Consider the following 50,237-nt stretch of genomic DNA (forward strand, 5'->3'; position numbering starts at 1 on the left):
GTATTAACTGTAACATCAGGTTGGCTGTTCCAAATATTTTTCAATTCATCAAATGCTTCCATGGTGAACACATTGTGTTAGATTTTTTTTAATTCTGTGAATCCGCACACGAAGGGCTTCTTCGGTTATTCCGAGAACCTCAGAAATTTCCTGATAGCCAATTCCTTCCAGCATCATTAGTGTAGTCATTTTGTCTTGCTCTCCCAGCTTCTGGATGCACCTATACATTTTCTGAAGTTTCTCTTCTTCTTCAAAAGAGTATTGCTCCGCGGCAATAGGAGGGAAGATAGTAGTTGCTCTTTCTATTCGGGTGGACTGCTTGCGCAAATAGAGCAAGCAAGTGTTCGCTGAAATCCGATATATCCAGGTACTGATGCTCGATTCACCACGAAACGTATCCAGTGATTCCCATATTTTTATAAATACTTCCTGAGCTGAATCAGAAGCGAGAGCTTCATTTCCATTAAAGTATCCTTTACAAAGCCTGAATACTTTTGAATAGTGCTGCACAAACAATTCGTTGAAACGCAGTTTTTTATTTACCAGGCTCAATCGTATTATTTTATGTTGTTTAGTAACTTCTCTATAAACCAATCGGGTTGGTCGTACATTAAAAAGTGGCTGGAATTTTCTGCGTAATGTATGACTACGGAAGGTAATTTTTCATACTGCGTTTTATATGTTTTTTCAACCGTTGTTCTGTCGGGATTCGCTGCCCCTAAAATTACTACAGGTATTTTGATTTTGGCAATTGCTTCACGTAAATCCAGATTAAGCATATCAATGTATCCATATACATAAGTTTTTCTATCAGCCTTGTTCATCCAATCGATCAGCGTTTTTTGTTTCTCCGTATTCTTGCACATATAAAGAACAGTGCGGGCATTCATTGCTGCAAAAGAAGCACTGTCCATCTTTAAGATCATGTTACTTTGAGGATTGTCATATGGAATGGGATCTCCTTTGTAATTGGGAATCATTAATGCAGCAGAAGAAGGCAGCGCATCCACCGCAATTATTTTACTGAACATATCTGGCTCAATCGTGGCCAACCACAAGCTCAAGGTGCCACCCAAGCTATGCCCAAGCAATATCGGCTTTTTTAATTTTCTCTCTTTTACGTAAGCAATCACACCATCCTTTATTTTTAATAGCCATGGCCCTTCAATAGGAGTCACGTTGCCAAACCCGGCAAACGTAAAGACATGACACTGATGTGTTTTCGAAAGTTCAGCAACTGCATCGTCCCATACTGCACCTGTGCAACCAAATCCCGGAAACATCAAGATTGGTTGCCCCTTTCCTTTTATAACAACCTGAAAGGCCGATTGTGATTTGGCAGCGAGAACAGAGATTAATAGGAAAAAAAAGATGAATGCTTTTGTTTTCATCGCTTTTGGATTTAAAATTTTCTTTTTGATACATCTCGCCTGAAATTGTTACAGTTTTTTCTGATTATTATTATACGGATTGACAAAAGCAATAAAAACAATGGCGCTTAAATCAACTTCCATCCCTGTAAATTCTATCGCAGCTCAAGTTGGCGCTGGCATTTTCGTTGGTAGAATCTCGAGCGAAGATGTTCATTTATATGAGCAATTCGAGGAGTTTGACATCATTAAACGATCGCATAGAGACGCATACCATTTGTTTTTCTTGCAGGAAAAAGGAACGACAACTCTTGAAATTGATTTTCAAAAACATGCGGTAAGACCTTCATCGGTTATGTTTATTCATCAAAATCAGGTGCATAGAACATTATCGTTTAAAAATGCAACAGTGAGTGTTTGGGCGGTGACGAATGAAAACATAAGTGCTGAATACTTGAAACTACTGGAAGACATTGCACCGGCAAAACCTTTAGCATTAACACAAGAAGCGTTTTCTATTATTTGCGACGCTGTGTCACTTTGCGCGAAATTATCAGCGCGAAAAAACGAAAAGTTGCATCATTTATTATTAAGCGGGAGTTGCAATACTTTGGTCGGATTGGTGATTTCGCAGTATTTAATCCGTTCTAAACCAGCCGGCAAGCTTTCCAGATTCGAGATTATTACCAAAGCGTTTAAAGCAATTTTAGAGCGCAACTTTGCTACAGCTAAACGCCCCAGGGAATATGCTCAACGGTTAAATGTTTCTACTGCATATTTAAACGAATGCATTAAGAATGCAACAGGACATTCTATTTCACATCACATACAACAACGCATAATTCTGGAAGCAAAACGTTTACTTTATCATTCCGACAAGTCAATCAAAGAAATTGCAACTGAACTTGGTTATGACGACTATCCCTATTTTTCGAGACTATTTACGAAAGTTACTGGCATAACACCTATGACTTTCCGAAACAAAAACCACGATTAGTCCAATACTTACCTTTGTTCTTCATTATTTGATATTGCTGTGTAATGTTCCTTTGCATTAAATTCTAAACAGTCAATGATGATTTCGAGCATACCAAAGTGGGTTAGTAATGTATTTGGACATGCATTAAGACCAAACGCAAAAGTTGTAGATACAGTTTATCTAAGTCCGCAAATCAAGAGGATACGTTTTCAAGGTGTCATTTCTAATTGGAGTTTTCAAATTGGGTACGCAAATGTGATTCGTGTGAGTGAGACAGAATTCAGAAATTATACTGTTGCTTATTACGATAAACAAAATAATCTCTTTGATATTTTATTTCATATTCATGGAGATGGAGTTGGAAGCCGTCTTATTCATTCATTAAAGATTAATGATGAACTATTTGTTAGTCCGCCGAGGGGAAAAAAATTATACGATCCAAGTATAAAATACCAATTCTTTTTTGGTGATGAAACTTCACTGGGAGTTGCTAGTGCGTTACTGCCATTATTGAAAGGGAATAATCATCAATTTCAATTTTATTTTGAGTTAGATGAAGTGAATAAAAATATTCCCGAACTCTTAGAATTTCAAAATTGTGTTGTGTACCCTAAAAATGAGTCCTTCAGAAACGAACAATGGATAAGAAATTTACCGGTGTTCAAAACAGATGAATGGAACGCAGCGAATTTTGTGCTGGTTGGAAACGCCAGATCCGTTCAGATGTTCAGAAAAGTTTTGAGAGAGAGAATACAGGGGAATACTTATTCTCAGGGTTATTGGCTTGAAGATAAGAAGGGATTGTAACGATTAATTCAGTTTTTATGATTCATGTATTTAAAACATCAGTAAGACTGAAAAAGGAGGTCATGCAATTGGCACCGTATTTAAATGAGTTGTTAAGGCAAGCCAGGTGGAATTTTGATCTTGAAGATTGCGACAGGATTTTACGTATTGAAACTCCCAGAGAAACAACAGAAACTGTAATCAAATTGTTGCAAAATAAAGGTTTTGACTGCGAAGAATTACCAGATTAAGCTGGTTAATAGGAGGCAGGCACACTGGGCTTGATTCTAGAGCACAGCATAAGCCTTACAAAACATAATGCCCCTTAGCCAACAGCAACATCTGGTTTTAGGGGCATCTTATTTATCTAACTATCAGAGCTGGAAGTGCTGATAAACCTGCAATGTTTTAACACAGAAAGCAGAACACCGAAAGTATGTGATGCACAACTAATGTTGACTAGCCTTTCACTGCAATAGGTGCACTTAACAAAACATCAGGAATCTTAAACGCATTTACTAATGGAACTGCGTCTTGTCGTATATCCCAGCAGAGTTGGTTTAATGTTTTACGGATAGCCTTCGTTTTTGCGCCTGTCATGTAATCATTTTCGAGATACCAACCTTTATTGCGATCAATTTGCGATAATGCAAAGAGTTGACAGAGCTTTTTCAGGATTCTTTTGCAGCCTTCATCTTCCGTTTTCTCTACCTGCAACTGGAATTGCTCAAGTATAATGCGCTCGATGTAGGCGAATCCAACAGCTATCAGGTGATGTTGAGTGACGTTAAAGGCATCAAAGGAATCCATACCACTATCGATATGGCGCTTTAACCGTTTGGCGGCAGAAGTTAATATATGACGTTCCCTGTATTTGAAGGCGTTGAGGTGAAATTCAGGATCAAGTAAATGCTCTTCGTCTGTTTTACGAACTATTAGCGGATTCATTTCGCTGAATGATGTTTTGGCTTGTCCTGCCAGGTAGTTGAGCATGCCAAACAGATCCATGTTGCTGAACTCTTGTTTGAATTCGCTCAATCTGCTCTTAGCCACAAGTTGCATCAACACGGTATTGTCGCCTTCAAAGGTGGTGTAGATTTCCGTATCGTTCTTGAGCCTGTCAATACGGTTTTCAGAAAGATACCCTTTACCACCACAGGCTTCACGGCACTCCTGTAAGCTCTGCGTGGTATTCCAGGTAGCAAATGATTTTAACCCTGCAGCAAGTGCTTCTATTTCCTGGATATCGTCATCGGTTCTGGTTAAAAATCGATTGGTAAGATACTGTAATGCAAAGTGAAGTGCATAGGCATTGGCAAGTAGCGGCATAAGTCTTCGCTGATGCGACCTGTAATTTAAGATAGGTACTTCTGCACCACCTTCCGGTCCGAATTGTTTGCGTTGATCGCCGTAGCGGATAGCTATGGTTAATCCTGATTTAGTAGCGCTTAATCCGGAGCGCGGTATTCCTATTCTTCCGCCTACCAGTGTTCCCAGCATGGTGAAGAACCTCCGGTTGTCACTGGTAATGGGGCTATGGAACTTTCCATCTTCCGTAACGGATGCAAATCGATCGAGCATGTTCTCATGCGGTATTTCAACTTCGTTAAAAATAATCTTACCATTATCCACACCGTTAAGGCCCATCTTTCTGCCACAGTCTTCTATGGTTACTCCTGGTAATGTCTTTTCGTTTGCATCCCGTAAGGGAACAAGAAATGCATTAACACCATAATCTTTGCCATCAATAACCAGTTTTGCAAACACCGTTGCCATCTTTCCATGGAGCGCTGCATTACCAATATATTCTTTCTGCGCCTGGCTGTTTGGTGTATGGATAATAAATGATCGCTTTGAATGATTGTAAGTTGCCGTAGTTTCAATTCCCTTTACGTTAGAGCCGTGTCCTGTCTCTGTCATGGCGAAGCATCCGGGCAATTGAAGTGTGCCTACATCGTGCAGGTATTTTTTGTGATGTTTCTCCGTGCCCAGGAAGTAAATACTCATCCCGAAAAGACCAAATTGAACACCGAACTTTATGACCAAGCTAAGGTCGTGATAGCTTAACGTTTCCATTACGGTGAAGTAACGCGCCATATCGTCTTTACCACCATAGGCAGTAGGATAGCCCATGGCACCGAAGCCCTGTTTGGCGAGTTGTTGACACCATTGGAGAACCTTCTCGCGATATTCAGAAAGACTGTCTGTTTCAATGTATTTAAACGATGGATCTGACAGTACTGATTTTACCTGGTTAATGATGTCAGTATGTTCACCGTCAAGAATTTTGGCAAGCGTATCAATGTTAAAGTTCTGCTGTGTCTTCCTTTGCTGCATGATAGTCTTACGACTTTCAGGCATGAATTGATAAAGCGACTCTTTACTGATTAAGCCCAGGCGTTCTTCTATAGCATGAATATTGTCGCGAACCTGTATAACGTTATTTGCAGTATGATTATCCTGGTGCAGGTTTACCAGCCTGATGCCTATATCAGCCAGTGTTTCTGATGTAGCTTGGTCTTTATTTAATACTTTTCTAATCTCTTCTAACCAAAGTTTAAGATCGTCCGTTGAAGGAGGGTTTGAAGGATCTAAATGATCAAGCAAAAAGGTTTTCTCATTTTCTTTCAGCCAGCTTTGCTTGCTCAGCAAATCCTTTAATAAGTCGACTTCTTCGTTTGTAAGAAGTGTATCTGACCATACCAGGTAATAGATGGGCAGAAATACAAAGAGATTCGGATTTTCCTTTAATGGTTTCGAGTTTATCATCTTGTAAATTAAAGCTTTATAAATTCAACACGTCATGTTCATAGTTTTAACTGCGAACATGAGTTTTACCTCAGCAATTTATCCCTTATTTCTTTCCATGTAATAAGCTGAATCTTTTGTTCTACAATTATTTTTTTACATGCCTCACTTGTGAAGAAGTTATAATCGGCTTGTCTCCAGGCCGAACCATAATCGGGATGGCCAATAGTTACAGCCTGCATTTCGGCTTCGTCATAGGCAGTATGAATTATAATTTCATTTAAACCTGGCTGGATGGATTTTAATACACCCGTGTAAAAACTGGTCATGCTTTTTTTGTAGTCAGAAGGAGATGCAATATATACCTGATCGACAAGTACATCTTTATCTGTAAGAGGTGGCAGGGACATTCTATTATTTAATAACACAGGTACCTTATACTCTCTTCCAAGGTTGATATAAAGCTGTATTAATTCGGGGCTTTGAAAGAGCATGCCCATGTGGCTGTCAAAGTGTGTTGGTTGAATGCCTACCCGTATGGCTTGCTCTATCTGGGACCTGAGTTCACGTTCAACATCTTCTATTTTAGCTTCACTACCGAGGTTAACAGATCCATCTGTAAAATACCCTTCTTTGGTAACCAGACTTTCAACCTGCCTGTTTACGGGACCCCACTTATAGTTCTTCCATTCGCTTGTTAAGGTAAGGTGTAGACCAAGATCTGCATTAGGATGTGCTTTTGCATAAGCAGCAACTTCCAGCAACCAGGGGCATGGCACCATTATACTGGCGGAGTTAACCATTCCTTTTTCAAGCGCTTTAAAGCTTGCTGCATTTTCTGAATGAGATACGCCAAGGTCATCGGCGTGTATGATAAGCAGCTTTGTATCCTTCTCATAACCTAATTTCTCCTGAATGGTTTTCTGTTGTGCCTGAACTTGAATAACAATAAATAATACAATAAAGGGGATAAGTAGTTTCATTGATGTATGATTAAATGTTGGCGTGTATTAATGACACTTACTAATGTATAAATATTTTTCGATAGGATTTTCGGGATATATTTGCCGCAAAATGTTCGTATGGATCTTAGGGGTAAGCAACGGTTTTTTTTGAGTGTATTCTACTTTCTTTCAGGGTTTTGTTTTTCAAGCTGGGCTTCGCGGATTCCTACAATAAAAGCAGAATTTGAGTTTAATGAAGCTGAGCTTGGTACCATTCTGTTATTCATGCCTTTCAGCTCATTATGCGGTATTCCAATTTCCGGATGGCTGGTATCACGCTACGATAGCAGGGTGCCTTTAACTTTTGCCTTTGTTTTTCTTGCTGTTGCTATTTTTGGTATTGGTATGGCAACCTCTACTGTTGCCCTTATTGCGTCTATCTGCCTTTTTGCTTTTAGTATGCGGATATTGAACATCTCCATGAATACGCAGGCTGTAGGTTTACAAAAGTTGTATGAAAAGCGTATAAACGGATCGTTTCATGGGCTTTGGAGTACAGGAGGTATTGTTGGCGTTGGATTTTCGACGCTGCTTGTTGGAATGAAGACGGATATTAGCGTTCATTTAACGGTTGTTGCATTGATAACCTTGGCAGTTACGTTTATATCTTTCAGCAATCTTATTAAAAATGATCGGACCACCTCCGGGAATAAGCTTAACTTAAGGAAGCCGGACCCTTACATTATGTACCTGGGGCTTCTTGTGCTCTTTGCGTCCATTTGTGAAGGAGGTATGTTTGATTGGGGAGGCGTTTATTTCCGGGAGGTTGTTAAGGTTGAACTGTTCACATTGGGTTACCTGCTATTTATGGTATGCATGGCTATATCAAGGTTTGCCTCTGATCGCGTTATTGAAAGCATTGGGTTAGCCAGAACTTATATCTTGAGTTCTTCTTTAATAATTATAGGTATCACCTTGTCCGTTTTATTTGCAACGTTTTGGACATCGTTAATAGGATTTTGTTTTGTCGGATTTGGTACTGCATCCATCTTCCCAATGACTCTACTATTAGCGGGGTCGTCAAAGAAATATTCTCCGGGAATGGGTATATCTATAGTTGCAACTTATGGGATAGTGGGAATGTTTGTTGGTCCTGCGTTAATAGGATACCTGGCTCATGCATTCAATCTGCGCCTTGCTTTTATTGCTTTTGGAATTGCAGGCCTTATGCTTATACCTATTTCTCAGCTTTTTTTTAAGCATCAGAAAAGAGAGCCTGAAGAAAAGATGGTGTAGCGTCATAGTTATCCATCTTCAAAATATTAATTCCAGAATTAGAAAAAGTACGTCCCAGATTGGGCTAACAAGCGTTTATTTATTCTTTGTTCGAATTCCGTTTTCTTTTAATTGGTCCTTTTAACCGCATAAATTCTGTTTTTTTCTATAATCTTTTTATTTGAAAGCCATGTGAGGTACAAGTTGTCACATGTTTTGCGTATAGGGCTGGAGTAAAATTAAAATCATGAAAAAGCCAATTTTCCTAATTGCGGTCCTCTATGCATTTAGTACCGGTGTTAGCTGGGCGCAAAAAGATTCTGTCGACTATTTCAGTTTAAGTCTGGAGGAATTGATGAACATTCAAATCGTTTCAGCTTCAAAAAAAGCTGAAAGCTTATTTGATGCTCCTCTTTCTGCGTCAGTTCTTACAAGAGAAGAAATAAGAAACGCAGGATCTACTTCTATTATGGAAGCGCTGCGATTAATACCAGGTGTAATTGTACGAGAGCAAACAAATGGTAATTACGATATCCACGTTCGTGGTTTGGATAACGTACCTCCTAATTCTTTAATTCTATCGTCAACAAATACCACAACATTGGTGATGATTAATAACCGGCCTGTTTATAATTACCTGCAGGGTGGCACTTTTTGGGAATCATTACCAATAGATTTAAATGATGTTGAGAAGATTGAAGTTGTACGAGGACCATCATCAACTTTGTACGGTCCTAATGCAGTATCGGGTGTTATTAATATCATAACACGTCACACTGATAAGCAGGGATGGAGCGTAAATGGAAGTACCCAATACGGCACACAAAACACGTCAATCCTTAATGGAAGGGCTGCGTATCAATTTAACGATAAATGGAGCGTGGCAGTTTCTGGTAACTATCAAGACAGAGGAAGAGATGTAGTGTATATAAATAACAGAACAGGGGAGAAGGTTACTTCAATCGACGATCTTGGTGCTAGCGATGTAAATGCACGTTATCCGCATCCTGATAAATCGATGATAAAGTATGGTGTAAACAGCACAATAAGTTATTCTCCAAAAGAGAAAGCCCAGTTTAACTTGAATGCAGGGCTACAGGATTCAGAAGTACAGAATATCATGTTTGATAATACAGGATCTTCAACAAACATAAATACTATTACTACAGACTCAAGGTACGTCGATTTCCAATCTTCTACGTATGGGTTAAATACACAAATATCTTATACTGATGCCACGCAATACCCAGTTAAAGGAATGAAAGGATCACAGTATGATTATAATGTAACAGACGCATCCCTTGAATATGAAATTCCCATAAAAGGACTTTCATTAAAACCAGGCGTAACGTATCGTAGTGCAACTTACGATGATTCACGCTATGCAAATGTAGCAGAAAAGGGAGGCATTCTAAATGGTGAAAAAACAATGGAAACCTTGGGTGGTAGCTTACGTGCAGACTACAGCTTGTTGAATGAGAAACTGAGGTTTACAGGCGGCTTGAGAATGGATAAGTTCACTCATCCTGGAGATTGGCTCCTTTCATATCAGGCAGCAGTAAACTATAAGTTAAATACGTCTAATTTATTTAGAGTAGTTTACTCTAAGGCATACCGTTCGCCTTTCATCTTCGATACCTATGTTGATTATCATTCATTACAACCCTTGGCTAACAATATGTTTATGGAAGCATCTTCAACAGGTAATAAAAATCTTGATCTGTTGAATTCGAAGATGTTTGAGCTTGGCTACAGAACCATGCTAAGAAGTAACCTCTCATTGGATATTGAAGGGTATCATACAATAACTGAAAACTATACTGCCCTTATTCTTGGAGCAACTACAATAACACCACAAACAGCTCCTGTAATTGGTCATACTTCTTTGACTATTGAAAATATACCGTTAAAGGTGAGGCAACAGGGTGTGACTGTTTCAGTAAACTACGTTGTTAATAAATTACAGATTAAACCTTTTGTATCATTCCAGAAGACAAAATTGGAAGATTATTCACCTTACTTCTCGTCTACTGCAGCAACGCCGTCAGCAAGTAATAACATGGATCCTGCTACTTATAATTTCAATAACGTGTCAGATGTAGATCATAAGTTCACTCCTTCAGCTTACGGTGGTGCGTACATTAACTATGCATTAAGCAGCAAATTCAATTTTAATCTTAATGCTTATTGGTTCTCTAAGCAGACGTTTTATCACAAAGACAATTTCACATATAAAGACGGTGTGAGAGGTGTTGAAAATATTGATTCTAAGGTATTGTTAAATGCTACCGTGTCGTATGCACCTATTAAACAACTGAGAATATTTGTGAACGGAAGAAATCTGTTGAACAGAAAGTCTATTGAATACTACAATAGCGACGCAACGCCTGCGATGATATTTGGTGGAATTAATTTCGATTTCTAATATTCTATACAACCTGTTAATTTTAAAAACTCCTGACTTTGTTAGGAGTTTTTTTATTTTTTATCCTACTCCTAAAACTTGTTGACATAGGGTTGTCACCCCACCTCCTTTTCTTTGCATCATAAACATAAGGTCAATCACAAATTAAAACTCAAACACCATGGAAAAAGACATCTTAGAACCAGCAACAACCAACAAGGCGGTAGTATTAACAGCTGATGTGCTTCTAAAGCAATGGCAAGGACACAGAGGACTTACAAGAAGGACCATTGAGGCATTTCCTGAGGATAAATTGTTTAATTACTCTATAGGTGGCATGCGTCCTTTTGCTCAATTGGCAATTGAAATGCTAACCATGGGCGCGCCAGGAATTCGTGGTATTGTAACCCGCAAATGGCCTTCTTATGAGCAAGTGGATAGTGAATTTAAGAACATAAAAACGAAGGCGCAGCTTCTTGAAGCCTGGGATAAAGCAACCGAAGAAATTAATGAGCTTTGGCCGCAAATACCAGCTGGACGTTTTCAAGAAATTGAAAAGGTATTTGGTCAGTGGGAAGGCCCGGTTTATTGGTCACTTTTTTACTTTATCGATAATGAAATTCACCACCGTGGCCAGGGTTATGTATACCTTAGATCGTTAGGAATTGAACCCCCTCCATTCTGGGACAGAAACTAATAAATTGAATTGTAAAATTGGCGGTCTCAAAGTCTTATAAGTTAAGTACCGTTATCATTACGAAGTGTGATCCTCATCAAGTTTTGGTATCTATTTAGAGTATTGCTTCACTGCGTTCGCAAAGAAGATTGACTTTTGAGACTGCCTCTTTATTTTGATTTCCCTTCAGCGAAGCACTACTTGTAGTAATAATTTGAATATCGCTTCAGGTTTTCGTTGTTGTACGCAGTAACAGATTGTGTGGGGTATCCCTCTGCGTCGTATTCGTAGGTATAAGACAACGGAATAACTTCAGGAAAGGCACAGCCTACGTAGTTTACATTGTTTGTGATTCGATTACTAATGGAATAATTCCGGAATGAGTAATCCACGTATCCCAAATGCCTGAATGGATTTATTTTCTTATCGTAAATATAAGTCCCATCACTGCAATGTTGACCCCAGCGGCTTGTGTTGTCTTTCACAATGTTCTTTGATTTATACTCAAAGTGATAATTAAAACTTTGATCATTTGAAAAGGTATACGTAGCATCTATAACTCTATCAGTGTAACTATAACTTATGTTTACTTCAGAATCTACGCCAGCAGTGATGTCCTTTCTAATTATTTTCGAAACATTGTTATTCGAGGTATACTCGTAAAACGTTTCTGTATTTAATCGGTTTTGCTCAAAACTGCGATCGGTAATCTTAGATACAAGACCGTTTTCGTAAATTAAAGTTGAATAGCTTTCCGGAATGAATTCGTTGGAAGAATATTTATAGGACGTAATGGTGAGTAACTTTCCGTCAGCATTATAATCGTAAGTTATTTTACTCTCAGGTATAAGCGGCCCGTTCTTTTGCTTCTCTGCATAAGTAATATAATGAGATAATTTTTTTCCAGCAGCGCTGCCTCCGAAAACATAGGTTACCGGATAGGGACCATCAGAACGGTTTTGCCACAGGTAGTTACCTTTTATTGTTTGTTCGTCTGTTATACCAAGTGATATGGTTTGAATTGTATATCGGTATAGTCCTGCTTTGATTGAAATTTCTTTTTCAATACCTGTGTAGTGGAAGTCTTCGTGAGATTTTAGATTTCCTTCTTCGTCATATCCTTTAACTGTTACAATGGCGTCAACATCCTGATAAATAATGTTTCCGATAAGCAATTCAACTTTGAGTTTTATATTCATTAATGATGGTGCTTCAGGTAATTGATGTCCAAACGTTACATAACCGAAACTTTCAGGTGTATCGTTGCTGGTAAGTGCGAGTACAGGCGCTACTACATCTGTAAGTTTGGGTGAACCACTTTTGAATACAATTGGTAAAGATCCTGGTACTACATAAGCCATGTCAGAACCTTTTACAGGAGAGGCGTAAATTGCTTTATTTTCATGATCCAGAACAAGGAAAGAGACAAGCTGATAGTTACCCGGAATTAAGTCAAGACCTTCGCTCGTAAACCCATTACTCGATCTGCTAAATGTTAGATGTTTGTTTTCGTGAACAAGATTTCCTGCCTCGTCTGCAACAGTGACAACAACTGTGGATGGTGTTGTACTATTGGATTGGCCTTCAGCATTTCTTGCAATGTTGTAGGAAAACGAAATGGAATTATTCTGTGTCGAAGAAAATTCTTCATTGTCACATCCCATTAGTGTTAAGAATAACGTTAACACAGGTAATGAGCTTCTAAGGTTCTTCATTGAATAACCTGGAATTAATTAAGTTAAAGATTGAACGGGAAGGTTTATGGTCGGTAGTGCCTTTTAACTGATTAAAGCAGCAAAAGGTTTTGGTTTTCCGTAAGAAATTTCATTTAATTTATGGGTTCAATTAAAGCAAAGCATCAGTCGATGCTTAAAATGAATATATAAGAAACAATGCCAGTGAAAGTACTTATCGTTGATGATGAATCACTAGATCTATTTATAAGTAAAAAGATATTAAGTTTTCAATATGAAGTTTCCGGGTTCACCTCAGTTGATGAAGCTATAGGGTGGGCAAAGGAGAACACCTTTGAAGCTGTATTGGTAGATTATTATCTTACCGCAGGCGTTACTGCTGGTCAGGTGTTAAAGCAGCTTACTTCTGTAAAGCCGAAAAGTTATAAGGCTTTTGTGCTTTCCAGTTTTGTTGGAGATGAGCAGATTAAAGAGCTTAAGAAGCTTGGTTTTGATGATGTAATTTTAAAGCCACTTACCATTGAACGTTTTCAGGAAGCAATTGCTAAATGATAACTTGGATTAGCTAATAATTACTTCGGCTAAGGTATTTACCTGGCTTTTCGGGACAGAGAAAGAGAAGATGGAGCCCTTACCCACTTCGCTTTCCACCCATATTCTGCCTCCATTCTTTTCGACAAATTCTTTACAAAGAATCAGTCCCAGGCCTGTTCCTTTTTCGTCTGCTGTGCCTTTGGTAGAATGTTTTGTGTCTATTCTAAAAAGTTTGTTTAGAATGTCTTTACTCATTCCTACGCCTGTATCAGTAACAGAGATAATAAATTCATTTGTGTTTTCCCTGGCGGATAAGGTAATTGTCCCTCCCTCAGGAGTAAATTTAATGGCATTCGAGGTAAGGTTTCTGATAACCGTGTTTATAGAATGTTTGTGGAGGTCTACATTCAACGGATTCAGATTTGAATTTACAAGTGTTATTTTTTTGTTCTGCGCCTGGGCCGCCAGAAGTTGCCTGTTACCTTCGAGCAGTTGATTAAGGTCAAATGGTTCTGGTTTAAACTCAATGTTACCTGTTTGTGATCTTGACCACTCAAGAAGATTCTCAAGCAGATCAAATAAGTTCTTTAATGATTTATCAAGGTCTTTTGCCAGCATCCTGATCTCATCTTTGCTGAGGCTGTCTGTATGGTTGATAAGCAAACCTGAGAAAGATGTAAAGGAGTTTAACGGGCCTTTCAGGTCGTGACTAATAATAGAGAAGAATTTGTCTTTTGTTGCGTTTAGTTCCTGTAGCTGAAGGTTCTGCTCCTGTACAGTTTTATTGGCAGCTTGCAGCTTTTTGTTAGACCTGCGTTGTAATATATAACTTACCAATATCAATACTACAATTATGGTACCTAATCCAAGAATGGTAAAGAGTAGTTTTTGGAGTTCTTTCTGCGCCGCTATTTTACGTTCACTTTGAGTACGGATATTTTCGAGCCTGGCTATAACAGATTCTTTTTGATTGAGGGTGTGCTTATTCTGGGTCTCATCTACTTGTTTGGCATCTTTTTCAAGGGAAATCAGCTCATTGAGAAGCACATATTCTTCCTTATACTTCAGTGCGTTGCTATAGTCTTTCAGTGCTTTATAACACTCACTCAGGTGTTCATAAGTTTTGAGTAATACAAGTTGATCTTTTAAAACCTGACCTTCTTCCATTGCTTTTAAAAAAGCAGTTACCGCTTTTTCTATGTTATTCTGACTTTGATAAAGAATACCGAGGTTGTTATAGGTCTCTGCAAGTCCCTTTTTGTCTTTGAGTTTTTGTCTGATTTCAACCGCTACTTCAAAATTTGCCAGTGCTTTTCCCTCGTTCTTCATGAGCCAGTAAAGCTCGCCAATATCATTTAGCGACTGGGCTTCTCCCTTCTTATCACCAAAATTTCTTCTTAACGATAAGGCTTTTTTATGTGTGACAAGGGCTTCATCATAATTATCCTGAAGTGTAAGCAGGTGAGCAATATTGAATAATGCTTCAGCTTCTACACCAGCATCTTCAATTTGCTCTGCATACCTCAGCACATTCTGATAGTAATCATAAGCGCCTTCCCGGTTTTTAAGCACCGCGTTAATTTTTCCTAGTTTGTTCAGGATGTGGACCTGGGTGTAATAATTCTCGGTGGGGTAGTTTATTTCACGGGCTTGTTCCAGGTATTGAACACTCTTCTGATTATCATTTACTTCTTCAAATACCTGTGCAATGGCGATGTAACTTATTACTTTTTCGTCAATAAGCTTAAGTGAATCCTCAATAGATAAACCTTTAATGAAATGGTTCATCGCAGAATCATAATTGAACCCTACCAGGTAAAGGAGACCAAGCTCGTTATGAAGTTTTGCTGCAGTAATAAGGTCTTGAGCTTCTTCGGCATCCACTACTTTTTGCTCATTCTGCTTAATAACTGTTTCAATTTGTTTATTGTTGGAGCTGAAAAAGCTTTTATACCAGTCCAAAAGTGGTTCACTGCTCTGTGCTGATAATGTAGTATTTAAAACTATCAGAACGAGAAGTGTAAAGCCAAATTTGATCTTTGATAACATCCGAAAAAAATTTCTCAAAATTGAATAAAAAGCGGGAGGATATTAAATGGAAGTTATGCCGAAACTTACATTTTAAATTACGAGGGAAAGCACCTTTCTGATTTAATCTGTATTTTTTCGGCAAGAAAGTTCCTAAGTGATTATGAAATAGCTCCGCCTTCCAATCGCCGCTGCGAATTTACCAACGTCAATTGCTTAGGTTTGCCTTGATGACAATCTACTATAGGGTAGTGTTTGTCATTTATACCTGCCATTCGTGCTCCTTCCCGGTTCATTAAACGATTTAACGGCTTTGATATTACTTTACCATAAGCCGCTTGATTGTTGCTGGCTACTGTCAGATAAATCTCTGCAACGTAAATACCGGGGAAACTCTTGAGCAGGAGGAAAGAAACCCTCAGCAAAACTTCCGGCAATGAAAGGATATCATGACCCACTCTCTTACATAAATTCTCCTCGGCGTCAACGTTGTTGGAAGCAAGGCTATGCCTGCTTATTGTAACAAATTAGACAAAATGGTACGGTACCTTAAAGATCAGGCTGTCAAAGACAGCCCTCGGTTATCGACAGTTGCATGAAGTTTAAACAACAAACCAATTTAATAGGTTAACAAGACGCCACTTCAATCGGCTAGTGACACCGGCTTTTTAGCGTGTAATGGCATAACCTTTTTATTATTCAACGCCGACTTCAATGATTGGAAATGAATAGGAAGATATCTAAAAAGCAAAAAATATTTCGCGTATTGCTGATTTTGGTGGTGTTGGTTGTGGCTGTGAGGCTGGCACTTCCTTATGTTATTTTGAAATATGCTAATAATACCTTGGACAGGAAGCTTCCAGGATACAGAGGTCATATCAATGATATAGATCTCTCCATAATCAGGGGCGCTTATAAAATAGACAGTATCTACATTAATAAAGTCGATACCGTTACAAAAAAGGAAACTCCTTTTTTTGCAGCTTCTCTTATTGACCTTTCGGTAGAATGGAAAGCCCTTTTAAAGGGAGAGGTTGTTGGCGAGGTCATCTTCGATAAGCCTCTGCTTCGGTTTACCAAAGATAAAGTAGAGCCTAAAGATGTAAAGGAAGATTCAACGGGATTTAAGCAAGTACTTGATAACCTTATGCCGCTTAGTATTAACCGTTTTGAAGTGAAGGACGGGAACATACAATACATTGATGAACACTCGACCCCAAAAGTCGACATTAACATGACGAATACCGACATCATAGCTCTGAATTTGAGAAATAGTTATGATTCTGCTGAAATGCTTCCTGCAAGCATTTACGCCAAAGCAAATATTTACGACGGTACACTTACATTAAATGTAAAATTGAATCCCCTTGCGGAAGTACCAACTTTTGATATGAACGCTGAGATAAGAGATACGAAACTTGTAAAAGTTAATGATTTCTTTAAGGCTTATGCAAAGATTGATGTGAACGCAGGTACTTTTGGACTTTACACGGAGCTCGCCGCAAAGGATGGAAGATTTGACGGTTATGTAAAACCAATTCTTAAAGACCTTGATATTCTAGGACATGAAGATAGAAAAGATAACCTTTTCAGAAAAGCGTGGGAAGCGGTTGCGGGAGGTGTGGCAGAGGTTTTTGAGAATCAACCCAAAGATAGAGTTGCAACTAAAATTCCATTACAGGGATCAATAAAACAACTGGATACTAATGTTTGGTATGCAATAGGCATTGTCTTGCAAAATGCATTTATCCAGGCGTTGCAACCTTCCATCGATCAGGAGATCAACATTGCTTCTGTAGGTAATGTTAGAGATCAGAAAAAGAATCTACTTGAAAAGGTGTTTGGAGGTAAGGACAAGAAAGACGACAAAAAAGATAAAGACAAAAACGATAAAAAGGATTAATTGAAAGAGTGGTTTTTTGAAAAATGTTCGACAATGAGCCTTTTTTGCCTTAGACGATCATTTTCTGATACAATACTTTTATGTTCCATCCGTCTCATAAGGCAGAACATCAATAATGGAACTTGATATCGCCATAAACCTGATTAGAAGCGGTGTAGAAGATTTGGGAGGGCCGCAAGTTTGGAGTGACCTGGGAGCAGGAAGGGGTTTGTTTACCCAGGCACTTTCAACACTGCTACCAGTGCAAAGTAGCATTTATGCTATTGATAAAGAGGAGACTGCCCTTGCTCATATTCATGTTAAGGCCGGAATTACATTGCATAAACTAAGGTTAAATTTTATTCATGACGATCTCCCGGATTTAAAGTTAGATGGTGCGATTCTCGCAAACTCCCTTCATTACGTTAAGGACAAACATTCATTTCTCGCAAAGCTTGGTAATTCATTAAAAGCAGATGCACGTATTATCTTGGTAGAATACGATACGGATGTTCCCAACCAATGGGTCCCCTATCCTTTAAGTTTTACTTCTGCAACAAAGCTCTTTTCTCAAAAGGGATATAAATCAATACAAAAAATAGGAGAGACAATTTCCGTATATCAACGTGCTAATATTTACGCTTCTCTAGTTCGTTAGAGTGATCCTGTCTTAACGACTTTTTCTATTAATACTTAAATAAGTCCGCTTTCTGGTCGCTAGCGGATTTTATTAATCCTCTCGGTAGAAATGCCTGTCTGGTGGCATTAGATTTTTCAGGCTAGCCTTTAAAGCACTGCCTATGAATCAAGTCTACATCAACAAAACTAAATCAATTCTCATGTCTCAAATTTTACCAGATTATTATGAAAAGTGTAGGCTCTCTTATCTTTCTATTGGCAGTTTGTAGCGTTGTAAACGCACAGCAAAGTACATTACTTAGCTCAATAGCTGGGGTTGATCGCATGTCTGTGGTAAAAACCAGTATTGCAGTCCCATCATGGAATGAGAAATCATTCTGGCCATTATACGAACAGTACCGCGAAAACATCAATGATAAGTCGTTGATCATGTACCGCGCTTTGGATCAATTTGCACACATCGGCAGAAATACTTCCGACGAAGAAGCGTTAGCACAGGCACAACAGATGCTTGCGTCTCGTACTGCCGACCTGGCAGTAAAACGCGAGTACTACGAGAAGATTACCCAAGAGTTTAACGGTGTGGTAAGCTTTCAGTTTTTGCAAACAGAGATGTTACTTGATATGATGGAAAGTGCTGGCTTATATGAGCAAACGCGCTGGAAGAACTTTCGCTTTCATCCAACCGCGTTGTCTTCACCTGATTTTAGAAGAGTGAAGTATAGCCTTATAGCAAATGCTGTAGAACTTCCGGAAGAGAAGGCTGAAGATTTCTACTGGATTTATTCGAGGTATGAAGAAGATTGTAATGATTTGCTTGGTGAGAACTATGACATTGTAGGCTTATATGCTGGTGAACCTTCCGATTATACTCCTGCAATAGCAAAACAACTTGGATCAAATCTTTTAACCATTTTAGAGCGTGAGAATAAGTTAAAGGAAAAATACTTCAAAAAAATGAGTGAGGAGGTCGGCGCTTCCCTTGCGTCACGCTTTCTGGCTTGGGAAGATTACTACTCCCTTATCAGTAAAATGAGCGCATGGGCCGATACACCATAATTGCATTTTAAGTTTACACTTCTGGTTTTTACCTTGCTGTTAAAAAATACTTATGGCGGCAACTCCTTCTGTAATGATTCCGCTCGGCACTGTCGCAGCGGATTTTAACCTTTACGATATCGTCTCTGAACAGGACCTGTCATTACAAACCTTGAGGGGTGAACGGGCTACGGTAATCCTGTTTATTTGCAACCACTGCCCATATGTAAAGCTTCTTAACAATGAAATTGTAAAGGTGGCAAATGAGTATAAATCAAAGGGTGTGAATTTTATTGCGATCAGTTCAAATGATGCTTCTCAATATCCTGACGATGGACCTGAAGAAATGAAGAAAGTTGCTAAGGCTCTTTCCTATCCTTTTCCTTATTTGTATGATGAAACGCAGGAGGTAGCCCGACTTTATGATGCAGCTTGTACACCGGATTTTTTTGTTTACGATAAAAATTTAAAACTTGCTTACCGCGGACAGTTTGATGATGCAAGGCCTAAAAACGAAGTTAAGCCTACCGGAAGAGACCTTCGCAAGGCTCTTGATTTGATGATAAAGGGAGAAACGGTTCCTGATAATCAAATACCCAGCATAGGATGTAATATCAAATGGAAAAAGTAACAGGTTACGCGTGAATTAATGCTTACCTTCGTAAGATAACGCCTACACATGCGGCCTTCACAACTACAGGAACTAAGGGATAAAGGTCTTATATCTCATGACCAGCACACGCACTTACATGCTGTTCTTACGAAGAAGATCTTTTCAGTTTTTTATGAATTAAGAACGATATTATATCTGGGTGTACTATTGTTCACAACAGGTATAGGTATTCTTATTTATAAAAACATTGGGGAGATTGGCCACCTTCTTAGCATTATCGGTCTTTTTGCGTTAACTGTTGGATGCTTTGTATACGCTTTCCGTTTTGCACATCCTTATAGTGATCGCCGCATAAAGCCCCCAACGCCATTTTACGATTACATTGTATTACTCGGATGTTTACTTTTTATTTCAGTAATAAGCTATGTTCAACTACAGTATAGTCTGTTGGATAACGGCATGGGTATTACCACATTGATTACCGCACTATTCTTTTTCTATGCTGCTTATAGGTTTGATCATATCGTCGTTCTGTCACTTGCAATTACAGCCTTAGCTTCATTCTGGAGTATTGCAATATCTCCACAAAAATGGTATAGCGGAGATTTTATCACAGAGTCTAACCATCATAATACAGCCATTATATTTGGCGCTGCAATTGGCATTTGGTCGTATATTCTGGATAGGAAAGAGATTAAGGAGCACTTCACTTTTACGTACATGAATTTCGCAAGCCTGGTTTTCCTGGCAGGAGCGCTTTCAGGGATGTTCATAGATGAGCACATTTATTTGTTATACCTGCTTATCCTTTACCTTGGTTGTGGCGCAACCATATTATTTGCGCATAAAAAGAAGTCGTTCTTGTTTCTCTTATACGCCTTTGTTTTTGGATACATAGGTACTACCTATTTGTTAAGTGATGTTTTCTTATACGAAACCGGTCTCTGGTTCTTTTACCTCCTGATTTCATGCGGAACATTCATTTACTTCATTATCCGATTTAAAAATTACTTCAAACGTGCAGAATGAAAAGTGTTTATAATCAATTATGGCTTCAAAACCTTGAATTGGTAAAAGATGCGAAGCAGTGGTTAAAAAGCGGATTTATATCTAAAGAACAATACACTGCTATATCTGAAACGTATAAGTCACAGTTTTATCACCCTAACTTTACCATTCGGATACTGTTATTCATTGCGACACTGGTAGCCATTTCAGGCGTAACGGGAATGCTTACGCTTATGGTATCAAGTGCAGGCGAGGATGCTCTTGCAGTGATAGTACTTTTATATGGATTCACAGCTTTCTTCATCCTCGATCGTATTTTTATTGCTAATTATAACCATTATAAGTCAGGAGTTACAGAAGCGATTCTTTATTACGCTTGCGGCCTTACTATTGGAGGAGCTTCATGGGTTGCCGACTTTGATTCGCTAGTTGTTAACCTTGCCTGTATTATTATACTATCCTTTGCCGCCTACAGGTACCTTGATATTTTATGTACGATAGGTGCCTGCCTTTCTGTTAGCTACCTCATCTTCGACGAATGTTACGAAATGGGTTCCGCCGCACAACAAAGCATGCCTATTGTGTTCATTATTATTTTTACTCCTGTAGCACTTTACGTGAGGCGTCTTAAAAAGAAGGAGCCTGCAGAGCTATGGTACAATTGCCTTACAGCGATAGAAGTACTCAGTCTTATTACTATTTATGCGGCTGGAAATTATTTGGTTGTTAGAGAGCTAAGCACGGAGTTGATGAACTTAGATTTGGTTGAAGGTGAAAACATACCGCTTGCTTTTGTTTTTTATGTACTCACAGTAATCATACCGATTTTATATTTGTATCTCGGTATAAAAAAGAAGGACCTTGTTCTTCTTCGCGTAAGCTTAATTGTATTGGCTTTCTCTGTTTTTACATTCAAGTACTATTATAGCTTAGGCTATCATGAGATTACATTAGTGGTGTCAGGCATGATACTCATTACAATTGCACTTGCATTGTTTAAATACCTAAAAACCTTCAAGAACGGTTACACCGCAAACGAGCTGCTTTTGGAGAAATGGGCAGGTGCAAACCCTCAAGCTTTCATTATTTCACAAACACTCGGAGATAATAGAGTTACTGTTGACGAATCATTTAATGGGGGAGGAGGAGGCTTCGGTGGAGGAGGAGCAAGCGGAAGCTATTAGTTTTCACGTGGTGAATTAGGATAATGCATCAGTAACTCATGTTAATAGTGATATGCGTCTCCAATAACGTTACTTAGAACATAAGTAGCTATAGTATAGTATTTAAATAAACGTCGTGGTTCGATTTCAACGCATAAAGTCATCATTGTATATAGTGGTGTCGTTCAAATCCTTTAGCCTCACATAGTCAACAGAGCCAGTTCCGGTAAATGTAAATATCAATCCTTTTATGTCTCCAAAATCTTTTTCATATGCTACTTCAAATGCTAGCGAATGATTTAAATAGATTTTTACGTCCTTATTGTTGTTTACAATATTCAAGTCCTGCCATTCATATACATTAGATCCAAGTCCCGATAAATTTGTATCCTTCGCGCTCCTGTAGCTTTCTCCAACCTTTAGATTCAGATTGCTTACGCATCCTTTACTCGTAATAGGCACCCAGAAAACGTCTCCTTCTGTTGCAATCATAAGCTCTATCTCCGGGCAAGCAATGGCTGTGGTGCTATCGCACTTAATTCTTGTTTCAAGCTTAAACGTACTGCTTGTTATGCCTTTAAAGTCACGGATATTGTAATAACGCAGATAAAAACCTCTTTCTATATTTATATGTTGTGCTTTGAGCTCTTCCCTGGTAATCTTTAGCAATCCGTTCTCTATTGTTTTATTCTTATCAGGATAGATAGGTACTTTTTCTTTCAGATCATATTTAACAATGGGAAACCATCCATCAGTGAGAATATGAACTTTTTCAAATTTTACAATTTGACCGTCAGCGATGATACGAGCGAAATGAAATCCTGGTGTGTAGTAGACGGCTGAATGATATTTCTTATTCGGATCGATTTGTACTTTATCTCGTGGGTTCCATGATTGCTGGATAAAGAAGGTATCGGCATTAACATTTTTTAAATCATAAAAGAATTGAACGGTATTCGGTACACCATGGGTTACTGTTTTTTCGGCTTTAAAAGTTATATGATCAAAATTCTGCTTTGATTCGTCAGATTTAAATCCCTGAATGATAAAGAATAGTGCAGTAAGCAACAGTATGCCGGATGTAATAGTGGCAGGAACAATCCAATTCTTCTGATACCTTGATGTAATATGTTGGACAGTTGTAGAATCGATTACTGGGGTATCAATATTATCTTTTTTGAAACTGTGCCAGTCCTTATAATCTAATAAAGAGACAAGTGCATCTAATGTTGAAGGGTGAGGAAGTAGATTGGGGCTATCCTTCCAAATGCGTTTTAATGTTGACACACTCAGTCGTACTTTACATTGACCTTCTATCTGCTCAATTAAGTATTCAAAGTCACGTTGCTTTAATTTTTCGCCCTGTTTACCTGGAAAGTATTTCTTTTCAGTAAGTGTACGGTATAGAACGATATAGTCCCTTTCTTCTGGCATTAAGCATTTTTGTTATTTGAACGGGTTTTGAGTACTAAAAGATCAGGAAATGATCGGGTTTTTGCTCACCTTCTTGCAAATATTGCGTTCGAAAATTTCAAATCAAATAATCAACGCCGTTATGAAAATCTTAAAGGTAAATTCTGTTCTTCTTGCCCTCTTAGTATTGCTCTCCAGCAAAGCTTTTTGCCAACATGATTTTGATCATCAATACGAATACACCAACCGAAGCATTAAATCTTTTATGTCTGCGGGGAAGGTGGGTGTTGAACTTGATGCCCGCGAATCAGGAGGCACGGTATGGCTTAAGGACCAGGCATTTTCTGAAGGAATTATTGAACTCGACATTATGGGTGAAAACAAGCCTGGAAGCAATTTTGTCGGTGTCGCATTCCATGGCGTAAATGATAGTACCTATGATTGCATTTACTTCCGGCCTTTCAATTTTGTAGCTGAAAAACAGATTAACCGTGATCATATGGTTCAATATATCAGCATGCCCCAATATGACTGGTATAGGCTGCGCGAAACGCGAACAGGAGAATTTGAGCATGAGATTAAGAACGCACCAGATCCAGACAAATGGTTTCATGCACGGATTGAGGTAGAGCTTAATAAGGTAAGTGTATACGTTAACAGTGAGGCAAGCCCCTCCTTGGTAGTAACAAAGCTCAATAAGCGTAAATCGGGCAAAATAGGTTTTTGGGCAGGTTTTAATTCAATAGGACGTTTTGCAAACCTTAAAATCACCGCGTTGCGGTAAACAGATCAGTGCAATATATAACTTATCAAGCTGCCACTCGTAGCTGCGGATAGCGTTCCTGAGGCTACAATGCTTTGATAGCAGCCGGGATGTATAATATTTGTTTCCATCTTCAGGCTGTTTTGTTAAACATGGTACAATGGAGAATAATGCCTTTCTTTTTCAATGTAGATTCATGCAACTAATCCAAAGGTAGTATGAAGATCTGTTTACGAATGGCCATTTTGCTTCAGTGTATTTCTGTCATTGTGGTTGCCCAGAATAAATACATTGTAATAGATCAATTTGGTTACCTTACAAATGCGAGGAAGATTGCAGTGATTCGCGATCCACAGACCGGTTTTGATGCTGCTGACTCATTTACTCCTGGCACTACTTATTCAGTGGTAAGCGTCTCCTCCGGAAATTCCGTATTTACGGGAAGTCCAACAGCATGGAATAACGGTACGACCGATGTTTCATCAGGGGATAAGGCTTGGTGGTTCGATTTTTCTTCTGTTAATGCGCCTGGTAAATATTATATTCTCGATGTAAACAAAGATGTTCGTTCCTATGAATTTAACATTGGTGACGATGTATACAAGAATATATTAAAGCATGCAGTGCGTTCATTTTTCTATCAGCGGGTAGGCTTTGAAAAGGCAACGAAGTATGCAGGTGCTGAGTGGGCAGATGCGGCAAGTCATATCAAAAACCTTCAGGATAAAAATGCTAGACAATATAACAGGCAAAACGATGCCTCTACTGAACGTGATGTAAGTGGCGGATGGTATGACGCCGGTGATTATAATAAATATACAAACTGGACTGCTAATTATGTAGTTGATTTTATGCGAGCCTACCTGGAAGCTCCTGGCGTATGGGGCGATGATTATAATATCCCTGAGTCTGGTAATCATGTACCTGATATATTGGACGAAGCCAGGTGGGGGATTGATCATTTACTCCGCATGCAGAATGAAAATGGAAGTGTGTTGAGCATAGTAGGACTTTCCCATGCAAGTCCACCCTCCAGTGCTGCCGGGCCAACTTTATACGGGACACCCAGTACATCTGCTACTTTAAATACGGCAGCTGCCTTTGCTATTGCCTCAAAAGTATATGGAGGCAGGGGGATGATAAGTTATTCGAATAAGTTGAAAGATTCCGCCATTAAAGCTTGGAATTGGGCAAATGCCAACCCTAATGTCATTTTTAAAAACAATGACAATGCTTCAGGTACGGCGGGCCTTGGTGCAGGACAACAGGAGACAGATGATTATGGAAGACTTGTGGCCAAGCTTGAGGCTGCGGTGTTTCTGTTTGAAATAACAAATGAAACAAAGTATAGAGACTTTTTTGATAGCAATTATAGCAAGGTCCATTTGATAGAATGGAACTTTGCTTATCCTTTTGAAACCGCCAACCAGGAAATTCTATTGTATTATACGAAGCTTCCAAAGGCCACTCCCAGCGTTGTAAATCCGATAAAAGCTGTGTATAAAGATGCGATGAATGGTGAAGAGAATCTTGCAGCTTATTACAATGCTAAAGACCCTTACCGGGCACACATAAAAGATTACACCTGGGGAAGCAACTCAACCAAGGGCAGCCAGGGATTGATGTTTATGGATTTGATTACCTATGGAATTGATGATACAAAAAATGAGGATGCTGCCGTTGCCGCAGTTGGGTATATCAACTATTTGCATGGCGTTAACCCTCTAAGTTTAGTTTATCTTTCAAATATGTATGCATATGGTGCAGATAATGGTGTGAATGAATTTTATCACTCATGGTTTGCAAATGGAAGTTCAAAGTGGGATAGGGCAGGAGTTTCTACCTATGGACCAGCTCCTGGTTATGTAACGGGTGGACCGAATCCGGGTTACGATTACGACGCATGCTGCGGAACAAATACCTGTGGCGGAAATAATAATGCTATATGTAATTCAGAGTCGCTTACACCTCCAAGGGGACAACCGGCACAAAAGTCATATAAAGATTTCAATACGTCGTGGCCTTTAAACTCGTGGTCTGTTACTGAAAATAGTAATGGTTATCAACTCAACTATATTCGTCTTCTATCGAAGTTTGTAGCAGCTAACTACGATTGCAGTGGCACATTAAATGGCACAGCAAGCTATGATGCATGTAATCAATGTACGGGCGGTGATACAGGTATTGAGCGGAATACGGATGCGACAAATTGTTCTGATATTACCGAGCCCATAACGTCAACAGGCGAGGAAGTAGGAGTAGAGATTCAACTCGCCCCTAATCCTACGCATGGGGTGGTCACTATCAAAACAGAGAGAAGGGATGCTTATATTGTTAGTGTTATGGACTCAAAAGGCAACAGGATCGTTCACGAAAGACATCATGGCTCGGCTCACATTAATCTTTCAGAAAATCCTTCTGGTATGTATTTGATCGTAATTACAAGTAATTATTTTAAGTCTGTTAAGAAAGTTATCAAACTTTAAAGACTCAGACTTCATTAATTGTTCGCTGTATAAGCTTTGGGTGTTGTTCCTGTCCACCTTTTGAATGCTCTTAGGAAGGCGCTTTGTTCATTATACCCGAGAATATGAGCAATGTCTTTAATGGTATATTTTCTAGAGTCGATGTAATTGATTGCTAATGTCTTTCTTACGTCTTCTACTATTGCCATGTAGCTCACCCCTTCTTCTTTTAGCTTGCGCTGTAAAGTTCTTGCACTCAAATTAAAATTAGCGGCAACATCTTCAAGCGAAAGCGTATGTAAGTAAGTATTTGAAAGCAAGTGGTTATAGATCCTTGTTTGTAAGGTGGTAGCCTCACTATTCTTCATCAACACACTGATCTTTTGCAGGAGGTAGTTTTGAAGTTCATAATCCGCAGAAAGAATATGCTGATCATATACGCCCTTTGGAAATTCTATTGTATGTTCTGATGCGTTTGGTGATATTGGGCACTGGAAGATGCGTATATATTCAGTTTCATTAGCAATTGTGTAAGGAAACTTTACTGATATGGGATGTATCTTCTCGAGAAGCAGTCCGTTCAATTCGTGAACAACAAAAACAGTAAGGTAGTCGGCCATATGGCGATACGTTGATGCAAATTTCTCTTTAGATTCATCGGCGATTATTAATATGTTAAAAGTATCTTCATTGTGAATAATCTTCATGGAGAATATACCGGTTACAAGGCGAGTAAGGGAACAGGCATTTGTTAACGCTTCACCTACAGTTGCTGATGTTTGTACAATCTGGCCTACTACGCCGAGCGCCGCTAATTGCATTGACTCGCCAAAATGAAGACCAAAGAGCGGATCATTGGTAAGATAACTTACGTTTTTCCATAAGCTATTTATTTCCGCTGCACCAATGGGTTTGGAGGGGGGTTGCGTGAGCATGGCATATTTGATTCCTGACAAGTCGCAAAGCCTTTTAGGATTTACATTCCTGGTTGTGCCATAAGCAAGCAGAGCTAGGATTAACTTCTTTTGAAAACCTTCCATAAATGAAATTTTCATCAAAAATATTAGTAGGCAACATACGAAAAGACACGATGTCGTGAAATGGCAATACGTTGGCGCGTGCAGATAACGGGCTGACGTACGCCGCCATATAGCTTTGTAATAACAAAACTCAAAGATTATGTTACCATTAAAAACAACATTAACAATTAACGCTTTAAGCTCGGGAGCTACTGGCGTTCTCCTGGTTGTCTTAGCTCAAGGCATCGCTAAATTATTTGGCGTTTCTGACATAATTCCCTTTGTAGGAACTGGTATATTTCTTATCGCATTTGGGGGTTATGTTTTCGTGGCGAGCGTTCGGAAAGTTACCGATGTAAATACTGTTCGTATTATAATAGTGCTTGACGTTCTGTGGGTTATTGCAAGTTTTGTTCTTATTGCTTTCACTCATTCAAAACTTTCATCTCTAGGTATTATTGCAATCATGGTTGTGGCAGTTTGGGTTGCAGGCATGGCATTCCTTCAAAGTAGAGGAATCAAGTTTTTAAATACCGGTATTGCTGTGTTTATACCAATTCTTTTAGGTGTTTCTTTACTAACCCAACAAGACGTTCTGGGACAAGTTGCTTATACCTCTTTTCGAGGGGAGGCGGAAAAGCCTTCTACTTTAACGTTGTATAAAGAAAATGAAAGCTTGGAAGTAGTAACTCGGTTTCTTGAGGCAGTTAAAGAGAAAAATCATGCGAAAGCAGCGCCGTTACTCGACTCATTGATCGAATGGCATCAGCCAGGAGATAACAGGTACTCCGGTGTAAAGAAAAATGCAAATGAGGTATTTGTAATGTTTAAAGGCTTTATTGAAACATCAGCAAATTCACTACAACTAAGTGATGTTAAAACAATAGCGGTAAATGGAAATAGTGTAGCTTGTCTCCTTCATTGGAATGCAGTAACACCTCACGGTGCAAGATTAGATGTAGATAATATTGATGTTTATACAGTTGCGGGAGGAAAGATAACGCGGTGTATTGTGTACTCAACTGATCTTGAACAGGAAAATAAGTTTTGGTGGAAATAGGTTAGCAGTGAGGGTGCAATCCGTCTGATGACGTTAAATAAAAAAGAGCTTGCTTAATGGCAAGCTCTTCCTCGGAAAGAAGTACTTTTATAGTGCTTTTTTGAACGCCATCTTGCTACGTTCTTCCTGCTCTTGAGCAGCAATAAATTTCCTTAAATCATCTTCTGATCTTCCATAAGGCAACAGCTCTATCTTTTCAGCAAAGAGGTCAGAGAAAAACCAAATCGATCCTGCAAGCATAGAGCTGGCAATAATAGTAGCAAGCATATCGGGGATTGGAAGCTTCCAGGTTCCGTAATACAAAATGTTGGTTGACCAAGATGCAATCGCGTAAATCTTGGAAGGAAGACGTTTCCCGTTTAAGATAAACATTAAGATTGCAGCTTCGATTGATACAGCGAAGATCAAGGCGTGTGTCCAGTTTAATATTGTAATTCTTGAACTTCCGATAGCAAAGCTCATATCAGCAACGCGAATTTGTTCAAAGATGTACATTGTATGGATGATCTGTGCTACAAGCACAAATACGAGCGTCAGAAAGACAAGCGTTTCCGACTTTAAAAAATCAATGATCTTTTTCATTGTGTCTATTTTATATATCCTGATTAAACTTTTTACTGATTGGTACTTTGTACTTAAACATTAATAATTCTTTCCTCGTCTATAGAATAACCTTGTACTATTGTTTCCTCTACGTGAAAGCCAACTCCCAGGTCCACAAGCTCAGCCAATATGGGTTCATAAATATCTTTTGTTGTAGGTATAAATAAACCTTTAACTTTTATGTTATCGAGAAGAAAAGCCTTGGCTGCAGCACCTGTAGTAAGACCTATTGCCTTTGCTGTAGCGGAATCGGTTTTGTTTTCTCCTTGTGCTACAAGCGTTGCCTTCATGCGATGCTTTACACCTTTAAGGATATACTCCATTTGGTGTTGCATGATAATACAATCTTTATCTTTATCGTCCATCGCAAACTTCTTCTCGAGTAAGTGCTGAAGTAAAGTTGCCGGCGTTGGATCTTTTGCGTTTATCCATTCATCATCAAATAAACCTAGCCATCTTAATTTCAGGATGTCTTCTTCGGTAGCGTTGATAAACTTCTTCAATCGCGTCTCTAAATGCTCATCTTCGCTGTAAGGCAGCAAAGAGTCAAGGAAGTTGTAGTAAGACGCAAACTCGAACATCTCAATTTTCGGATGAGGGTCGGTCATTCCGAGGTTGATGAGCAGTCTCCATATTTGCTCGAATTCTGATCTTAAGATTCTTCCCTTTACAACAGTATCTGCTTCGTTGAGCTGATAAATTTTCTTACAATAGAGCGCATCACCTTCTGGTATTACACTCAAGTCCTTAAGACCTGAGATTTTAATGGATTCCGCACGTTCAAAAAGATGTTGATAGGGGATATGTGAAATTTTTCCCTTTATTAATTGCCTGTTCGTCTGCCGTCCTATTTGGATGGTATCGGCAGCAGTATCGATAAGTTTAAATTCCAAAGGATTATCAATGGAGTCTTCTGCAAGGATATTTCCGCTATAACTTTTGAAAGATGAAATTCTGCCGCCGCGGATATGAATATTGTCAATTGCCTTTTTTGCCGTTATGTGATCCAGGCCGGCAGCAAACCCACATTCCATCAAAAAGAGTGTTTCATTCTCTTCAATCTGTGGCTTTCGTGACAACATTTGTCTGTTAAGTCGGGCAGGCGTAATGAAACTCTTTTTATTAGCTATGCAAAGATCTGCGACCTGCAACAACATAGCATCGGGTAGCATTCCAATAACAAGATCTACTTTACGAATAGCAAGAACACATTGGCGATAATCTGTGATGTTAATAAAGACAACATCTTTGCTGAATTTTTCATGTCTCAGCTGATCAGCCATTTTAGGCTCAAACATGCTCCCTACACATATTTTCCATCCATATCTTCTACCCTCAATAACCATATACCTGATTAAGGGAACAGAAAACCGAATGGTGCTCATCAGTAAGAGGACAGTTTTCACAATTTAGATTGGTTTGGCTAATGAAAGTTGCATGCTTTTTAGCTCTTATTGTGCAGAGACATCTTTAAATTATTACTTCAGCAAGAAACGCCTCTCCAAGCGGCCATTTTAGTCACTTTGACTAATATAAAGTGGTAATTCATTGCTTAATGCTGCTTCTTAAAGAAATTATATTTGACTAAGCGACAGTAAAGCCACTTTTGTTACACCTGAAATAGAATGCAATAAATCCGTCATAAGTGACATTTTTATAAGATTTCTCATGTAAATGTTACAAAAACAAAAAAATTATTACATGAAAAATCGCTTTTGACGGGATCCGATTTCCTTTAAAATAGTCTTAAAAGCTTAAAAAAGCTTCTTGTAAGCGGGGCTATGAGTCGAAAGATTACAGGATCCATACTGATGTCAATTACCACTCTCCTACTTAACTTAATCGTAAGAAATCAACTTATTACTACTTCTTTGTCTCTCCAACATTGAACGCGCGCCTTAGTGTATATGCGTATTCGCGCTAAGTATTTCTACTGATCTTACTCAGTGAAAGACTTATCGGTAAATACAGTATTTAACTGATGTTCTCGATCTAATAGCATTCTAACTTTGTAGCGTCTATTGATTGAGCTGTTAGTCATGCAAATCCCCACAAAAATCTCTTCAAGCATTTCAACCTGGAGTGTATGCTATTGGAGTTTTTCGCTTCTGTCATTGCTCATGATATTGGCTCTTGCTTTACTGGAACGAGACAGGTCTTATAAACAACAATCAATTTGCCATCTTGAATTAAGTCTTCATTATCTTGATCAAATAGGGATACATACAAAATATGGCACCCTTGCAAATTCAGAATCAACACAAGCTATAGATCAAGCACATCAGTTATATCAGGAAGCTTTAACCAAAGCGTTGTTGCATGTTGATAAAGCATATTTTCGATTATCAATACAAAACAGGATTGATGAAGTAAAGGCTGGAATGCCTCGTCAAATTGTAAACTTCGCTTCATTAACAGCTATAAATGAACGTGCTCCTACTCTATTACATAACGCAAAGTCCTCGACTCGGGCCATGCTTTCGCTTATCTCACAGGAGCAAAATAATTTAAACAAGATGATGGTTGTGTTGATAATCGGGTGTGGTGTAATGCTTGCAATAGCCTATACAGGAACACACATCAACAACTACTACAGGTTTATAAAACCGCAGAAAAGCCATACACATCTTCTTGAGAGTGCGCTTAATGGAAAGATAACAGAGAGCGAATTGCTCACGCACATCGCGACCAAGAGTCAGTTTGGTGGAGTATTGCATAGAACAATAAGTGCAATCAGAAATACAGAGCGATTTGTTACTCATCTAAGTAGCGGTAACTTCGATTTACAGGTTGACTATGATAATAACGATCATTTCCAGAATTCACTGAAAAGCATGCAGGAAAAACTTAAGGAAATAACTCTTAAGGAAAAAACAAACGCACTGGTAAATGAAAATCTTAATGCATTAGAAAAGCTTATCAAAGTTGAATCAGATACGAATATGCTTTATGAGAAGGTTATAGCCCTTCTTACCAAAGGCTCATCATCGACAGTAGGAATACTTTATGCTATTAACGATGAAAATAGTAATGAGCCATTTTTATTTCAGTTAAGTTCGTTCGGTTATTTAGGGTCAAAGAGCAGGGAGTTAAAAACTGTAAGAATAGGAGAGGGGCAATTGGGTCAGGCTGTAGTTGACAAGAAAACAGTTTTATTAAGCAATTTACCCGATTCTTATGTTAAAATTCAATCAGGTCTTGGTGCCTCTTCTGCACACTACATTCTTATCGTTCCTTTGATTTTCAAGAATGATCTTTATGGAGCATTGGAGCTTGCCTCTTTTTCATCTTTTGAAAAGCATCATGTTCAGTTTATTGAAAAGGCAGCGGAAAGTCTTGCAGCGCATTTATTTAATCATAAAGTAAATGATCAGGCAAAGCGCAATCTGGAAAAGTTGGCTGATAAGCAGGCGAAGGAATTGGTCGAAATACATAGACTGCAAGAGAAAACATATAAGGAGCTTGAATTAAAACTAACAGAAGTAGAAGACGAGAAGTATAAAAACGAAGCGATTCTTGAGGGATGCGTGGACGCAGTAATTTGTTTTGATTCCTCAGGGAAAATAAACTTCTGCAATAAAGCGTGTGAGGAAGTATTTGGCTATTCTAAAGCTCATCTTAGAGAAGTTGGAATTTTCAATTTAATTCCAATGAGGGTGGATAACAATGAAAATCACAGGTGCTTTTATGTAAATGGTGGCACGGAAAAGGAAATAGGTGTGCGTACAGAAGCATGTATTACATCCATGACCGGAGACGCTGTTGATGTTTTAATTACATCTACTACTGTTGATGTTAATCATAAAGCGCTTTTTACATTCTTCATTCAAAAGATATCAGTTGATCTATTTTAATAGTTGGTGTGATGCGCAATGATATGGAGTTTATTGAAGAGACAATAGCAGAAGTTAATGGTTCGATTGACTTGTTAGTGCAAATGGTAAGAGAAGGATATGCGCAGGTAAGAACAATTGTTGATGGTCGTTTCTCTAAGGATAGTGAAGTTAACAAAGAGGTGAGTTTACTTGTGACGGAGCTACAATTTGACGACTTGTTGACTCAAAAGTGTGATCATGTAAAAACAATACAAGCATGGATACTTCAGGAAATGCGATCAAATGTAGCGGCTGATGTTGGCAGTGAGGTAAAAAGGAATGTGTTTTACTTGAACTGGCTGCAAGTTGAGGTGGCATTCGCTGACTATGTTAAGTCTGATAGTGCTATTAAAAAAGTACTATTGTCTCATTTCGGTTCATCTATCAATGCTTGGGAAACGCTTTTGCTATTTAGATATACTGAAGTAATAAAGAATCTTTTTAATGCAATCCGGCAAAAGCTTAAGGATGTCTCCATCAGCCATGTGCGAGGCAGTTATCTTGATTTGGACACAAAGTATCATTTGCTCGACAAGCTTTATTCTATGCAAAGCGAGCGACAAGTACTTCAAGCTTATATAGAAAATCCAAAGTTTGAAAACATAAACTATTTGGTTAGCTCGAGTGATCACAACCCCTCAGCTATAGATTTGTTTTAGCCTATGAAACCAATAGTTACAATAGAAAAGGAAAATAACAACATTACTAAGGTAATGCTCTCCGGAGATCTTACTGTGAAATATCATAAGGATATAGCTGAAGCTTTCCAAAAGTTATCGGCAGAATCTACAACATCAATAGTAGTAGATAATCCTTCTGCGATTGATTTGTGCTTTTTACAAGTTTTATGGTCTTACAAAAAGTATCATAAAATGCGGGGGCAGAATATAAGCATATCATTTACTTTAGGTGATGCTGAATACAGTCTTCTTTTACGAACAGGATTTCAAACACTACTAGAGCAAGCTTAACTCACAATATTATATCTATGAGTAAAACAATTCTTATTGCTGACGATTCAGAAAGTATTCGTGAGCTGGTGGAGATCACACTTAAGTCAGCAGGCTATAATGTATTAAAGAGCGTAGACGGGGTAGATGCATTAAAACATCTCAACGGCCAAACAATTGACCTGGTGATTACGGATTTGAATATGCCTGCACTTGATGGTATAGCACTTATAAAAGAAATAAGAGCTCGGCAGGATTATTCTACGCTTCCCATTTTACTGTTAACGACGGAGTCGCAGGCGGCTAAGAAAGAAGAAGCGAAACAAGCAGGGGCTACGGGGTGGATCGTTAAACCGTTTGCTCAGGAAAAGCTTTTGGCTGTGATTCAAAAGGTAATTCGTTAGCGTATGGATAAGTTAAAAGCGCTCTTCGTTACGGAAGCACTTGAGTTGATTGCAGATCTCGAACGTGTTCTGCTTGAATTTGAAAAGGATCTTCACAATGAAGAATCTGTTCAGGTTATCTTTAGAGTCATGCATACGCTGAAGGGCTCTGCGAGCATGTTCGGGTTTGATACGCTCAGTGCTTTGACACACGATCTTGAGACCGTGTATGATGCCATACGCGATGGGAAAATAATAGCTACGCTTGAAATACTTGACATCACATTAAAGTCTGTAGATCATTTAAAAAAGGTAATTCATGACCCGAGCCTTGGAAACAGCGATCTGCTTAAAAAACATCATGATTTATTAACTGCTATTAAGAAGGTGGCTCAACTGCATCATGACGAAATCGGTGCTGATTATTCCATTGGTAAATCATTTTTAGCTACTTATTATATTTATTGTAAGCCATCTTTTTCCATTTTTAAAAATGGAACTAATCCGCTTTTTCTCATTGATGATCTCGTTGCGCTTGGTGACGCTTTAGTACTGCCTCGCATGGATTTATTGCCCGACTTCAACCACATGAATCCAGGTGAGTGTTACACAAGTTTTGAAGTAATTCTTGTAACGGATAAGCCGGCGGCGGAGATATCTGGCGTGTTTATTTTTGTGGAAGATGCCTGCGAAATAATTATTGAAAAGATATCTGAAGCAAATCTTCTGTTGCATGACTCTTTTGTAGCAAGGATGAAAGGCGATCACGATTTAAGCGTTGCTCCCTTTGGGCTTGAAATCGTAATGCGCCTCGCTGAAAACGCAACAGTTACTCCTGAAGCAAAAAGCGTTCAGTTTGTCGCAACAAGAGTTGATTCTTCATCTATTCGGGTAGCTTCAGATAAACTCGATGAGTTAATGAACCTGGTAAGTGAGTTGGTTACTTCCCAGGCAAGATTGTCTCTATTGGCAGAGCAGCACGGCCTAGCAGAGCTAACCAATGTTTCTGAAAACATGGAGAAGATCACCCGCCGGCTTCGTGATAATGCCTTTAATATTTGTCTTGTTCCTATTGAGTCATTGGTTATTAGATTTCAAAGACTGGTTCGCGATCTGTCTAAAGAATTAAAAAAGGAGATAGACTTTGTGGCAGAAGGAACGGATACGGAGCTGGACAGGTCTATAATTGAAAAGGTTACTGATCCTATTCTGCATATACTCCGCAACTGCCTCGACCATGGAATTGAATCACCGGAAGAGCGGGTACGACAAGGAAAGAAGAAAGAAGGTAAAATAAACCTTAAAGCTTTTCATTCAGGAACATCTGTAGTTATTCAGATTAAGGATGATGGAAGGGGAGTTGACATTGAAAAGGTAAGGCAAAAGGCTATAGCAAAGGGTTTGATTAAAAAAGAGACTTTGTATTCTGAACAGGAAATAATAGACCTAATCTTCTCTCCGGGCTTTTCAACAGCAGACCAGATCACGGATGTGTCAGGAAGAGGCGTAGGGATGGACATAGTAAGAAGGAATATAGAATCAATTCAGGGTGAAGTTACACTAACCTCTATTTTAGGACAGGGCACTACCATTAGTATAAAATTGCCGTTAACACTGTCTATCGTGGATGGAATGCTGGTGCAGATCGGTGACTCCAAATACATCCTCCCTTTAACGGCCATCGACAAATGTTATGAAATAGAAGCACGAAGAATTTCAAGTGATCTTAGTCAAAAACATGTTTTTGATGGAATGCTTTTACCGGTGTTTAATCTTCATCAGGTATTTCGGGAAAAAGCTAATGAGCATGGAGTAATCCAGATCATCAAAATAGCATATGAAGCGTTTCCAATCGGTATCACCGTAGACCAGGTCATTGGAGAGTATCAGGCTGTGATGAAACCTTTAGGTAACATGTATCATGATCAGGATGAGTTTAGCGGTGCCACAATTTTAGGTGATGGTTCGGTCGCGCTGGTCATTGATACAGATAAACTTATAAAACAGCTTACTGCCAAGGTTGTTGAAAACAATGTATTAGTGAATTAAAGAATTTATAACTATGGAATCTGATATTTTACAAAGCCAGTCCTATCTCACCTTTCGGTTAGGGGACGAGATTTTTGCAGCCAGTGTACTTAGCGTAATCGAAATACTGGAGCTGTCAAAGATTACGAAAGTGCCAGGATCGCCTCATTTTATGAGAGGCGTAATTAACCTCCGGGGTAATGTTTTACCTGTTATTGATGCTCGTCTTAAATTTGGTCTCCCCCGTATAGATGACACTGTTAATACCTGTGTAATGGTGTTGAGTATTGAATGTGAAGAACAGAAGATTACTATTGGTGCTTTGGTTGATGCTGTGCAGGAAGTCCTTGAAATTGACAGGAAAGATATACAGCCTGCTCCTTCCATAGGGTCTAAATACAGAACAGAGTTTATTGACGGAATGGTCAAGCGCAATGATGACTTCATTATGGTACTTGATCTGGATCTAGTGTTTTCGCAAGATGAAATAATGCTTCTTCAAAACACGGAAGGTAATGTCGCGTAAAATTTCTATTTGTAGAACAATAGCTTAAGAATAATCATTTATTGCAAACCCCACTATTAGATTATGAAACTTAATATAAAAACACGGCTCATTGTGGCATTGGTGTCGCTACTTGCCTTATCATTCATTGTATACTATGTAGGTGATAGTAACCTGAGCCAATTGAATAACCAGGTTAATATTATTGTAGATGTCAATGTTAAGAGAATCCAGCTTGCAGCAAAGCTGTCGGAAGATATTCAATTTGTATCCAAGCGTGAGAAAGATATGGTATTGGCTGACAATCTTGAAGACACCCAGTCTTATGCGCGTGAAGCAGAAGATCGTTTTAAAGAGATGGATCTTAGATATGAGGAATTGAAAGCCATGTCCGATGAGAAGGGTATTGAAATTCTAGAAAAGTATAGCGAAAAATGGAATGAGTATAGAAATGTTTTTAACAAGATAAAGAATCTCTCAATTGAAAATTCTGAAGCCAGTAGGCCAGCAGCTGCCCAGCTTGGACGTACAACTGGTAGAGAGTTAGTTCTTCAGTCACGAGATGTCATTTATAAAATCGTAGATAAGAATCAAAAGGCGCTGATTGAAATGAAAAAAGAGACGGACGCGCAGTATGATACCGCTAAAAATACAATGTGGATTGTATTGGCCTTGAGTATTGTTGCGGCGGTCGTAATTTCGTTATGGATAATAGTTTCAATAACAAAGTCAATTTCACAGGCTAAGCAGGTAATCAAAAGCATTGCAGAAGGAGACCTGACGGTACACGTTGAAAACAAATCAAAAGATGAGATTGGTGAGTTGTTAGATTATCTGAAGGACATGGTGAACAAGTTGAAAGAGGTGCTTACGTTTGTTTCTACTGCTTCCGATCACATAGCTACTGCAAGTAGTCAGATGAGTTCTACATCACAGCAAATGTCTCAGGGCTCTCAGGAGCAGGCGGCGTCAGCAGAAGAAATTTCTTCTTCTATGGAGGAAATGGTTTCTAACATTCAACAGAATACTGACAATGCACAACAAACTGAGAAAATAGCATTAAAGGCTGCCGAAGATATTCAGGAAGGAAGCAGGTCTGTCAATCAGACTGTTGAGTCAATGAAAAAGATCGCCGATAAAATATCTATTATTGGTGAAATCGCCCGTCAAACAAATCTGTTGGCTCTAAATGCTGCTGTAGAAGCCGCACGAGCTGGTGATCATGGAAAAGGTTTCGCAGTTGTGGCAGCAGAAGTAAGAAAGTTGGCAGAAAGAAGCCAGGTTGCTGCTGCGGAAATTAATGAGCTGTCATCTTCCAGTGTAGCAATTGCTGATAAATCAGGGAAACTTCTTGAGCAGATTGTGCCGAATATTCAAAGTACAGCGCGATTGGTTCAGGAGATCTCCGCTGCAAGTCTTGAACAAAATACAGGGGCTGAACAGGTAAATAATGCAATACAACAGTTTAATCAAATTATCCAGCAGAATGCGGCAGCATCTGAAGAAATGGCTACGGGTGCAGAAGAGTTGTCAAGCCAGGCAGACCACTTACGTGAAACTATTTCTTTTTTCAAAATAGATAGTAACCAAGGTTCTCAACGGTCAGTGTCGCCAAGAAAAGTACGTAGTACAACAGCATCTCAATTTAGTGCAAAGCCGATCATCAAGAACGTTCCTAAAAAAGGCGTTACACTAGACATGGCCAGCACCAATGGCAATGGACATTCGGATCATTTAGATAACGGATACGAAAAGTACTAGTTCTATGATTGAAAGTGCACCCCTATCGGTTAAACTTACAACAAGCGAGTTTGCCCGTATAAGTAGCTTTATTTATAAAGAATGTGGTATCAACCTTTCTCCCGCAAAAAGGGTACTGGTTGAAAGTCGGTTACAAAAAAGGCTGGCGCATTTCAAGTTCACTTCTTTTACTGCTTACTGCGATTACGTAATGGGCGTTGGTGGTAAAAAGGAAGAGTTGGTGAATATGATTGATGCAGTGGCAACAAACAAGACTGATTTCTTTCGCGAACCGGTGCACTTTCAATTTATGGAGAATGAAGCTCTTCCTTCTTTTACGGAAGAAGGATCGTCGAGATGTTTTAAGATATGGAGCTCGGCATGTTCTACAGGTGAAGAGCCCTATACAATAGCGATGGTAATGGAGGAGTTTTGCTTACAACATAGAATCGATTATCGTATTACAGCTACCGATATCTCTACCAAAGCACTACGAAAAGCCGCTGAGGCAATCTATGCAGATCGCACCATCAGTGATGTTCCAATGGGTTTACGCAAGCGATACTTGCTGAAAAGTAAGGATACGGAAAATCCTACTGTCAGATTTATACCAAGGCTACGCTCAAAAGTACAGTATAAGCGCTTAAACTTGATGGATGATGTACTCGATGTTGACTATGATTTCGATATCGTTTTTTGTAGAAATGTGCTTATATATTTTGATAGAAAGACTCAGGAAGCGGTAGTAAATAAGTTGTTGTCACATCTCCGCCCAGGTGGATATCTTTTTATTGGTCATAGCGAATCTATCTACCAAATGAAGTTGCCTGTTACGCAAATAAGGCCTACCATTTTTCAGAAAATATAGCAGATGAATTTGACAAACGAAGAGCTGATTGATATTCTCAGAAGCAGATTAATTCAGAGAGAGAAGCTGAGTAGCAATGAACGAGAGATGTTCAGGGAAATACAGGTATTGAGCGAGAAGCTAAAGCAGTCAGAGAAGCTAAAATCCCATTTCTTATCAAACATAAGAAATGAGATCAATAATCCACTTTCGTCTGTTTTAGGGCTCTCCAGATTTTTAATGGAGTCAAACGTAGTTGATGGGAATCAACTAAAACGACACGCGTTCCTTATTCACAATGAAATCTTCAATCTGAATTTTCAAATGCGTAATATTTTTGCTGCTGCAGAAATAGAGGCAGCTGAATTACCTATTGAGCCAGCCCAAGTAGATGTTGCTAAACTTATAAATGATTGTATTGAAGCAATTACGTTTAAAAGTAATCAGAAACAGGTAAGCATTTCGACATCATTTGCCGTTGAAGAGATTATTCATTATACCGACGGATATATGTTGTTTATGACTGTTATTAATCTCTTGGCAAATGCTGTTGAATTTAGTCTGCCAGAAGGTAAGGTTTCTATTGCAGTAAGTCAATCAAGCGATAAACTTACTATTCAGGTAAAGGATGATGGTAGCGGTATCGATGAGGAGGATCAGACCAAAATATTTAATCGTTTTTACCAGCTTGATTTTGGAACAACCAAGAGACATAACGGGCATGGGCTCGGACTCAGCATTGCCAAAGAATTTGTTGAAGTATTGAACGGAACGCTATCTGTAAGTAGTACCAGAGGAAACGGGAGTCTCTTTAGCGTTACTATACCTTCATTGGAGAGGAAAATGGAAAATATAAACTACTCCTCTGACTGGAATGAATTTTTGTTTGATAGCGATGCGGTTCTATGAGGGTTACGGAGGATGTAACATATCATTTTTTATATGCATGTTCATTTTATGCAAGCAAAACCCCTACTCAAATACAAACGGTTTTGGGTTCGTGTGTTTCGGTATGTTTATTTGATCAACGATTAAACTTTGGAGGTATTAATCATTACATGCTCCCTGTCTGGAAAGGTGAAGGGCTGGCGACCGCCAAATTCGGTAATATTGCCATTGATAAATTACTTGAGAAAATGCTGTTGTTTGGCGCGGAGAAAAAGAATATTGTTGCAAAAGTGTTTGGAGGGGCAGATAGCCTGGGAGATAATGCAATTTTTGAAATCGGTAAGCGCAATATTCAACTTGCAGAAGATTTGTTATCAGACTACCATATACCTATTATCAGTTCAAATGTTGGAGGAACAGTTGGTAGAAAGATTCTTTTTCACTCAGGTTCAGGCATCGTATACATGAAATTTGTAAACAACCAGGAAAATAAAAATGATACAGAGAATTTTTAAATGTGCAGTAGTAGCCCTTCTTGTTTTGTTCATGTCCGTTTATACTGCTAAGGCGCAGGACGCAAGAGCCAATACAAGCAACAATAATGGTTGGCTTATGTATTTTGGCAATCATAAATTCACCAACAGACTTGGGTTGCATGCCGAAGTTCAGTTAAGGAGGTATGAGTTCTTGTCGGACGACCAACAACTTCTACTTCGCACCGGCCTTGATTACTATCTTAAAGATAACTCACGGTTTACAATAGGATACGCTTTTGTAGAGACTCATCCCTATGGTGAATTTGCTGTGGCAAATGCTTTTCCCGAACATCGTATTTGGGAACAGTATACAACTTCTCAAACTATTGGCAAAGTTAAATTAGCGCATCGATACAGACTTGAGCAAAGATTGATTGGTAATGCGGCAACAGGTGAATTTTCCAACGGAAGGTATGAGAACCGTTTCCGTTATATGGCAAAGGCAACAATTAACTTAACAAAGTGGGAGAAGCCTTTATTTCTGGCCGTTTACGATGAAATCTTTATCAATTTTGGTAAAGATGTTGGGTACAATATATTTGATCAAAATCGTCTTTACGGAGCGCTTGGTCTAACACTGAGCTCTTCCCTTAAATTGGAAGTGGGATACCTTTACCAGGTTGTTCAGCAACGCAGTCTTCAATTAAATCCTTCTGTTCGTCACAGAATTGAAAATAATCACACACTTCAACTTGGGGTGTTCCATACATTATCCTTTGTTAATAATTAGTGTGTTCCAAAATGACAAACTGAGAATGTCTGTAATTGCAGTGTGTGAAGAGTAACGCGACGCTTCATTCTTGCGATGATGACTAATAGCAATGAAAAAAATTAAGGTTTTAATTGTTGATGATTCTGCAGTAGTCAGGCAAAGCCTTGCTTACATTCTTGAAACGGATAAATCCATAGAGATATTAGGTACTGCATCCGACCCATTTATTGCGGCACAAAAGATCGCGAATGAAGTTCCTGATGTAATCACCCTAGATATTGAAATGCCTCGGATGGATGGAATTACTTTTCTGAGGAAGATCATGTCTCAGCATCCAATTCCCGTGGTTATAATTTCCAGTCTTACTGCAAAGGGTACGGAAACTGCAATCCATGCGCTAGAGATTGGTGCTGTTGATGTAGTTAAGAAACCCACGCTCAATAAAGATAGTATTTCAGATGCCGAACACAACATCATAGAGGTCGTAAAGGCTGCAGCTAAAGCAGTGGTTAAGAGAAGAGGTAGTGCTGCGGGGTTGAGACAACCTGTTTCAGTTAAGGCTCTTCAAAACCTTAGTATGCTGCGTACCACAGAAAAGATTATAGCCGTGGGTGCATCTACAGGGGGTACTGAAGCATTGCTGGAATTTTTAAACGATATGCCTATTGATTGCCCTGGTGTTGTGGTCGTTCAGCACATGCCGGAATTGTTCACCAAATCCTTTGCTGACAGGTTAAACAGAATATGCAAGATCTCAGTGAAAGAAGCGGTAAATGGAGATAGTATTTTAAGAGGTCAGGCATTAATAGCTCCGGGTAACAGACATATGGAGGTAAAACGAAGTGGAGCAAGATATTATGTAGAAATAAAGGATGGTAGCCCGGTAAACAGGCACCGGCCTTCTGTTGATGTTCTTTTCTCGTCAACGGCAAAATATGCAGGAAGAAATGCGATTGGAATAATTATGACGGGTATGGGCGCTGATGGTGCGAAAGGACTTCTTGAAATGAAAGAGGCGGGAGCCTACACCATTGCTCAGGATGAAAAATCATGTATTGTTTTTGGTATGCCTAAAGAAGCAATTAAAATTAATGCTGTAGACAAAATATTGCCGTTAAGCCAGATTGCTTCTCATTTATTATCACAGAAGTAATGGAATTAAAAGGGGCAAGACTAGACATTGCCTACAACAGGTACTAGGACACGTGTAGCGCGCGCTTTCCAGGATTGGTATAAACAGGGCGCGTCAGCCCTTCTTTGCTGTATATTGATATTCCTAGTCCTATAAGAACGTTTCTTACAATGTTGTTGATGTTGTGAAAGCTCCAGATCACAAATGCTATTTTGTGCTCCATCTTTAACAAAACATAACTGCTCATCACAAACAAAAATAAATTAAAGCTGAAGTAGAACAGGGTGCTGCTGTTGATTGTGAGAAGTCCAAAGTTTGACATTGTTGTTTGTGTGGAAAACAAATGAAAAAAGTAGGACATACTGTAAACAATCATAAAGAACCCTGTAATAGACCACATGTAAGTCTGGTATACAAAGAAAGATTGAAAGTAAGATGTGATAACAACAAATGCAGCTGCATATAAAAAGAGTCCGGCAATTACCAGGTTTTTCGCTCCTTTGGTGGGGAGTATTTCGTAGTAAAACCACGAGAGAAGCAGGAATACTGTAGTGTAATAAATATTAAAGAGAATAATTGTAGACTTACCCTGTGCAAACAAGATGTACGCAAGTAAATCAGAAAAAGCTGCCACAAGGGTCAGCGCACCTACCAGGTGCAGTGCTCTTGTGGCATGCTTGTATTTTTTAAAGTAAAAAAACAAAGGCAGTGCAACTGAAAGTGTTGACACTAGCCTTATGATTTCTGGAAAACTTGCTGACATTATTTTTTCTACCTACCGCACTTATTGGTATTCAGATACTGGAGGACAAGGAGGGCAAGGGCTGGAAGCATCATATATCGCCATAGTCTCACTTGAAACTCTACTGTTATCTAAAACCAAGTCTCCATTGTAAACGATCAACAAAAGTTGAGGAGATTGGTCAAGGTCATTGATAGCAGGCTCAATATTCAGTGTAGTGAAGAAAGGAATGGTTGAAATGTCATCGAAGATGTTGCTTCCAAAGAAGTGGAATTGTATTTCTCCCGGATGAGCTTCTTCATAATTTTTTGCCCATTCGCGTGCCTTAAATCTGCTTATAGGTGCATTTGTATTGGCATCAATATAAATACGACCCGGAATCGGCGCCCAAACAGTTAGAGACTCATCAAGCGGTGCAATAATAATGTGGCGTTCGCCAGCATCGTCAATTGCATGGTGAAATGTAACACCTGCTAATCCAGTCACAGAATTTAGTGAAGAACTAAGTAATTCTGCTGATACTGCATATCCTGAAGTGTTGGTTCTGCCAGAAGTATTATTTTTTTTCTTATAAGTTTCTAGCCAACGCATCCCCGTTTCCACTGGTATTTGTGTGCCTATATTCTTATAGAAGCTAAGATCATGCACCACAGCTCCCGACTCGTCTTTGCCATCTTGACAAGCAAGCATTGAAGCTGCTACAAATACAACAATAAATGCGAATAGATTTTTCATAATAATCGATTTTCTGATTTTAGAGATTGGGTAATTCCGAAGATTAATACCTTGAAGATCAATTTAGTAACTTCAGATTACCATCTTAACGGATACTTTTACGCAATAAATTATATTTAGATACAAACTAACCGGCAGTTAGTACTTCAAATATACGAGTTAAGATGATTTACCTACGTATTTTTTTTCACCTTCATGCAAGCTAACACCTGAAAGTTTTAGTACAAGGAGCCTTATTTTGAATTTATTCAAAAAAGTATGCCAGCAGCCTGAGCCGCAATACAATAGAAGCCGAGTTGAGTTAACTTTATCTAAGCCTAAACGCCGGTTTTACCGGCCATTTGAGCTTTTTTTCTTTGTAAATTTTACGGTTTTAAGAAAAAAGAAAAGATTAGGATTAGATTTGTAGAAATAATTCCATACTGCCGCTTACTATTGAGTTAAAGGGATTTTTTAACAGAGATTAATGACTAAGGATATAATTCATAAAGTTATTCTACTTGCGGATGATGACTTGGACGATGCGGAAATGTTTGCAGATGTACTTGCTGAAATTGATTCAACAGTAGAATTATATCACGTACCAGACGGGTTTGCCGTGTTCGAGTGGCTGAAGAACCCTGCTAATCCTGTTCCTGACATAATCTTTCTTGATATAAATATGCCGCAAATCACGGGATGGCAGTGTCTCTCTTCTCTAAAGGCCGACGAACTTACGAAGGATATTCCTGTACTTATATACTCCACCTCGTCGCACCATAAAGATAAACAAACAGCCATTGATCTGGGGGCCACTGCTTTTATTACAAAACCTTCTGATTATAAAATCCTTGAAGATTTTCTAACCGCGATAGTGAACGAATTGCACAACAAGGATATCGCGAGTATCATTAGGCGCCTGAGTAATTCACTTCACTTGGAGTAATTCTTTGACAACCATCAATTCCCTTCTAATACTTTTCAGATAGTCAAAAGTAGGTATATTTAGCTTTCTAAAGGCTTTAATAAAACTACTTCAATTTTGGATGGAATCCTCTAAACGGATCATTTATTCCCGAATTATCTTTACTACAGGTATAGTATTGCTTACTTCCTTGTCGGTACTGTTTATATATGAAACCTACCAGGAAAACACAGCTTCTAATGTAGTCTATAGAACAAGTTTGATCAGGCAATCGCTTGAAGAGGTTTTTGCTGCATTAAATGAAAGAGAATCGGCACTCAGAGGATTTGCACTTACTGCTGATCGGGCGTTTCTCACGCGCGACTCACTAGTACATCCGCTTAACAAGCAGATCTCGATACTGGATTCTTTAATTAATGACTCGATACAACAGCAGAATCTTTTACAGCTAAAAGAAAAACTTGACTACTGTATAAACAGGCTTAATAGTCAAAGCTTAAGGCTGAAGGACAAAAACTACTTTAACTCAAACCAATTTTATACCGATCTTAAGGATGCTTCTGTTTGCATGGACTCCGTTGAGGCAATGATCAGGCGCATGCAGGACCTCGAAGAAAATTCGTCTCGCGGACGCACGTTGGAAGCACAGGCACATACAGTCATGGCCACTATAATAGGGGTGGCGGTAAGCATTTTTTCTATGATTGTCTTTATTCTAGCATTCTATTTTATAGACCAGGAATTAAAAAGGTCTCAGAACTATATTAATGAAACGCAAACGCTTAACTCCAAAATTGCAGAAATAAATAAAGAGCTGGAGGAGGCGAACAGAAGCTTGCACGATCTAAACAGCGAATTGGAAGATAAGAATTTTCAATTGGAGAAGTATGCAACTGAATTAAGCTCCTTCACACATATCACGAGTCATGATATGCAGGAACCGTTGCGTAAAATAGAATTTTATATTTCCATTGTTGAAGACAGGGAAAAGGAAAACTTGACAGAAGAAGGTCAGAAGTTTTTCGAAAAAATAAAACAGTCTGTTGGAAGAATGAGGCAGCTTTTTATCAGCATGCTCGACTTTTCACTGACAAATACCGTGGATAACAATATCGAAGATGTTGACCTGAATAATGTTCTCCAACAAACATTAAATTCGTTAAAGGTTTATATTAAAGATACCAATGCGATCATTGAAAGTGAACCTTTACCACAGGTGAAGGGGATCAAATATCAGCTTATACAGCTTTTTGAAAATATTGTTAGCAATGCTATCAAGTTTAGAAAAAATGATGTTATTCCGGAGATCCACATCTCGGTAGAATTAGTTAGTACCAGGCAAAATCTTCGTGGGTTAAAAAATGGAATCAAATATTATAGAATTGATTTCAGAGATAACGGAATTGGCTTCGAGCCAAAGTATGCGGAAAGAATCTTCGAGATTTTTCAACGCCTTATTGCTAAGCAAGATTCCTACGGAGTAGGCATTGGGCTGGCTATATGCCGTAAAATAGCAGAAAACCATGGCGGGATCTTAGTTGCAAGTTCACAACCCAATGTGGGTTCTGTGTTTTCATTTTACATCCCAGAAAGTAAGTGAGCAAAGATTATGTACTTGTAGCATTGAGTACTATTTAAAATGGCAGATAAATATGTTTTGTTGCCAAGGCTCTTACGATTTGAATAGTAACAACATCGTGGTTCCTTGATCTACTTCAGAACCAACCTTTATTGTTCCTCCATGGTCGCTCATTATTTGCTTGGATAAGCTTAACCCAATGCCTGATCCATCTTTTCGTGTTGTAAAGAATGGGGTAAAAATGTGGCTTATTTCTTTTGAGCCAATTCCTTTGCCATTGTCTGTTACTGCAATTACAATAGAACTTCCTTCCCTGTAACCCTTTAATTCTATCTTAGGATCTTTCCTTCCATTCAAAGCATAAATACTATTGGTGAGTAGGTTAATGAGCACTTGTTCAGTCAAAATAGGATCAGCAACTAGCATTAAATCACTGCCTACATTTGTTTTAATCTCAATATTCTTTTCTTCGAGTTGTGGCCTTAACAATGCAATGATAGTGTTAAAGAATTTATGTAAAATTATGGGCTCACGCTTAGGTTTAGGAATTCTTGTTAGTTTTCTGTAGTCTTCTGTAAATTGCAGGAGCCCATCTGTTCTTTTCTGAATTGTAGAAAGAGAAAATCGAATGTCGTTTATAATTTCTTGTGTTAAGTCTTTTGGCTGACGCTGATTTCCATCGCGATCATTAAGCATCATTTGTATTGTTTCCGTTAATGATGAAATCGGTGTAACCGAATTCATGATTTCATGAGTAAGGATACGAATCAGTTTATGCCAAGCTTCAATTTCCTTTTGCTCTATTTCTGAAGCTATGTTTTGAAATGTGATAAGTTTGGTCTCTTTGCCTAAAATGTAAGACGTGCCGACATCTACCGAAAGGTAACCTGAATTAATACCATCTGTCTTTATTTCCAGTAGTTTTCTTCCGTTTTCTCCAACTTCATGCACCAGGTTTGTAAAATCGGGACGAAGTTGCTGAAGTAATTTCCAATTCTTAATTGACTTTGTATGTAGTATCTCCTCTACGGTTGTATTTATTAGAATTATATCGTTTTCTTCTAAAGCTATAATACCTACGCGTATTTGGTTGATAAGCATCTGAAGAAAGTGAAACTGCGCCTCCTTCTCAATCTTAACATCTTTGTACGAATTAATAATTGATATCATACTTTCCTGAAGTAATGAGAACGACTTGCCGAGCTCTCTTTGATTAAATGTAATTGTAAAATCGGAATGTTTTATAGCAAGAAAGAAGCGTGCTAGTTCACGATTGGTCTGATTAATAAACCGAACGAAATCGAGTAATTGAATAATGAGAATGAGTGCAAGGATAATTTGAGTGAAGAATAGTTTCTCATTTCCAAAAATCCTTTCAATGATAATAATATTGGAAAAGAGCAATGCAAGCCTGACTACAATCAGAAAATTGAAGCGTTTGTAAAAACTAAAGGTTAATATGTTATTGAATGCCATGTTTCTTCATTCGCCTGTAAAGTGCTGTTCTTGTCATACCCAAAGCCATAGCAGTTTGTGTTACGTTTCCTTCATTCTCGTCGAGCGATTGAAGAATGAATATTTTTTCCATCTCCTCTAAAGTTTTCGGGCTATGCTGCTCTCGCCTCGCGGTATTGCCACTGATTAATATCTCCGGTTTTTGAATAACTTTTTCCTCAGTTAAAATCACTGCTCTTTCAATCGCATGTTGTAACTCTCTGATATTACCAGGCCAATAATACTTTTGCATCTTGGCAATTACTGATTTATCGATTTTTATTCCCGCCCGCTTATATTTCTTAGTATATATGTTCAAGAAATGGTTCGTGAGAAGTGGTATGTCTTCAATGCGCTCCCTTAGAGGAGGTATTCGAACTTCAACCGTGTTGATGCGATAGAGTAAATCCTGACGGAAACTTTTCTCGAATACCATCTGATGTAAATCTGCATTGGTAGCACAAATCAACCTGAAGTCGATGCTCGTTTCTTTTGGAGATCCAAGCCGCTGGATTTTACGGTTCTGAAGAACTGTAAGAAGTTTGGATTGTAGGGGTAAAGAAAGATTGCCAATCTCATCAAGAAAGATAGTGCCGTGCGAAGCAAGTTCAAACCTGCCTGTTTTATCTTGCTTCGCATCTGTAAAGGCGCCTTTAACATGCCCAAATAATTCGCTCTCGAATAACGTCTCTGTAATAGCACCCAGGTCAACACTAATAAATACTTTGTCTTTTCGGGCTGATTGTCTGTGAATCGCTCTTGCGACAAGTTCCTTTCCTGTTCCGTTCTCACCCAAAATTAAAATGTTCGCATCAGTAGCAGCTACGCGTGCGATTAATTCCGTTACTCTTTGTATGGCAGGAGACTCACCAATAAAATAATAGTAGGGTTGGTCTATCTCATCTTGTAATCTTTCCTGAGTTACTTTTAGTTTTTCAACTTCTTTTTTCGATTGCCTCAGCTGTAAGGCGGACAGTATAGTGGCCAGAAGTTTTTGATTTTTCCATGGCTTTAATACAAAGTCCGTAGCGCCTTGCTTCATCGCTTTAACAGCAAGGTCAATTTCGCCATACGCTGTGATTAATACCACTACTGCCTGAGGGTCTACTTTCAAAATTTCATTAAGCCAATTAAAGCCTTCTTCACCATCATTAATCCCGGCTTTAAAATTCATATCAAGTAAAATAAGATCGTAATCAGTAGAACGGAGTCGATCAGGTATATTATTAGGATCTTGCTCAATGTCTACTGAGAATTCCTGTTTTAAAAACATCCTTCCTGTCTCAAGAATGTCTTCATCGTCGTCTACTATAAGTATTTTTGCTCGGTTCACATTTGAAAGTTATGAAATTGTATCATTTTCATATCATTATGTTGTATCGTTATTGATACAGTGAGAGCTTATTAACCGCGTTTAAATTAAATTAACACTTTAATTATTAATCAGTTACAAGACTGGCTTGGTTTTAGCCGAAGGTGATTAATTAGTTATAAGAATTTATGTTAAAGAATTATCTCACCATTACACTGCGGAATTTTATTAAGAACAGAAGCTATTCTCTTATTAACATCCTCGGGCTTAGTATCGGTATTACGTGTTGTGTCGTTATTTACCTTATTATCACTCAGGATCTTAGTTTTGATCGCTTTCATACCAAGGCTGATAAAATTTACCGTGTGGTTAGAATTAGCGAGAACGCATCAGGAGAAGATTTTGGAAGTGCTACGCCATATCCGTTTGCGAAGGCATTTAGAAATGATTTCCCTGAAATTCCGTTCATAACACAATTCCACGCCGAAGGTGAGACGCTAGTTAAGGCAGGGAGTGAAAAACATCTTATTGAAGATGTAATGTTTTGCGATAGCTTATTTTTTAAGGTCTTTGACTTTGAAGTAATAAGTGGCGATCCTTCTAAAGATCTTGGTGAACCCAACAAGGTCTTTCTTACGCAATCAACAGCCAAGCGTTTGTTTAAAGATGGGAAGGTTACAACCATAAAATTGAATAATAAAATCGAGGCAGAAGTAGCTGGTATCGTTAAAGACCCGCCATCAAATTCTCATATCCAGTTTAGCGTTATTG

General features: G+C 38.7%; 45 protein-coding genes. 31 read left to right on the top strand and 14 right to left on the bottom strand.

Annotation, left to right across the window (positions count from 1 at the left end; all coding sequences use genetic code 11):
• Positions 1-48: 48 nt before the first annotated feature.
• Positions 49-552 carry an RNA polymerase sigma factor gene (locus tag KK060_RS17095; protein WP_254154988.1) on the bottom strand — a complete coding sequence of 168 codons (504 nt, stop codon included), beginning with the start codon at positions 550-552 and terminating at the stop codon, positions 49-51.
• Positions 553-557: 5 nt separating this feature from the next.
• Positions 558-1,391: an alpha/beta fold hydrolase gene (locus tag KK060_RS17100; protein WP_254154989.1), complete on the bottom strand. Its 834-nt coding sequence runs from the start codon at positions 1,389-1,391 to the stop codon at positions 558-560.
• Positions 1,392-1,491: 100 nt separating this feature from the next.
• Here KK060_RS17100 and KK060_RS17105 point away from each other — a divergent pair, with 100 nt between their 5' ends.
• The 3 genes from KK060_RS17105 (at position 1,492) to KK060_RS17115 (ending at position 3,386) form a co-directional block, all read left to right on the top strand.
• Positions 1,492-2,367 (top strand): helix-turn-helix domain-containing protein, encoded by an 876-nt coding sequence (locus KK060_RS17105; RefSeq protein WP_254154990.1) that lies wholly within the window; start codon positions 1,492-1,494, stop codon positions 2,365-2,367.
• Between the two features lie 75 nt (positions 2,368-2,442).
• The gene (locus KK060_RS17110; RefSeq protein WP_254154991.1) at positions 2,443-3,156 is read left to right on the top strand and encodes a siderophore-interacting protein; all 714 of its coding nucleotides are present in this window, start codon (positions 2,443-2,445) and stop codon (positions 3,154-3,156) included.
• Between the two features lie 17 nt (positions 3,157-3,173).
• Positions 3,174-3,386, top strand: coding sequence for a hypothetical protein (locus KK060_RS17115; RefSeq protein WP_254154992.1), 213 nt, complete (start codon positions 3,174-3,176; stop codon positions 3,384-3,386).
• Between the two features lie 208 nt (positions 3,387-3,594).
• Here the strand turns inward: KK060_RS17115 and KK060_RS17120 are convergent, their stop codons facing one another.
• Both KK060_RS17120 and KK060_RS17125 read right to left on the bottom strand, forming a co-directional pair.
• Positions 3,595-5,904: an acyl-CoA dehydrogenase family protein gene (locus KK060_RS17120; protein WP_254154993.1), complete on the bottom strand. Its 2,310-nt coding sequence runs from the start codon at positions 5,902-5,904 to the stop codon at positions 3,595-3,597.
• Between the two features lie 65 nt (positions 5,905-5,969).
• Positions 5,970-6,866, bottom strand: coding sequence for a polysaccharide deacetylase family protein (locus KK060_RS17125; RefSeq protein WP_254154994.1), 897 nt, complete (start codon positions 6,864-6,866; stop codon positions 5,970-5,972).
• Between the two features lie 129 nt (positions 6,867-6,995).
• On the opposite strand from KK060_RS17125, the gene KK060_RS17130 reads away from it, so the two are divergent.
• The 3 genes from KK060_RS17130 (at position 6,996) to KK060_RS17140 (ending at position 11,203) form a co-directional block, all read left to right on the top strand.
• Entirely contained in the window at positions 6,996-8,123 is a 1,128-nt protein-coding gene (locus tag KK060_RS17130) for an MFS transporter (RefSeq protein WP_254154995.1), read from the top strand.
• A 226-nt stretch (positions 8,124-8,349) separates the two neighbouring features.
• Positions 8,350-10,527 carry a TonB-dependent receptor plug domain-containing protein gene (locus KK060_RS17135; RefSeq protein WP_254154996.1) on the top strand — a complete coding sequence of 726 codons (2,178 nt, stop codon included), beginning with the start codon at positions 8,350-8,352 and terminating at the stop codon, positions 10,525-10,527.
• Between the two features lie 160 nt (positions 10,528-10,687).
• Positions 10,688-11,203, top strand: a complete 516-nt coding sequence (locus KK060_RS17140) for a DinB family protein (RefSeq protein ID WP_254154997.1) — start codon at positions 10,688-10,690, stop codon at positions 11,201-11,203.
• Positions 11,204-11,379: 176 nt separating this feature from the next.
• On the opposite strand, the gene KK060_RS17145 is transcribed toward KK060_RS17140, so the two are convergent.
• Positions 11,380-12,897 (bottom strand): hypothetical protein, encoded by a 1,518-nt coding sequence (locus tag KK060_RS17145; protein WP_254154998.1) that lies wholly within the window; start codon positions 12,895-12,897, stop codon positions 11,380-11,382.
• A gap of 177 nt (positions 12,898-13,074) precedes the next feature.
• On the opposite strand from KK060_RS17145, the gene KK060_RS17150 reads away from it, so the two are divergent.
• Positions 13,075-13,428, top strand: a complete 354-nt coding sequence (locus KK060_RS17150) for a response regulator (protein WP_254154999.1) — start codon at positions 13,075-13,077, stop codon at positions 13,426-13,428.
• A 9-nt stretch (positions 13,429-13,437) separates the two neighbouring features.
• Here KK060_RS17150 and KK060_RS17155 read toward each other — a convergent pair whose 3' ends face one another.
• The gene (locus KK060_RS17155; RefSeq protein WP_254155000.1) at positions 13,438-15,459 is read right to left on the bottom strand and encodes an ATP-binding protein; all 2,022 of its coding nucleotides are present in this window, start codon (positions 15,457-15,459) and stop codon (positions 13,438-13,440) included.
• Positions 15,460-16,162: 703 nt separating this feature from the next.
• Between KK060_RS17155 and KK060_RS17160 the strand changes: the two genes are divergently transcribed.
• From KK060_RS17160 to KK060_RS17185, 6 genes are all read left to right on the top strand, one after another.
• Entirely contained in the window at positions 16,163-17,341 is a 1,179-nt protein-coding gene (locus tag KK060_RS17160; RefSeq protein WP_254155001.1) for a DUF748 domain-containing protein, read from the top strand.
• A 115-nt stretch (positions 17,342-17,456) separates the two neighbouring features.
• Positions 17,457-17,978 (top strand): class I SAM-dependent methyltransferase, encoded by a 522-nt coding sequence (locus KK060_RS17165; protein WP_254155002.1) that lies wholly within the window; start codon positions 17,457-17,459, stop codon positions 17,976-17,978.
• Between the two features lie 206 nt (positions 17,979-18,184).
• Positions 18,185-19,018 carry a hypothetical protein gene (locus tag KK060_RS17170; RefSeq protein ID WP_254155003.1) on the top strand — a complete coding sequence of 278 codons (834 nt, stop codon included), beginning with the start codon at positions 18,185-18,187 and terminating at the stop codon, positions 19,016-19,018.
• Positions 19,019-19,070: 52 nt separating this feature from the next.
• Positions 19,071-19,628 carry a thioredoxin family protein gene (locus KK060_RS17175; protein ID WP_254155004.1) on the top strand — a complete coding sequence of 186 codons (558 nt, stop codon included), beginning with the start codon at positions 19,071-19,073 and terminating at the stop codon, positions 19,626-19,628.
• 48 nt (positions 19,629-19,676) lie between these two features.
• Positions 19,677-20,639, top strand: coding sequence for a DUF2157 domain-containing protein (locus tag KK060_RS17180; protein WP_254155005.1), 963 nt, complete (start codon positions 19,677-19,679; stop codon positions 20,637-20,639).
• A complete protein-coding gene (locus tag KK060_RS17185) occupies positions 20,636-21,802 on the top strand; it encodes a hypothetical protein (protein WP_254155006.1) in 1,167 nt (388 codons plus the stop codon). Before KK060_RS17180 ends, KK060_RS17185 begins: the two co-directional genes overlap by 4 nt.
• A gap of 126 nt (positions 21,803-21,928) precedes the next feature.
• Here KK060_RS17185 and KK060_RS17190 read toward each other — a convergent pair whose 3' ends face one another.
• Complete coding sequence (locus KK060_RS17190) at positions 21,929-23,215, bottom strand: hypothetical protein (RefSeq protein WP_254155007.1); 1,287 nt, start codon at positions 23,213-23,215, stop codon at positions 21,929-21,931.
• Between the two features lie 121 nt (positions 23,216-23,336).
• On the opposite strand from KK060_RS17190, the gene KK060_RS17195 reads away from it, so the two are divergent.
• Complete coding sequence (locus KK060_RS17195; RefSeq protein WP_254155008.1) at positions 23,337-23,978, top strand: hypothetical protein; 642 nt, start codon at positions 23,337-23,339, stop codon at positions 23,976-23,978.
• 197 nt (positions 23,979-24,175) lie between these two features.
• The gene (locus tag KK060_RS17200; protein WP_254155009.1) at positions 24,176-26,443 is read left to right on the top strand and encodes a glycoside hydrolase family 9 protein; all 2,268 of its coding nucleotides are present in this window, start codon (positions 24,176-24,178) and stop codon (positions 26,441-26,443) included.
• Between the two features lie 14 nt (positions 26,444-26,457).
• Here the strand turns inward: KK060_RS17200 and KK060_RS17205 are convergent, their stop codons facing one another.
• Positions 26,458-27,477 carry an AraC family transcriptional regulator gene (locus KK060_RS17205; protein ID WP_254155010.1) on the bottom strand — a complete coding sequence of 340 codons (1,020 nt, stop codon included), beginning with the start codon at positions 27,475-27,477 and terminating at the stop codon, positions 26,458-26,460.
• Between the two features lie 124 nt (positions 27,478-27,601).
• On the opposite strand from KK060_RS17205, the gene KK060_RS17210 reads away from it, so the two are divergent.
• Positions 27,602-28,501: a nuclear transport factor 2 family protein gene (locus tag KK060_RS17210; protein ID WP_254155011.1), complete on the top strand. Its 900-nt coding sequence runs from the start codon at positions 27,602-27,604 to the stop codon at positions 28,499-28,501.
• 87 nt (positions 28,502-28,588) lie between these two features.
• Here the strand turns inward: KK060_RS17210 and KK060_RS17215 are convergent, their stop codons facing one another.
• Both KK060_RS17215 and KK060_RS17220 read right to left on the bottom strand, forming a co-directional pair.
• Complete coding sequence (locus KK060_RS17215) at positions 28,589-29,083, bottom strand: hypothetical protein (RefSeq protein ID WP_254155012.1); 495 nt, start codon at positions 29,081-29,083, stop codon at positions 28,589-28,591.
• A gap of 53 nt (positions 29,084-29,136) precedes the next feature.
• A complete protein-coding gene (locus tag KK060_RS17220) occupies positions 29,137-30,510 on the bottom strand; it encodes a saccharopine dehydrogenase C-terminal domain-containing protein (RefSeq protein ID WP_254155013.1) in 1,374 nt (457 codons plus the stop codon).
• Positions 30,511-31,143: 633 nt separating this feature from the next.
• Here KK060_RS17220 and KK060_RS17225 point away from each other — a divergent pair.
• From KK060_RS17225 to KK060_RS17280, 12 genes are all read left to right on the top strand, one after another.
• Entirely contained in the window at positions 31,144-32,958 is a 1,815-nt protein-coding gene (locus tag KK060_RS17225) for a GAF domain-containing protein (RefSeq protein ID WP_254155014.1), read from the top strand.
• Positions 32,959-32,966: 8 nt separating this feature from the next.
• On the top strand, positions 32,967-33,638 hold the full coding sequence (locus KK060_RS17230; protein WP_254155015.1) for a hypothetical protein: 672 nt from the start codon (positions 32,967-32,969) through the stop codon (positions 33,636-33,638).
• Between the two features lie 3 nt (positions 33,639-33,641).
• Entirely contained in the window at positions 33,642-33,950 is a 309-nt protein-coding gene (locus KK060_RS17235) for an STAS domain-containing protein (RefSeq protein ID WP_254155016.1), read from the top strand.
• Between the two features lie 17 nt (positions 33,951-33,967).
• Positions 33,968-34,333: a response regulator gene (locus KK060_RS17240; protein ID WP_254155017.1), complete on the top strand. Its 366-nt coding sequence runs from the start codon at positions 33,968-33,970 to the stop codon at positions 34,331-34,333.
• Between the two features lie 3 nt (positions 34,334-34,336).
• On the top strand, positions 34,337-36,361 hold the full coding sequence (locus KK060_RS17245) for a chemotaxis protein CheA (RefSeq protein WP_254155018.1): 2,025 nt from the start codon (positions 34,337-34,339) through the stop codon (positions 36,359-36,361).
• A 13-nt stretch (positions 36,362-36,374) separates the two neighbouring features.
• A complete protein-coding gene (locus KK060_RS17250) occupies positions 36,375-36,866 on the top strand; it encodes a chemotaxis protein CheW (protein WP_254155019.1) in 492 nt (163 codons plus the stop codon).
• 63 nt (positions 36,867-36,929) lie between these two features.
• A complete protein-coding gene (locus KK060_RS17255) occupies positions 36,930-38,606 on the top strand; it encodes a methyl-accepting chemotaxis protein (RefSeq protein ID WP_254155020.1) in 1,677 nt (558 codons plus the stop codon).
• 4 nt (positions 38,607-38,610) lie between these two features.
• On the top strand, positions 38,611-39,453 hold the full coding sequence (locus tag KK060_RS17260) for a CheR family methyltransferase (RefSeq protein ID WP_254155021.1): 843 nt from the start codon (positions 38,611-38,613) through the stop codon (positions 39,451-39,453).
• Positions 39,454-39,456: 3 nt separating this feature from the next.
• A complete protein-coding gene (locus tag KK060_RS17265; RefSeq protein ID WP_254155022.1) occupies positions 39,457-40,341 on the top strand; it encodes a sensor histidine kinase in 885 nt (294 codons plus the stop codon).
• Between the two features lie 149 nt (positions 40,342-40,490).
• The gene (locus tag KK060_RS17270) at positions 40,491-40,835 is read left to right on the top strand and encodes a chemotaxis protein CheD (protein ID WP_254155023.1); all 345 of its coding nucleotides are present in this window, start codon (positions 40,491-40,493) and stop codon (positions 40,833-40,835) included.
• Complete coding sequence (locus tag KK060_RS17275) at positions 40,816-41,586, top strand: DUF2490 domain-containing protein (protein WP_254155024.1); 771 nt, start codon at positions 40,816-40,818, stop codon at positions 41,584-41,586. Before KK060_RS17270 ends, KK060_RS17275 begins: the two co-directional genes overlap by 20 nt.
• Positions 41,587-41,677: 91 nt before the next feature.
• The gene (locus tag KK060_RS17280) at positions 41,678-42,721 is read left to right on the top strand and encodes a protein-glutamate methylesterase/protein-glutamine glutaminase (RefSeq protein ID WP_254155025.1); all 1,044 of its coding nucleotides are present in this window, start codon (positions 41,678-41,680) and stop codon (positions 42,719-42,721) included.
• 43 nt (positions 42,722-42,764) lie between these two features.
• On the opposite strand, the gene KK060_RS17285 is transcribed toward KK060_RS17280, so the two are convergent.
• Positions 42,765-43,463, bottom strand: a complete 699-nt coding sequence (locus KK060_RS17285; RefSeq protein WP_254155026.1) for a hypothetical protein — start codon at positions 43,461-43,463, stop codon at positions 42,765-42,767.
• A 21-nt stretch (positions 43,464-43,484) separates the two neighbouring features.
• On the bottom strand, positions 43,485-44,177 hold the full coding sequence (locus KK060_RS17290) for a hypothetical protein (protein WP_254155027.1): 693 nt from the start codon (positions 44,175-44,177) through the stop codon (positions 43,485-43,487).
• Positions 44,178-44,643: 466 nt separating this feature from the next.
• On the opposite strand from KK060_RS17290, the gene KK060_RS17295 reads away from it, so the two are divergent.
• Complete coding sequence (locus KK060_RS17295) at positions 44,644-45,102, top strand: response regulator (RefSeq protein ID WP_254155028.1); 459 nt, start codon at positions 44,644-44,646, stop codon at positions 45,100-45,102.
• 100 nt (positions 45,103-45,202) lie between these two features.
• The gene (locus KK060_RS17300) at positions 45,203-46,681 is read left to right on the top strand and encodes a sensor histidine kinase (protein WP_254155029.1); all 1,479 of its coding nucleotides are present in this window, start codon (positions 45,203-45,205) and stop codon (positions 46,679-46,681) included.
• Between the two features lie 72 nt (positions 46,682-46,753).
• On the opposite strand, the gene KK060_RS17305 is transcribed toward KK060_RS17300, so the two are convergent.
• Both KK060_RS17305 and KK060_RS17310 read right to left on the bottom strand, forming a co-directional pair.
• Entirely contained in the window at positions 46,754-48,136 is a 1,383-nt protein-coding gene (locus tag KK060_RS17305; RefSeq protein ID WP_254155030.1) for a sensor histidine kinase, read from the bottom strand.
• Positions 48,123-49,487: a sigma-54-dependent transcriptional regulator gene (locus KK060_RS17310; protein WP_367397501.1), complete on the bottom strand. Its 1,365-nt coding sequence runs from the start codon at positions 49,485-49,487 to the stop codon at positions 48,123-48,125. Before KK060_RS17310 ends, KK060_RS17305 begins: the two co-directional genes overlap by 14 nt.
• Positions 49,488-49,654: 167 nt before the next feature.
• Here KK060_RS17310 and KK060_RS17315 point away from each other — a divergent pair.
• A partial coding sequence (locus KK060_RS17315) for an ABC transporter permease (RefSeq protein ID WP_254155031.1) occupies positions 49,655-50,237 on the top strand: 583 nt, incomplete at its 3' end.

It is taken from the genome of Chryseosolibacter indicum (assembly GCF_018598585.1).
Classification (GTDB): Bacteria; Bacteroidota; Bacteroidia; order Cytophagales; family Cyclobacteriaceae; genus Chryseosolibacter; species Chryseosolibacter indicus.

Bases quoted from the DNA above. Each gene is read 5' to 3' on its own strand.
- KK060_RS17300 (WP_254155029.1), top strand. From the start codon at position 45,203: ATGGAATCCTCTAAACGGATCATTTATTCCCGAATTATCTTTACTACA.
- KK060_RS17195 (WP_254155008.1), top strand. From the start codon at position 23,337: ATGAAAATCTTAAAGGTAAATTCTGTTCTTCTTGCCCTCTTAGTATTG.
- KK060_RS17235 (WP_254155016.1), top strand. From the start codon at position 33,642: ATGAAACCAATAGTTACAATAGAAAAGGAAAATAACAACATTACTAAG.
- KK060_RS17305 (WP_254155030.1), bottom strand. From the start codon at position 48,136: ATGGCATTCAATAACATATTAACCTTTAGTTTTTACAAACGCTTCAAT.
- KK060_RS17190 (WP_254155007.1), bottom strand. From the start codon at position 23,215: ATGCCAGAAGAAAGGGACTATATCGTTCTATACCGTACACTTACTGAA.
- KK060_RS17120 (WP_254154993.1), bottom strand. From the start codon at position 5,904: ATGATAAACTCGAAACCATTAAAGGAAAATCCGAATCTCTTTGTATTT.
- KK060_RS17290 (WP_254155027.1), bottom strand. From the start codon at position 44,177: ATGAAAAATCTATTCGCATTTATTGTTGTATTTGTAGCAGCTTCAATG.
- KK060_RS17265 (WP_254155022.1), top strand. From the start codon at position 39,457: ATGAATTTGACAAACGAAGAGCTGATTGATATTCTCAGAAGCAGATTA.
- KK060_RS17125 (WP_254154994.1), bottom strand. From the start codon at position 6,866: ATGAAACTACTTATCCCCTTTATTGTATTATTTATTGTTATTCAAGTT.
- KK060_RS17255 (WP_254155020.1), top strand. From the start codon at position 36,930: ATGAAACTTAATATAAAAACACGGCTCATTGTGGCATTGGTGTCGCTA.
- KK060_RS17175 (WP_254155004.1), top strand. From the start codon at position 19,071: ATGGCGGCAACTCCTTCTGTAATGATTCCGCTCGGCACTGTCGCAGCG.
- KK060_RS17105 (WP_254154990.1), top strand. From the start codon at position 1,492: ATGGCGCTTAAATCAACTTCCATCCCTGTAAATTCTATCGCAGCTCAA.
- KK060_RS17140 (WP_254154997.1), top strand. From the start codon at position 10,688: ATGGAAAAAGACATCTTAGAACCAGCAACAACCAACAAGGCGGTAGTA.
- KK060_RS17225 (WP_254155014.1), top strand. From the start codon at position 31,144: ATGCAAATCCCCACAAAAATCTCTTCAAGCATTTCAACCTGGAGTGTA.
- KK060_RS17250 (WP_254155019.1), top strand. From the start codon at position 36,375: ATGGAATCTGATATTTTACAAAGCCAGTCCTATCTCACCTTTCGGTTA.
- KK060_RS17295 (WP_254155028.1), top strand. From the start codon at position 44,644: ATGACTAAGGATATAATTCATAAAGTTATTCTACTTGCGGATGATGAC.
- KK060_RS17285 (WP_254155026.1), bottom strand. From the start codon at position 43,463: ATGTCAGCAAGTTTTCCAGAAATCATAAGGCTAGTGTCAACACTTTCA.
- KK060_RS17145 (WP_254154998.1), bottom strand. From the start codon at position 12,897: ATGAAGAACCTTAGAAGCTCATTACCTGTGTTAACGTTATTCTTAACA.
- KK060_RS17150 (WP_254154999.1), top strand. From the start codon at position 13,075: ATGCCAGTGAAAGTACTTATCGTTGATGATGAATCACTAGATCTATTT.
- KK060_RS17165 (WP_254155002.1), top strand. From the start codon at position 17,457: ATGGAACTTGATATCGCCATAAACCTGATTAGAAGCGGTGTAGAAGAT.
- KK060_RS17155 (WP_254155000.1), bottom strand. From the start codon at position 15,459: ATGTTATCAAAGATCAAATTTGGCTTTACACTTCTCGTTCTGATAGTT.
- KK060_RS17160 (WP_254155001.1), top strand. From the start codon at position 16,163: ATGAATAGGAAGATATCTAAAAAGCAAAAAATATTTCGCGTATTGCTG.
- KK060_RS17270 (WP_254155023.1), top strand. From the start codon at position 40,491: ATGCTCCCTGTCTGGAAAGGTGAAGGGCTGGCGACCGCCAAATTCGGT.
- KK060_RS17110 (WP_254154991.1), top strand. From the start codon at position 2,443: ATGATGATTTCGAGCATACCAAAGTGGGTTAGTAATGTATTTGGACAT.
- KK060_RS17185 (WP_254155006.1), top strand. From the start codon at position 20,636: ATGAAAAGTGTTTATAATCAATTATGGCTTCAAAACCTTGAATTGGTA.
- KK060_RS17170 (WP_254155003.1), top strand. From the start codon at position 18,185: ATGAAAAGTGTAGGCTCTCTTATCTTTCTATTGGCAGTTTGTAGCGTT.
- KK060_RS17135 (WP_254154996.1), top strand. From the start codon at position 8,350: ATGAAAAAGCCAATTTTCCTAATTGCGGTCCTCTATGCATTTAGTACC.
- KK060_RS17200 (WP_254155009.1), top strand. From the start codon at position 24,176: ATGAAGATCTGTTTACGAATGGCCATTTTGCTTCAGTGTATTTCTGTC.
- KK060_RS17280 (WP_254155025.1), top strand. From the start codon at position 41,678: ATGAAAAAAATTAAGGTTTTAATTGTTGATGATTCTGCAGTAGTCAGG.
- KK060_RS17275 (WP_254155024.1), top strand. From the start codon at position 40,816: ATGATACAGAGAATTTTTAAATGTGCAGTAGTAGCCCTTCTTGTTTTG.
- KK060_RS17260 (WP_254155021.1), top strand. From the start codon at position 38,611: ATGATTGAAAGTGCACCCCTATCGGTTAAACTTACAACAAGCGAGTTT.
- KK060_RS17115 (WP_254154992.1), top strand. From the start codon at position 3,174: ATGATTCATGTATTTAAAACATCAGTAAGACTGAAAAAGGAGGTCATG.
- KK060_RS17245 (WP_254155018.1), top strand. From the start codon at position 34,337: ATGGATAAGTTAAAAGCGCTCTTCGTTACGGAAGCACTTGAGTTGATT.
- KK060_RS17100 (WP_254154989.1), bottom strand. From the start codon at position 1,391: ATGAAAACAAAAGCATTCATCTTTTTTTTCCTATTAATCTCTGTTCTC.
- KK060_RS17205 (WP_254155010.1), bottom strand. From the start codon at position 27,477: ATGAAAATTTCATTTATGGAAGGTTTTCAAAAGAAGTTAATCCTAGCT.
- KK060_RS17180 (WP_254155005.1), top strand. From the start codon at position 19,677: ATGCGGCCTTCACAACTACAGGAACTAAGGGATAAAGGTCTTATATCT.
- KK060_RS17215 (WP_254155012.1), bottom strand. From the start codon at position 29,083: ATGAAAAAGATCATTGATTTTTTAAAGTCGGAAACGCTTGTCTTTCTG.
- KK060_RS17210 (WP_254155011.1), top strand. From the start codon at position 27,602: ATGTTACCATTAAAAACAACATTAACAATTAACGCTTTAAGCTCGGGA.
- KK060_RS17240 (WP_254155017.1), top strand. From the start codon at position 33,968: ATGAGTAAAACAATTCTTATTGCTGACGATTCAGAAAGTATTCGTGAG.